A 57,259-nucleotide genomic window follows, 5' to 3' on the forward strand; every position below is an offset into this window, starting at 1 on the left:
GGGTGGAGCAGTTCGGTAGCTCGTCGGGCTCATAACCCGAAGGTCGCAGGTTCAAATCCTGCCCCCGCAACCAAAAATTAAATGGTCCGGTAGTTCAGTTGGTTAGAATGCCTGCCTGTCACGCAGGAGGTCGCGGGTTCGAGTCCCGTCCGGACCGCCATTTTTATTGTAAACGAAACGATCATGTTTTCGTTTTTTTTGTGTTTTCTTTTAATGCTGGCAGCTTGGTATCTAACCAAGCTTTCTTTTATATCGTTAAAGTCTTGGATATTGAAACATAATCCGATACACTAGAAAGAGCTGTATTTCACAAGAGCGTCAGAAAGGGAGACGGGAGATATATGGATGAGTTTGATTTGATTCACAGTATTACACCGCATTCGCATTATCATCCTTCCGTCGATGTAGGGATCGGTGATGATGGTGCGGTTTATACAGCGTCACCCCATATGCAGCAAATTGTCTGCCTTGATACAATGGTGGAGAATGTCCATTTTAAATTAGAGTATTCCTCTCCTCATGATATCGGTTATAAAGCGCTTGCTGTTAACATTAGTGACGTGGCGGCGATGGGAGGCATTCCGAAGTTTTATTTGGTGTCTCTAGCGGTTCCTTCTTGCTGGCAGAAAGCTGACGTCCAGGCAATGTATGAAGGGATGGCGGAACTGGCGAAACTATATCAAATGGATTTGATCGGGGGAGATACCGTCTCCGCTTCCGGTCAAGCCGTAATTACCGTTACTGTCATCGGAGAAGTTGAGAAGGATTGCGCTTGTCTGCGAAGCTCGGCAAGACCCGGAGATGTTGTGTTTGTTACGGGGGATATCGGCTCGTCCGCAGCAGGACTGTCTCTTTTGTTGGGAGAAACACTTTCTTCTGCTTTTCACACGAGTGATTATTTTATCCGAAAACATAAACGGCCCGTTCCGAGAGTTCAAGTCGGCCGCTTCTGCTCTCAGCTTCAGCGCGCGGCTCTGAATGATATCAGTGACGGATTGGCCAGTGAGCTGCATGAAATAGCTGCGGCAAGTTCAGTTACGATAGAAATTGAAGAACAACTTCTGCCGGTGCATCCGGATTTGCCTGAGGCAAATTCTGAGTGGAAGAAATGGGTGTTATTCGGCGGTGAAGATTTTGAATTGGTTGGAACGGTTTCTCAGCAAGAGTGGACCTCTCTGCTTGATTACTGCTCTCAGTCAGGCATTCCGATAGCGAAGATAGGGGCGGTGTCTGAACGGAAGGAAGCATGTGTTCTTTTGACAGCCAATGATCAGAGACAAATCGTCCTTGAGAAAAAAGGATACAATCATTTTAAATAAGACGGGTGACTCACTTTGAAGACATTACAATGGAGAACGAAAAACCCCGAAGAAACGAAAGCCGTAGCCAAGCTTGCCGCTTCTTTGGCAAAGCCGGGAGACATTTTGACACTGGAAGGCGACTTAGGCGCGGGAAAAACGACTTTTACAAAGGGTTTTGCCGAAGGACTGGGAATCACGAGAGTGGTAAACAGCCCGACTTTTACAATTATAAAAGAATACCATGACGGTTCGATTCCTCTATATCATATGGATGTGTATCGTATGGAGGATGAAAGCGAAGACTTAGGGCTTGAAGAATATTTTGAGGGACAAGGCGTCTGTTTAATTGAATGGGCTCATTTAATTCAGGATCAGCTGCCTGCTGAACGGCTGCAGATCGTCATCAAGAGAGCCGGTGATGAGGCAAGGGACATTACCTTTACGGCTTTCGGAACACGGTATGAAACGCTTTGTGAGGAGATAAATAAACATGACAATACTGGCAATTGATACGTCAAATTACACGCTGGGTGCCGCGCTCGTTCGTGACAAAACGGTGATGGCGGAGTATATTACATATTTAAAAAAGAATCATTCCGTGCGGGCGATGCCTGCTGTCAATTCATTGCTGAAGGATTGCGGCCTAACACCGCAGGACCTTACGAAAATAGCGGTGGCGAAAGGACCTGGATCGTACACAGGTGTCAGAATCGGTGTGACGCTGGCAAAAACATTGGCATGGTCGCTGAAGCTTCCGGTTTCCGCTGTCTCGAGCCTGGAGGTGCTGGCGGCTAACGGACGGCACTTTCAAGGACTGATCTGCCCGTTATTTGATGCCCGGCGCGGACAGGTATATACGGGACTTTATGAATATCAGAACGGCCGATTACAATCCGTTCTTCCTGATCAGAATGTCCTTTTGACTGATTGGCTCGGCATGCTGAAAGAAAAAGCGTCTCCGGTTTTATTTTTAGGGCACGATACAGCCATCCATGAAGAAACCATTCTGCATGAAATGACATCTCAAGCAGTGATAGGAACGGCTGCACAGCATAATCCGCGGCCGTCAGAGCTGGCGTTTTTAGGCTTGGAAAAAGAAGAAGCGGATGTCCACAGCCTTGTTCCTGATTATTTGCGTCTGGCAGAGGCTGAAGCGAAATGGATGGAATCTCAAAAATAGGGTGATAGGGATGAAAACGAAAACGGCGATACGAAGCATGCGGCCGGAAGATATTGATCAAATTTATGAAATTGAAACAGCATCCTTTACTTCTCCGTGGACGAAGGATTCATTTTATCATGAGCTTTTGGAAAATCCGTATGCCCACTACCTTGTCATTGAAAAGGACGGCTGTCTGGCGGGGTATTGCGGAATCTGGATTATTATAGATGACGCGCAGATTACGAACATAGCCATTAAGCCGGAATATCGGGGCCAATCGTTGGGAGAAGCGCTGTTTCGCTCTGCGATAGAATTGTGCAGAGAAAAAAAGGCAAGAAGGCTCTCTCTCGAAGTCAGGGTCTCAAATCATCCCGCCCAATCCTTATATAAGAAATTCGGTCTTCAGGCCGGAGGAATCAGAAAACAATACTATACAGATAACGGGGAAGATGCGTTATTAATGTGGGTGACATTACATGAGTGAAAAACAAGATATTTATGTATTAGGAATCGAAACAAGCTGTGATGAAACTGCGGCCTCAGTCGTAAAAAACGGAAAAGACATCATTTCAAACGTTGTCGCTTCTCAAATTGAAAGCCATAAACGTTTCGGCGGGGTCGTGCCTGAAATAGCGTCCAGACATCATGTGGAGCAGATTACCCTTGTGATTGAGGAAGCTCTTTCAAAGGCGGAGATGGGCTTTGATGATCTTGATGCGATTGCTGTAACGGAAGGACCCGGACTTGTCGGAGCCCTGTTAATCGGAGTCAATGCGGCAAAGGCGTTAAGCTTTGCCCATCAAATACCGTTAGTCGGCGTCCATCACATTGCGGGCCATATTTATGCAAACAGGCTGATAGGAGAGCTTCAGTTCCCGGCGCTTGCTTTGGTTGTGTCAGGCGGACATACGGAATTGGTTTATATGAAAGAGCACGGTTCATTCGAGGTTATCGGTGAAACGCTGGATGATGCCGCAGGCGAAGCTTATGACAAAGTGGCAAGAACGATGGGGCTTCCTTATCCGGGAGGGCCGCAGATTGATAAGCTGGCTGCTGTGGGAACGGATTCCATTCCGCTTCCGCGTGCGTGGCTGGAAGAAGGGTCTTACAATTTCAGCTTCAGCGGCCTGAAATCAGCCGTGATTAACACGCTTCATAACGCCTCGCAAAAAAATGAGGTGATTCCTCCGGAGGATCTTGCCGCAAGCTTTCAGCAGAGTGTCATTGATGTACTGACGGCAAAAACCTCTAAGGCCGCGAAAGAATACGGGGTTAAACAAGTGCTGCTTGCAGGAGGCGTAGCCGCTAACAAAGGGCTGAGAGCCGCACTGCAGCAGGAATTCAGCCATTCGGGAGATCCCGAGCTTATCATCCCGCCGCTTTCTTTATGCACGGACAATGCAGCGATGATTGCGGCTGCCGGAACCGTTGCTTTTGAAAAGGGGATCCGGGGCTCATATGATATGAACGGACAGCCCGGTTTGGAATTAACATCCTTTGATCGTCTCACGTTGTAAAACGTGAGGCTTTTTTTTTTACTTATTAACAGATAATTCTAATATATCCACAGGATTGTGAATATATTCAGAAATCCAGTCTGGATAAGGGACTGTAAGTTGTTAGTAAAGTGGATAAAGTCAGAAAATTTTGTGGATAGTGTGTATAAAGCGCTTGCTTAAATGGCTGACAAGGAGGATAGCTGTGGATAAAAAAGCACCCCTTAAAGAGGTGCTTGACTTTTTCTATTCTTCTGAGGAGAGTTCCTCCCATTCTGCTAATAAGTTTTCGAGCTCTTGATTCAGGGCTTCATTCTCCGCGTGAATGGTCTGTACTTTTTCATGATCCTGATACACGTCAGGGTCGCACAGCAGCTCCTCATTGGCACTGATTTTCTCTTCGGCGGATGAGACGGCCGCTTCGATTTCTTCAATGCGTCTCAGGCGCTGCCGTTCTTTCTTCTTCCATTCTTTTTCTTCCTCGTAAGTTCTTTTCGTATCCTGTTTGACCTTGCCGGCAGGCTGAGCCTGCTCCTTTTCCTGCCGCTTCATTTCTTCCAGTTCCAGCTGCTGGGCTTTTTTCTCGGTGTAATAGTCATAGTCTCCCAAATATTCTTCTGCATGATCAGGTGACAGCTCCAGCACTCTTGTGGCGATCCTGTTAATAAAGTAGCGGTCATGCGATACAAATAACAGTGTTCCCGGGTAGTCGATCAGGGCGTTTTCCAGCACCTCTTTACTATCCAGGTCAAGGTGGTTTGTCGGCTCATCAAGGATGAGAAAGTTTGCTTTTTGAAGCATCAGCTTGGCAAGCGCGACTCTTGCTTTCTCCCCGCCGCTTAACGAACGGACCGGTTTCAGGACATCGTCTCCGCTGAACAGAAAGTTGCCGAGGCATGTTCTGATCTCTTTTTCCGGCATGTCCGGATACTCATCCCACAGCTCGTCCAGCACGCGTTTGGACGATGTCAGTTCAGCCTGCTCCTGATCGTAATAGCCGATTGTGACGTTGGAACCGTACGTGATCGACCCGGATTCCGGACTGATTGTATTCATAATCGTTTTCAGCAAGGTTGATTTGCCGATTCCGTTCGGTCCGACGAGGGCGGCGCTTTCGCCTCTTGTAATGCCGAAGGTCAGGTTTTTCAAGAGCGGCGGCTGGCCGTCATAGCTGATGGAAACATCCTGTACACGCAGGACGTCGTTTCCGCTCTGTTTTGTAATGTCAAAACGGAAGGCGGCTGATTTTTCATCCCCGAGCGGCTTTGCCATGACGTCCATCCGTTCCAGCTGTTTTCGTCTGCTTTGGGCTCTTTTCGTTGTAGAAGCTCTGGCCAGATTGCGGTCGACAAAATCTTGAAGCTTGGCGATTTCGTCCTGCTGTTTTTCATACAGCTTCAGGTCTTTCTCATACTGCTCGGCTTTTTGTTCTAAATAGGCGCTGTAGTTGCCGAGGTATTTTTTGCTTTCTGTCCGGGAGACCTCGTACACTTGGCTGACGACTTTATCAAGAAAGTATCTGTCGTGGGAAACGATCAGGATTGCGCCTGAATATCCCTGTAAATAATGCTCAAGCCATGTAAGCGTATCGATGTCGAGATGGTTCGTCGGTTCATCCAGAATAAGCAGATCAGGCTGGGTCAGCAGCAGTTTTCCGAGCGCAAGCCTTGTTTTCTGACCGCCGCTCAGGCTTTGCACTTTCACGGAATCGTCAAATTTTCCGAAGCCGAGTCCGTGAAGGATAGATCGGACGTCCGCTTCATATTGGTAGCCGCCTTTATCCTTGAAATCCTGCTGAAGCCTGTCATAGGTTTTCATCAGCGTCTCAAGCTCCGCCGGGGCGGCCGTGGCCATCTTTTCTTCAATAGAGCGCATCTCTTTTTCCATTGCTTTCAGGAAATCAAAAACGCTCAGCAGTTCTTCTTTTATGGTAAGCTGGGATTCCAAGCCAGTGTGCTGGGCAAGATATCCCATCGTTAATTCTTTCGGTTTGATTAATTCACCCTTTTCATATGAAAGGTGACCTGCGATAATTTTAAGGAGAGTTGATTTGCCGGCTCCGTTTCTGCCTACTATGGCGATGCGATCCCGAGATCTGACTTCAAGCTTTATATTGTTTAAAATAGGATCAGCGCCAAAAGATTTGGATAGCTGATTAATTTGTAAGATCATCATATTATTTCACCTCTGTTATAATAAGTTAAGTGTAGCTTATCAACCTGCTGTCAGCAAACAATACATCAGAATTGGAACATTATAGGATAAGACATCAGGGAGAAAATAGTGTATGATCAGAAGTAAGGAGAGTTTAAATATGAATGGATTTTCTCATTTTAATGAAGAAGGCCGTGCCCGCATGGTGGATATAAGCGATAAATCTTCAACAGTCCGTACTGCCGCTGCGATATCCAGCGTACACATGAAACATGACGTGTACAGCAGAATCAAAAACCGCGAGATCGGAAAAGGAGACGTGCTGGCTGTCGCACAGGTGGCAGGAATTATGGCCGCAAAGCAGACGTCAGCGATTATCCCGATGTGCCACCCGCTTTCTTTAAGCAGCGTCGACATTTCATTCGGCTGGGAGGAAAAGGATTCCGAAGCCGTTCTTCATATACAGGCAAGCGTAAAAACGAAAGGGAGTACAGGTGTGGAAATGGAAGCGCTAACTTCCGCTTCAGTCTGCGCTTTGACCGTGTATGACATGTGCAAGGCGCTGGATAAAGGAATGGTCATCGGCCCGACCTGCCTCATGGAAAAAACAGGAGGCAAAAACGGTGATTTTAAAAGAGATGCATCTGAGTATAAAGTGGAGGACCAATCATGAACAAGGATCAATCAAAAATTCCACAGGCGACGGCAAAACGGCTGCCGCTTTATTATCGCTTTTTAAAGAATTTACACGCGTCAGGAAAGCAGCGCGTTTCATCAGCTGAACTGAGCGACGCGGTAAAAGTCGATTCGGCCACGATCCGCCGGGATTTTTCCTATTTCGGGGCGCTCGGCAAAAAAGGATACGGCTATAATGTGGATTACCTGCTGTCATTTTTCAGAAAAACACTGGATCAGGATGAAACGACGAACGTCATTTTGATCGGTGTCGGGAATTTAGGGACGGCGTTTCTTCACTATAATTTCACAAAAAATAATAACACAAAAATATCTATGGCTTTTGATGTGAATCAGAGTAAAATAGGAACTGAGGTAGGCGGTGTGCCTGTCTTTGATCTTGATGATTTAGAGCTTCACATAAAGGATGAACCCGTGGCGATTCTTACCGTTCCGGCGGTTGCCGCCCAGTCAATCACCGACCGGCTCGTGTCGCTCGGAATCAAGGGAATCCTTAACTTTACGCCGGCCCGTTTGAATGTGCCGGATCACATTCGAATTCATCATATAGATTTAGCAGTAGAGCTTCAATCATTGGTTTATTTCTTAAAGCATTATTCTGTTTTGGAAGAAATTGAATAGCGAAAGGAGGAGCTGCACATGATCGGTCCTGGAAGCCTGGCGGTTATCGGTGTGGTGGCGGTGATTATTTTCGGTCCGAAGAAGCTTCCCGAATTAGGAAAAGCGGCGGGGGACACGCTTCGTGAATTTAAGAACGCTACTAAGGGATTAGCCGGTGAAGAAGAGGAAAAAAAGAAAGAAGAACAGTAAGATAGGATGACGCGTATGAGAGTGAATCAAATGACGCTTGTGGAGCATATTGCCGAACTTCGGAAACGATTGCTGATTGTGGCGTTATCCTTTACGGTTTTCTTTATTGCCGGCTTTTTTCTGGCAAAACCTATCATTGTGTATCTTCAAAAAGCCGATGAAGTAAAAGAGCTCACCCTTAATGCTTTTAACCTGACGGATCCGCTGTTTATCTTTTTGCAGTTCGCGTTTATCATCGGCATCATTTTGACTTCGCCGATTATTCTCTATCAGATTTGGGCGTTTGTCAGTCCGGGTCTGTATGAGAAGGAGCGCAAAGTAACACTCAGCTATATTCCGATTTCGATCGTGCTGTTTGTCGGCGGTGTGTCGTTTTCTTATTATATTTTATTTCCGCTGGTCGTTGATTTTATGAAGCGGGTCTCGAATGACCTGGATGTCAACCAGGTAATCGGGATCACCGAGTACTTTCATTTTCTGCTGCAGCTGACGATTCCGTTCGGGCTGCTGTTTCAGATGCCGGTGCTGATCATGTTTTTAACGAGACTCGGTGTTATCACGCCGATGTTTTTATCGAAGATCAGGAAGTACGCATATTTTGTGCTGCTCGTGATCGCCGCGATGATTGCGCCGCCTGAGCTGCTGTCTCACTTGATGATTACCATTCCGCTTTGCATTTTATATGAGATCAGTATCCTGATTTCAAAAGCGGCGTATCGGAAAAGGCAGACCGACAGTGAATCTGACCAGGACGTATCAGCATAAGAAAAGCCATTTCTCAATGATGAGAAATGGCTTTTCTTTTATTATTTTTGATTTTTCTTCACTTTAAATGAGAAGGCGAACATTTTAAACGAGATGCTGATATTATAAGCGGCGAAAACCATCAGCAGTATGGAATAAAAAGACCACATGCTTCCCGGAGAGCTTGCGGCCAAATACGTAAAGATACAGCCGACTGCGAAATAAATCAAGCCCCAAGTCATTGGGTTCCTCATACAAACAATCCTCCAATAATTAATTGCATTTGCTCACTATGCTGTTCAATATATTTTTGGGCGGGGCCGAGCTGCATGACCACGACAATGGTATTCATCATGACATGGGCGAATATCGGCACAATAATCCGTTTCGTCTGCACATACAAGAACGCAAAGGTAAAGCCCATGGCCGTATACAGCAGCAGGTGCGTGAGGTCTTGATGCACAATGCCGAAAATGACGGAACTGATCAGTCCGGCGATAAAGAAATTCGTTTTTTCATATAATACACCGAAGATGATCTTCCGGAAAATGATTTCTTCAAGAATCGGCCCGACGATAGAAGAAACGATAATCATGAGCGGCATGGCTTTAATAATGTTGAGAATGGCTTTCGTGTTTTCGGAACCGCTGCCCACATGAAAGACATACTGCTCAATCATCCCGGCGATTCCCTGAGAAAATAAAGCGAGCCATATTCCCGCGACCGCCCAGAGAACGGACATGCCGGCGGATGCTTTCTTCCCGTTTCTTAATGTCTGTTTCGGCGCGGTTCTCAAAATCAAGAGAACGATAATCAGGCAGATAAAAAAGCTTACGACGGAATAAATCCCCTGAGCCATGGTGAGATTCGCATTCGTAGGGTGCCCGCCCGCATAGCCGAATTTGTACATTAAAGGAATGCCGATCAAGGCGGAAAGCTGCATGATAACATATGTCAAAATGATATACCAATACTGTTTTCTCAAATGATATGTACTCCTTTATCCTATAAAATCAACTTATTTGTTCTTATTGTAACACAAGTGAACTTGACGTGAAAAAAGGAGAAAATCAGTGCGAGAGAGAATCATGTAAGCGTGAAAATTTTTTATTCTTATGACTTGAAATTGGAAGTGAGATTCTTTATTATAATAACTGTGTTAGCACTCTTTAGAGCTGAGTGCTAAAATTACATATTCATACTATTGAGGAGGTTATTACATTGTTAAAGCCATTAGGTGATCGCGTTGTCATTGAACTCGTAGAATCTGAAGAAAAAACTGCCAGCGGAATCGTATTACCGGATTCTGCAAAAGAAAAGCCGCAAGAAGGCAAAATCGTGGCAGCCGGTTCAGGTCGCGTGTTGGAAAGCGGAGAGCGCGTTGCTTTAGAAGTAAAAGAGGGCGACCGCATTATCTTCTCAAAATACGCCGGTACTGAAGTGAAATACGAAGGTGCTGAATACTTAATCTTACGTGAAAGCGACATTTTAGCTGTAATCGGCTAAGCAAATAAATATTTTTAAAAATTCGAGGAGGTTTCGTTAACATGGCAAAAGATATTAAGTTTAGTGAAGAAGCACGCCGCGCTATGCTTCGCGGTGTCGATGCGCTTGCTGACGCTGTAAAAGTAACTTTAGGGCCAAAAGGACGCAACGTGGTTCTGGAGAAAAAATTCGGTTCTCCGTTAATTACTAATGACGGTGTAACAATCGCAAAAGAAATTGAACTTGAAGACGCGTTTGAAAACATGGGTGCGAAGCTTGTAGCTGAAGTAGCCAGCAAAACAAACGACGTTGCCGGTGACGGTACAACAACTGCAACAGTTCTTGCGCAGGCTATGATCCGTGAAGGCCTGAAAAACGTAACTGCGGGGGCTAACCCTGTCGGCGTACGTAAAGGTATGGAACAAGCCGTAACTGTTGCAATCGAAAACTTAAAAGAAATTTCTAAGCCGATCGAAGGCAAAGAGTCTATCGCTCAGGTTGCTGCGATCTCTGCTGCTGATGAGGAAGTGGGAAGCCTTATCGCTGAAGCAATGGAGCGCGTAGGAAACGACGGCGTCATCACAATCGAAGAGTCTAAAGGCTTCACAACTGAGCTTGAAGTTGTGGAAGGTATGCAATTCGACCGCGGATATGCGTCTCCTTACATGGTGACTGACTCTGATAAGATGGAAGCGGTTCTTGACAATCCTTACATCTTAATCACAGACAAAAAAATCACAAACATTCAAGAAATCCTTCCTGTGCTTGAGCAAGTTGTACAGCAAGGCAAACCATTGCTTCTGATCGCTGAAGATGTTGAAGGTGAAGCTCTTGCTACACTCGTTGTCAACAAACTTCGCGGCACATTCAACGCTGTTGCCGTTAAAGCTCCTGGCTTCGGTGACCGCCGTAAAGCAATGCTTGAAGACATCTCTGTTCTTACAGGCGGAGAAGTAATCACAGAAGACTTAGGCCTTGACCTGAAATCTACTGAAATCGGACAATTGGGACGCGCTTCTAAAGTTGTGGTAACGAAAGAAAACACAACAATCGTAGAAGGCGCCGGCGACACTGAAAAAATCGCTGCACGCGTCAACCAAATCCGCGCTCAAGTGGAAGAAACAACTTCTGAATTCGACAGAGAAAAATTACAAGAGCGTCTTGCAAAACTTGCCGGCGGCGTAGCTGTCATCAAAGTCGGCGCTGCGACTGAAACTGAGCTGAAAGAGCGTAAACTTCGCATCGAAGACGCCCTCAACTCAACTCGCGCAGCTGTTGAAGAAGGTATCGTATCCGGCGGTGGTACAGCGCTTGTCAACGTATACAACAAAGTCGCTGCAGTGGAAGCTGAAGGCGATGCGCAAACAGGTATCAACATCGTGCTTCGCGCGCTTGAAGAGCCGATCCGTCAAATCGCACACAATGCAGGTCTTGAAGGATCTGTCATCGTTGAGCGCCTGAAAAACGAAAAAATCGGCGTAGGCTTCAACGCTGCAACCGGCGAATGGGTAAACATGATCGAAAAAGGTATCGTTGACCCGACAAAAGTGACACGTTCAGCCCTGCAAAACGCAGCTTCTGTAGCAGCAATGCTCCTGACAACTGAAGCCGTTGTCGCTGACAAACCGGAAGAAAACGCCGGCGGCGCAGGAATGCCTGACATGGGCGGCATGGGCGGTATGGGCGGAATGATGTAATCATTGCCCCAGAAACCCAGTAAAAATGGGGTTTCTAGACTCTTATCTACTTTGAAAATAACCGAAGAGTAACAAAAGAGTAACATTTTCTTGAATAAGGGTCTAAATTAGAGGTTTTCCATGAGTTCTTTGAACTTTTGGGAAGCCTCTTTTTAAATTTCATAAAAGCTTCCCTGTCTTTTTTTTCATGTTATTTCGAAAAATTAAAGCATAATGAATTAACCTTAATACCTTTTCTCTTTTTTGTGGCTTCTATATGCTAATTGTAGTGTCATTAGTCAATACAACTTTCATTAAAGTGTGCAAGCCCCTTTTTATATTCTAATTTATAAATATTTCCTTAAAAACATGATATAATGACTATAGATTTAGTAGATGATTCACGGAGGGAAATATGGCTAAACTTTATTATGCAAAAGTAAATATAAATTCTAACATTTTTGATGTTTATGAAAAAAAAATCACTATACCAGATATAATGAAAATGATTTTTGATCAACTTGATGATAAAAGAGAATACAATAAAAAGGAAGTTAATACGTTCCCTGATGATCAGGGTGAAACAAAAACAATAGAACGGGAAGAAACATACAACTTTTCAGAGTTAAATAAAGTAGAGAACAACAATGAAAAATATATTACTGGTCGACTTGTTAAAAGGACGCCTACGTTTGGAGAAGAATTTGATAGCGTTTCACGGACTTCCAAAAAAGTAGTTCATAAGAATAATTCCATTAGTACTCTATTCTACTTTGATTTAGAGACAGAGATTATAACTTTTTATTCTCGACAAAAGTTAGGTTATAATCAGTTTATGGAGGCTTTTGAAAATTTATTAGATATTTACGTGGATAAAATTGGATTTAAGGTAATGTTAATTAAAGATCCATTCTCGATAAAGGATCGGATAAAAATGTTACATAAAGTAAATAGAATAAAATCGACTATAATTCCTCCTAATGTAAATGAAGAAGAAATAAGGGCTCTTTTAGAGCCGAAATTGCAAGGAATGAAACATGCAAATATAACAAGAGAAACACGAATTCTTGAAAGCCATAAGAGGAATGAAAAAGGTATAGATTTAAATTCCTCAGAAGTAAAGGAAACATTAGAGCTTAATGAGGCCTATAGTGTATTTGGATACAGTAAATTAGAGGTAGATGGAGAATCAAAAGATGGCACCAGTCTAGTTTACGATTCTGATGAAAATTCTCCATACCAAACAACAATTCCAGATAGCACAAAGGAAAATTTAGAAGGCTTCATTGTATACGTGAAGAGAGGTATTGATGCATTATTAGCTAAGCGAACAATCGATAATCTGAAAAAATGAAGTTGAAGATTAAGAATATTTTAAGGAAAATAATTATAGATAATATTTATATGTTAGGGTGATGAAATGGATACTAATGATTTACCTAAAAGCTTTACTTTTAGGGCTTTGTATAAAGAATTAGGAAAACCTAAACATATATTTAATTTTAAAAAGTTTGAAGGATATTTCTCAATTATTTGTTCAATAATATTAGTGATAATATGTTATAAGTTTATCAACTCAAATATTGACAATAATATAGATTATATTATTTCTACAATCCAGAATATGATTTTATATGCCATTGCAGGATTACTAACAATGTTAGGCTTTGTGGTGAGTGGATTGGCAATAATCTCTGGAACGATAGGGTATAAAGTTACTCATCAGATGGTACTTGAAAACAATTTTAAAAAGCTGTTATCCATCTTATTTAGTTTTTTTTATATTGGATTTATTATCGGCATCTTAATTGTAAGTTGTGTCTGTTGTTATTTTATTATTGGTATTAACATTCAATTTAATATGTCAGTCTTCCTTGTACTTTCATTTATATTATTTTATGGACTTTTCTTCACAATTTTTTATGCAGTATCATTACTTGGAACTTGTATTAGCATGTTCACCATAAATTATTTTTACTCTACTGCAAACGAAACTAAAGATGGAGAAATTGTTGAAGAAGCTGCTATCAAGAATGATTTCAATATTATAGTAAGTGATATAAGGTTCAATACAATGTTGAATACTTTATTAAGCAAAAAGATTGTTAAAGAGAATGAATTCATTGATGGATTGAGCAAACGTATTGATGAGGATTGCCCAGAAGAATATAAAGAGGAAGTGAGAGAATTCTTTAAAGAGGTTTATAAATTGGATAGAGATATATAATCTTTATTATTATAGAAAGACTAAATTTTTGTATTATAAATCATTCATATGAATAAATTGTAAAGTGAAATATCTGATCAAGAAAAATATATTATAAAAGGGCCTTATCGGTTTACTGACTGATAAGGCCTTTTAAAGGGGTCTAATTTTACGGATATTCTAGTAATATTATGAGATTTAATTATTTTCGATTACTATTTTAAACTGCTCCACCTCACCCCGAATCCCAATCCCAGGCTCCCACGAATCAATCAGACGAATCGCCTTTTGATTCGATTCCATCGCTTTCTTATTTTCTCCTTTTCGGTACAAGAGCTGTGCCATTCCGTAATAGTAATAGATCAACTCAACTTGATTGGCGTTGTGTTTGTCATAGAGCATTTGTTCAAAGGCTTTTTCCGCTTTTTCGAGCTGATCACACTTGACGTAAGCCATGCCCAGGTTGAAATAGGCTTCTATTGTTTTTTCGCCGCCGTATGCGGCGCTGGTTGTGTTTGCCGCTTCGTATAATGTGATGGCTTCTTCGTAGTGAGAGCGGGCGAAATTCAGGTCGCCGCGGACCAGAAGAACCCTGTGCCGGATAATGGGGGAGACGGGCTGATCTTTGATGCCTTCCAGCATTGCTGCCGCTTTTTCCGCTTCTCCGGTTTTTAACAGCAGCCTCGATTGCAGGGCGGTTCCCCATACTTTCAAGTCGTCGTGAGCCGGAGCGCCTGATTGTTCGAGTATCTTCAGGCCGGCTTCTATTTGCCTGAGGGCTCCGTCTGAATCGTTGACTTCCATCAGCGCCCAGCCTGCCGTGTCGATCCTGAAGTAGGCTTCCCGTGTGTGTTCGCCTGATTGACGGGCGGCATCGGCGGCTTTTAATCCGTATTCGATTCGCAGGGGCAGGTTGATTCTGCTTAGAAAATGGCTGATGCGGATGTTGAGTTTGATCAGGATGTCATGTTGTCCGGTTTCACTCGACCATTCGATGACCTTTAGGATGTTCGGCCATTCTTTTTTCATTTGCTCTAAATTCCGTCCCAGCAGGTAGCTCCAATAGACAGAATTGGGCTGTTCCCGCTTTATATGGGTTTCCGCATAATCAATATAATAATGCGCCCAGCGGCTGCGGGCTCCTTTTTCAAATTCGTGATTTTCGGATAAGTGCTGTTCTCCGTAAGCGATAACGGTTTGATGGGCTGCGTATTGAATTCTTCCTTCGCTTCGTTCCGGCTGTATTAAAGCATATGACCGCATTTGCTCAATGGCGTAATGAAACCGCCGGACGTCTAATCCGGCCGCTTGAGCCAAGCTTTTTTCATCAGGAGGCTTAGCGAAAAAGCAAAGCGTCTGCCATAGTTTTCGTGTGTCTTCATGACATCTGTTCCATGTGCGGCCAAAGAGAACTTCAAACAATTCCAATAATGAGTAGCCCGCTTGTTTAAGTTCTTGAATGAGCTGGGGAGCGGGGATGTCGTCGTCTGACATGTATGCAATGCTCAGTGCCATGGCCTTCGGGTTGCCGGCGGCTGCCGAGATGAATTCATTCTTAAGGTCAGGCGATAGCCGCAGCAGCTGCTCCAGCTTTTCCCGTTTTTGCGGGAGGTTGCATGTTTGCAGACAGCGGTGCACTTCTTGCTGAAAAAATTCAAGGGCATCCATTTGTTCAAGGCCGCTCAGCTGAATGGCCGCCAGTTCCCCGAGGCCGTCCCGGTAAGTCTGTTTTACGTTTTCCCGTGCCGTAAGGAGGACTTTTACGCCTTGCGGAAGGCCGATGATAAATTCGTGAATGTCACGTTCCGCTGTATCAATGCTGTCAACGATCAGCAGCACGGGTTTTTCATTTGAATGAGCGGCTAATGCATTGCGGACGACGAAGCGTTTTTCGTTGATAGATTTGTCGATTTGTTCTGCGCGTCCAAGCTGATAGGCGATCGTGTTTAAAAAATCGCTGAAGCTCAATCCTTTCCAGTCAGCGCTGATCCAGATGATGCTGTTGAATGCCGGCCAATCTGGTGAACCGCCGGCACAAAGGTAGGCTGCTTCAAGAGCGATCGTTGTTTTTCCCATGCCGGCCCAGCCTGTGATTAAACAGACCGGTGACGGAGACAGCATCCATTGCCGGATCGCTTCCATATCAAAGCCGCGTCCGATAAAGTTCCCGGTCCGGCGCGACGGTAAGTTATGCGTGACGGGCTTTTCTGTAAGCGCATTCGTTTCATGGCCGGGTCTGTCATGAAACAGCCGCTTTACTGCTTTTTCAACATCTTCATCACTCGGCGCTCCGAATGATCCGTCTTTCCGGCGTATTTTTGCTTTTTTTAGACAAGACGCCGTCCAAACGGGCAATGCGGGTTTGATGACAGGAATGGTGGTGGTTTCCAGAAGGCCGGTCAGCCATTCAGGATCCATGTCGGTCTTTTCGATAATGATCCAAATCAAGCCGAACAGCTTTCCGTCGTCAATTCGTCCGGGAATGTAGTTTGCGCCCATCTGTCCGATCCAGCTTTTGATCGTGTTAGAGGAAACGCCTAATCGGAGTGCGATTTGATCTATATAAGACTGTCCTGTTTTTTCGTTCTTTTTCCTTCTGACTTTATAATCAGGATGATGTTTCAGCGATTTGACGGCAGGTGCCAGCAGTTCTGCAAATTGTGTCCGGTTTTCTAGTTCAGCCATTAGCCTGCACCTCCTATTAGTACTATTTTATCAATTCAGTGTTTTTTGTATATGAAAAATTAAAAAGTACAGTGCGGCTGTCCTTTTATACAGCAGGAAAGGCTGTTGAACGTATGGAAAAGCAGATAAAATAGGGGCAGTAATAGAGAAAACAAAAATGTATGCACTTACATTTCAAAGCAGAGAAAGGATTTTGCCAAATGACTCACACAGTGCCTCAAAACATGAAAGCGGCGGTTATGCACAACACGAGAGAAATCAAAATCGAAACATTGCCCGTGCCTGACATCAATCATGATGAAGTGTTGATTAAGGTGATGGCTGTCGGAATTTGCGGATCTGATCTGCATTACTATACAAATGGCAGAATAGGCAATTATGTAGTGGAAAAACCATTTATCCTCGGTCATGAATGCGCGGGAGAAATTGCCGCCGTCGGATCGGCTGTCGGTCAATTCAAGGTGGGAGACCGTGTCGCCGTCGAACCCGGTGTCACATGCGGACGCTGTGAGGCGTGCAAAGAAGGGCGTTATAATCTTTGCCCGGATGTACAGTTTTTGGCGACACCGCCGGTTGACGGCGCGTTTGTCCAATATATCAAAATGCGTCAGGACTTTGTTTTTTCGATTCCGGATTCACTTTCCTATGAAGATGCGGCTTTGATCGAACCGTTTTCTGTCGGCATTCATGCGGCCGCGAGAACGAAGCTTCAGCCCGGTTCAACGGTTGCGATCATGGGCATGGGTCCTGTGGGGCTGATGGCCGTTGCGGCAGCGAAAGCATACGGGGCAGGCACAATCATTGTGACCGACTTGGAGCCGCTGCGGTTAGATGCCGCGAAAAAAATGGGCGCGACGCATGTCATCAATGTCCGGGAACAGGATGCCGGTGAAGAAATCAAAACGATCACGAATGGCAGAGGCGTTGATGCTGCCTGGGAAACAGCGGGGAATCCGGCGGCATTGCAATCCGCACTGGCTTCCGTGCGCCGGGGCGGAAAACTGGCGATTGTCGGTTTGCCTTCTCAGAACGAGATTCCGCTCAATGTGCCGTTTATTGCAGATAACGAGATTGATATATACGGAATCTTCCGTTATGCGAATACGTATCCGAAGGGAATTGAATTTCTCGCTTCCGGCATAGTGGACACGCAGCATCTTGTAACGGACCAATATCCGCTGGAGAAGACGCAAGAGGCGATGGAACGCGCCTTTCAATACAAAAATGAATGCTTAAAAGTGATGGTGTATCCAAATCGCTGAGTGAACGGGGAGGATCTTTGCATTCTCCCTCTTGCTTATCAAAAATGAAAACGGATTCTTGGGGTGGGAAATGATGATTGAAACAGAAAAAGCAGCGGCAGTAAAGACGAAACATCGCGGCCTGTCCTGGATGGAACGGATCGGCTACGGATTCGGCGATATGTCGTACAATATTATCTTTCAGTTTGTAAACGCATACTTATTATTCTACTATACAGATGTCGGCGGCATTAAGCCTGCGGTCATCGCAGCTTTGTTTCTTATCGTAAGGGTGCTGGACGCTATTTTTGACCCGATTATGGGCGTGATTCTAGACAAGACGAATACAAGATGGGGAAAGGCAAGGCCGTATCTTTTGTGGGTGGCGTTTCCTTTTGCGTTATTTACGTTCTTATGCTTTACGACTCCTCATTTCGGCGAGACGGGGAACATGGTTTATGCGTACATCACTTATATTCTGCTTGGGATGTCCTTCAGCATGCAGACGATTCCGGTCAACAGCTTAACGGGTCGGATGACGAATTCCGTGGAGGAACGGACGGTTCTGACGACGACCCGGATGATTTTGGTTTATATCGGAATTCTGTTGTCGATCTCTTGTGCGACACCGCTTGCGGACGCCATCGGCGGGAAAGATCAGGCGTTTGGATTTCAGATGACGGCGCTTATCTACGCGGCGGTGAGCATCGCGTTGAATCTGTTCAGCTTCTTTACCGTGCGGGAACGGATTCAGCCTGAAAAAAGAAAAAAACAAGGAATGAAAAAAACGTTGTCTGTTTTATTCCGAAACAAGCCTTTGCTCATTTTGGTTTCTGCATTTTTGGCGTTTGCGATTGGGTTTAACATTAAGCTCAGCACGATGGTGTACTATTTTACGTATAACGTCAACCATAAGGAATTTGTGTTTTTAGGAACCGTGTTGTTTTTCGGCGCCGCGCTGATCAGCAATCTGTTTATTCCTTTCTTTTCTGAGAAGCGGGGCCGGAAGCAGGTCATGATCATCACGGCGGCGTTATCGCTGATTTCTTATGCGGGCCTTCAGTTTACATCGTATTCCTCGATTCCCCTTATTTTCTTTTGGCTTTTCGTTTCGGGATTTTTTACGACGCCTTTAAATACGCTTGCTTGGGGAATGGTTGCCGATTGTGTCGATTATGCGGAATGGAAAACCGGAGTCCGGGCTGATGGCGTGGTGATTTCGAGCATGAGTTTCATCAATAAGCTCGGAGTTGCGTTAGCCGGGTCATTTTCGGCCGTTTATCTCGGAATCGCCGGGTATGCCGCGAATACCGATCAGACCGCCTCGTCATTGACTGCGATTAAAAATATGAATGCGCTCATTCCGGGATTGTTCATTCTGCTGTCTATTATTCTTATTTCTTTTTATCCTTTAACTGAAAAGAAATATCAGCAGATGATGTCTGATCTGGAGCAAAGGGCTGCAAGATGAGTATACGTAAAATTTAAAATATTCTATGTAAACGGTTGTATTTATGACTGAAAGCACTATACTGAAACTATAATCGAGAATTGATAAATGAGTGTGATAATGTGGGAAGCCAATCTGTTATTTGTATTGGAGAATTGTTAATTGATTTCTTTTGTACCGATGTGGATGTTGATTTGACGGAAGGGCGCAATTTCTTAAAAAGTGCCGGCGGCGCACCGGCGAATGTGTCGGCAGCCATTGCTAAGCTGGGCGGAGACGCGGCTTTCAGCGGAAAAACAGGCAAAGATCCGTTCGGGTATTTTCTGAAGCAGACATTGGACGCCGTACACGTCGATACGTCTATGCTCGTCATGGATGAGAAAGCGCCTACCACGCTTGCGTTTGTTTCATTAAAACAAAACGGGGAGCGCGACTTTGTGTTTAACAGAGGAGCGGACGCTTTGTTTACGCTGGATGATATTGATCTGGAAAAGGTAAACGATGCGAAAATCCTTCATTTCGGATCAGCGACGGCATTGTTATCTGATCCGTTTTGCTCAGCCTATTTACGGCTGATGTCGATTGCGAAAGACAATGGACAGTTTATTTCCTTCGATCCTAACTACCGTGAGGATTTATGGAAAGGAAGAGTTTCAGAGTTTATAAACACCGCAAAAAAAGCCATTGCCGTAAGTGATTTTGTGAAAGTCAGTGACGAAGAGCTTGAGATCATCAGCGGTGCGAAGGATCATAAAGAAGGCGTTGCGGTTCTTCATGAGCTCGGGGCTGGTATTGTGGCGGTGACACTCGGGAAAAGCGGCACCCTTCTTTCAAATGGGAAGGATATTGACGTCATTCCGAGCATTCCGGTGACATCAATAGACTCAACGGGAGCGGGAGATGCGTTTGTCGGCGCGGCGCTGTATCAGCTGGCGCGCACGGCTGAGATTCAGACGGCAGCCGAAGATTTTGCGAAGCTGCGTGATATTGTCTCATTTGCCAATAAGGTGGGGGCGCTCGTGTGCACCAAAATCGGTGCGATTGATGCTTTGCCGAGCTTAAAAGAGGTTGAAGTATCACTGTAAAGTATGGAGGATGTTTCTTGAAAGTCATCGGACTTCGGGAAGCATCCTCTTTATTTAGGTCTGAAACCCTTTTCGATATACGGTATACTTTAGAAAGGCATCCAGTAAATTGAATCGCTGTGAAGTACATACAATAACGTTTTTATCAGTTCTGAGTAAAACCAAGTTTCTGCTGCTGCCGTCATGTACAGTGTGACGGCCTGTGATATTGAACCGCGGAGGAATGTTTTTTTATGAAACATGTTTTTCTGATTGTGCAATGCGCGTTTTCTGTTTTTTGTTTTCTTTGTCTCGCCGCTGTCAATTGGTATCAGGGGAGTGAGCTTGTTTCTGATTCGTTTGATTGGAATGATACGGCTAAATTCTCAAAGCTTTTGAATGGGACGGATACGATTACAAGTCCGGAACAGATTTCGCAGCTGGATTTCTTTGTGTATGCTGCGAAGCATTATCCGTTAGTGAGCGGGTTGATGATCGGGCTGTTTGTTTATTTTTTGTTCTCACTGTATCTGCTCGTGAAGAATTTCCGCCGGCACAAATGGGCTGAATGAGACTATTTTCATATAAAAATACATAAATTCAAGAGAAAATGAAACCTTTTTCGAAAAAAACAGTATATATAACTGTGAACTTGTTACTATTTAATTTTGGGAGGAAAATGAAAAATGAGTATTTTAGGAAGATTTAAAGACATTATGTCAAGCAATATCAATGCGCTGCTGGATAAAGCTGAAAACCCTGAAAAAATGGTTGATCAATATTTGCGGAATCTGAACAGTGATTTAGGAAAAGTGAAAGCGGAGACAGCTTCTGTCATGGCTGAGGAACAGCGGGCGAAAAGAGCATTAACAGAATGCCAGGCTGATGCCGAAAAGATGGAAAGTTATGCGATAAAAGCGTTGCAGGCCGGCAATGAAGCGGATGCGCGGACATTTTTGGAAAGGAAAACGGCTGTTGAATCAAGACTGACTGAACTGCAGACGGCTTATCAGCTCGCTTCTTCCAACGCGTCTCAAATGCGCAAAATGCATGACAAGCTTGTCGCTGATATCGGAGAGCTTGAGTCGCGAAGAAATGCCATCAAAGCGAAGTGGTCTGTGGCAAAAACGCAGGAGAGAATGAACAAATTGGGGTCCTCTGTGTCAAACGCGGGCCAATCGCTGACAGCTTTCGGCAGAATGGAAGACAAGGTCAACCGGGCGCTTGATCACGCCAATGCGATGGCTGAGCTGAACGCGTCTCCGAAAGACGATATTGACGAGCTGACGGCTAAATATGACAGCAATCAAAGTAGTGTCGACGATGAGTTGGCGGCGCTTAAGCAGAAAATGCTTTTCAGTAAAGATCAATAGACAGCGGGATGCAGTTTTGTCCGATATAAAGAGAAAGTGAGAGAAACAGAATGATCATTTCTTATAAATGCCCGAACTGCGGCGATGATATGGTCTTTGACAGTTCATCCGGCATGCTGACATGTCACAGCTGCGGGCGGCAGGATCAGATTGAGAGCCTGCCAAAAGAGTATATAACGACGAGATTTTCCGAAAATGAGGCGAACGAGTACCGTTGTGAGAACTGCGGCGCAGTATTAATGACTGAGGCGGAAACGACGGCCACGACGTGCGGGTTTTGCGGAGGAGCCGCTGTTCTCGCCGACCGATTATCGGGAAATCTCGCGCCTTCGATGGTGATCCCTTTTACGATCAGTAAAGAAGAGGCCATGAGCGCTTTTAAAAAGTGGTGCCGAAACGGCCGTCTGACACCGAAAGGATTTATGACTGCCGATCGGGTGAAGAGCATAACCGGCATGTACGTGCCGTTTTGGATGTTTGACTTAAACAGCAAGGTTCAGGTCAATGCCGTTTGTACGAGAGTGCGTCACTATGAAGATGGAGAATACCGGGTGACGGAGACCGAGTATTACAACGCGTACCGCGATATCAATCTTGATTATCTCAAAATTCCGGTCGACGCTTCAGAAAAAATGAATGATGAATTAATGGACAAATTGGAGCCTTACTCATACAGTGAGCTGAAGGAGTTTAATACGGCCTATTTAGCGGGATATATAGCGGAAAAGTACAATTATACCGATGACGATCTTTTTCCGCGGGCGAAGGATAAAATCAGCCATTATATTGATTCTTATATCAGATCCACCTTCTCCGGGTATACGACGGCTGACATTACGGATGAGCAGATTCAGACCGATAAAATCAGCAGCTTTTACGTACTGCTTCCGGTCTGGATGGTCAGCTACGACTATGAGCGGGCTGAGCACATTTTTGCGATGAACGGGCAGACGGGCAAGGTTGTCGGCAAACCGCCGATCAGTGCCGGAAAAGTGGCCGCGTGGTTCGGCGGCATAACCGCCGGTGCGTTTTTAGCATTAAGACTCGTCTCACTTATGATAGGAGGCGGTTTTTAATGAAAGTACCGATGAAAAAAGCGTGTCTCTTCTGCTTCGTCCTTTTTCTGATGCTGTCTTTTTCTTTACATACATCGGCGTCTGCCGCGGAACAGAAGCAATATGTTTATGACAATGCTCATTTATTAACGAAGGATGAAACGAAGAAACTTGAGGAATTGGCCGGGAAGCTGGGAGAAAAGCGCCATACCGATTTTATCATTCTTACCGCAAACGGAACGGGCGGTAAGGAGATCGAACAGTATGCCGGTGATTTTTATGACAGTCATTTTAGCGGAAGCACGGCGATATTGACTATTGATATGAAGGATCGGGAAGTATTTCTCTCCGGATATAAAAAGGCGGAGACGTATTTGAACAGCAGCCGGCTGAATACGATCAGAAATACGATCTCGTCAGATATTTCCGCAGGCCATTATGAAAAGGCGTTTCAGACCTACATCAAGATGGCTTATAAAGATATGGGGAAAAGTCCGGACGACAAGTCTGACAATCTGCTGCTCACATGGTGGTTTCAGCTGATTATCGCTGCAGCCGCGGCCGGAATCGCCGTCACCGTGATGGTGTACAATTCCGGCGGCAAGGTCACCGTCACCGGCAGCACGTATATGGATCACGATACGTCTGAAGTGCTGAGCCAGCACGACACATATATCCGAACCGACATTACAAGAGAAAAAAAGCCTGATAAAGATAATGACAATGACGGCGGAGTCACGAGGGGCGGCACGAGTTACAGCGGAAGCAAGGGAAGTTTTTAAATTATATGTAAAGGATTTGAGCATACATGGGTTTTTTCAGAAATCAGTTAGCAAATGTGGTGGAATGGGAAGAATTCAGAGACGACATGGTTTTCTATAAATGGAACAACCGTGAAATTAAAAAAGGCAGCCGTCTGATCATCCGGCCGGGACAGGATGCCATCTTTTTATACAACGGGAAGATTGAAGGGATTTTCCGTGATGACGGCGATTATGATATCGAATCAGAAATCATTCCGTTTCTATCGACACTAAAAGGGTTTAAGTTTGGCTTTAACAGCGGCATGCGGGCGGAAGTGCTGTTTGTGAATACGAAGGAGTTCACCGTGAAGTGGGGCACAAAAAACGCCATCAACATTCCGGCGGCAGGAATGCCGGGCGGTATGCCGATCCGCGCAAACGGCACATTTAACTTCAAGGTCATTGACTACATCGGATTGATTGATAAGATTGCGGGTGTCAGAGACAGCTATTTAGTAGAGGACATTAAAATCCGGATTACGTCTATTCTCGATCAGCTTTTGATGAAATGGATCACCAGAGAAGGAAAAGACATGTTCAATCTGCAGTCGAATTCATTTGAAATCGGAAAAGGGATTCAAGAAGATCTTGATATGCAGCTGATCGGAGACGGCATGTCGATTACGGGCTTCAATATTATGAGCTTTAACTATCCGCAGGAAGTTCAGGATATGATTACGAAAAACGCTTCTTACGGCATGGTGGGGGATGTGAACCGCTATCAGCAGATTTCCATGACGGACGGCATGTCATCCGGCAAAATGAGCGGAAGCGGCGCCGCCTCAGACATGGCGGGCATGATGATGGGAATGAATGTGGCAAATCAAATGATGAACCAAATGAATCAAAATCAGCAGAACCAGCCGCAGCAAAATCAAAGTCAGCAGAATCAGGGGACCGAACAGGCAAACGGCTCGGAAGGAGCGGCTAAGCCGAAATTCTGTCCGAACTGCGGAACGAAAACGGAAGGCGCGAATTTTTGCCCTAATTGCGGACAGAAGCTAGCCTGACGATATACGAAAAAGAGGCCTTTTTGGGGCCTCTTTTTTTGTCATGATTTCATTGTTTGAACGATGAGAGCTGTCAGCGCTTTTGATCCCTCAGGTATGAGATGGACGCCGTCCGGTGTGAAGTATTCAGGGTGCTGCAATGCTTTTGCGTGCCAATCGACAAGCGTCACATTTTTGCGTGACTCGGCCTGCCGGCGCAATGATTCGTTTACTTTGCTTTCCCACTGCCGCGGTACACGCGTGTTGACAAGATAGATATCGGCTTTTGAAAAGGAGCTGATCAGTGATTCAATTTGGCTGTTTGTGAAATAGCCATTCGTCCCTAACTCGATGATGACCGCTTTGTTCGGCTGATTAAATGACGCATATTCCGAAGTGAGCTGGAGTGCTTGAGAGACTTGTCTTCCTACCTTTCCGTCGATGGTGACATGAGGGAGGGACTGCCGCAGGTATGACGCAATGTCCAGCATCACCGAGTCACCGATGGCCAGCACGTCTTGCTGAGGCTGTGTTTGTTTTGGATCAGCCATTTTTTGAGATGACCGTTCCTTTTTCTCGTCGTTTTTCTTCGTATCTGATTTGTCTGCTGGTTCTTTCTTGTTTTTGTCTGACGCGGTATCCGTTTTTTCGCCGCCGTGTTTTTTCTTGCTGTCTTCTTCTTTTGCAGGCTGATCGTGATCGGCCGTTTTGTGCGAAGAGGCGGCGGTTTCTTGCTGATCATTCTGCGCGTACGTCCATTGCGGCTGTTTTTTCTCTTCGGCTATCCCTGACAGCCCGCCCGCAAATACGAGAATGGCGGCAAGAATGAGGCCGAGCGACATTCTGCTGATGACAGAGGACGTCTTCCATTCCAGAAAGCGGTTCAGAAACACGCGGCGTAAAAATGGCCGGAAGCCCGCAGTACGGATCGGCTGTTCAATGAAATGGTAAGATAGCTCGGCAAGAATGAAAGTGGCGCCGATTCTGACGGCGCAGTGCCAATAAACCGGATTTCCGATTTCCTGCACGGGTGTGCTCAGTACGAAAACCGGGTAATGCCAAAGGTAGATTCCGTATGATCTCGTTCCGATCCAGCGAAGCGGCTTCCATGAAAGAACATGTCCCAAAAAGCTGCTCGGATGGCATAAACATGCGACAAGAACCGCTGCGGTGATGCTGATTAAAAGCATGCCGCCCTTGTACAGGAAGGGTTCATATTCATCCGTGTAAAAGACGCAAAGCAGCAGCGCGGCAAAAGCGGCAAGCTCCGTCCCGTGAAGCAGGTGTTTCATGCTGCTCGGCAGCCGTTTGGAAGATAATCGTTTCATCGGCCACACTAAAGCTAAAGCGCAGCCGATCAGCAATTCAAATGACCGGGTATCCGTCCCGTAATAGACGCGGCTCGGATCTCCGCCGGGCACATACATCATACTCATTACGACTGCCGAACATAACGCGATAAACATGACCGCGGCCGCAAGCCGGGCCCGTGTTTTACATATGTACATTCCCGCAAGCAGCAGGAAGGGCCATATGATATAAAACTGTTCTTCAATCGCCAGCGACCAAAGGTTTTTTAATGGCGAAGGGGAGCCGAAGCTGTCGAAATAAGAAAGTTGATGAAAGATAAACCACCAATTGCTTATGTAAAAAAGTGAGGAGACCGCATCTCCGCGTACGGTATGCAGGAGCTCGCTGTTAAACAATACGACCCAAATGACCGTCGTGATAATCATGAGATAAGCCGCCGGCAGAAGCCGTCTGATCCGGCGCACCCAAAAATCACGCAAATCAAGGGTGATGTCATTGCCCTGGGCAGGCAATATAATAGATGTAATTAAATACCCCGATAAAACAAAAAAGATATCAACACCAATGAAACCGCCATCGGCCCAGTTAAAATTCAGATGATATGCGATAACTGCGAGGACGGCAAAGGCGCGAAGTCCATCCAGTCCGGGAATATAGCGGTGATGCAGTGACTTGTCTGACATGGTATTCCTCCAATAAAGTGTGCGGAAATTCTCGCTGTTTTGCGGATAGCTATAGCTGATTTCTGTACAGTCTTCCATTTGTTCCGTTAATTAGACGCATTCGGAAGGGGATTTTGTTTCAGAAAAAATGTATGAAATGCTGTGATTTTCTTAAACTTTTCAGCCTCCGTCCGGCGTCTGTTATATGAAAAGGGTCCCTTATGCATCTTGGCTGTTGCGGGACGAAAGAAAAAATCCATGATCTGCGGATATCATGGATTTTTTTCTTTCTTTATCTGATGTAGCGGTCTCCGACAAGCAGCTTGGAGATGACGGAGGTCGGTATTGTAAACTCTGTAACGCCCATATATCCGGGTGCCGCTTCGTATTCATCAAATGAAATAACAAGTTTGTGCTTATCTGTAATATAAAAATTCTGGTCGGCGCGGATGGCTTTAAAAGGCTCCGTCATATCATCTTCTTCGACCCAGTATATTTTATTCGGATCTTCTTTCATCTGTTTTTTCATTTGTTCTTTAATATTTTCGCTGATGACTTTAATATAACGGTCATCTTTAAATAAACTCTTTAACGTAAGCACGGCCTCATTCTTTTTATCAATCGTGATGTAACGGCTTTGCGTATAAGATGAAGCTTGCGTTTTTTCGATATCACGGCGGATTGAGATCAGATCCGCTGTGTCAGTAACGGTTTCATAATCGCTGTAAATACTGAGGTGGCCTTTTTTGCTTTTTGAGGTCGCCTTCATAAATTCCTGATACAGCTCTTTGCTTTCTTTCATATAATGCCGGTTGATGCTGTCTTCGAGTTTATGATCGGAAAGTCCGGACAGAGCGGGCGTTTTCACATCAATGCTTGATTGGTTCTTTTCTTCCTTCATCTCCACGAATGTGATGGCTTGGACGACTTTGCCGATGACGGGGATTTTAGACATGGCTTGTGCGGCATCCGGGTTGATATTGACAACGGCGGTAAATAAGACGGCTGCAGCGACTGCCGTGGATGTCGGCCACATCACGATTCGTTTTTTCTTCGGTTTTTGCTGAAGGGCTTTTTCGACAATGCTGTCCAGTTCCTTAGGAATGGGCACACTTTTATACTCTTCTCTTAATTGTTCTAATCTCTTTTCCATTAAGAAAGATCCTCCTTCGTCAGCTGAATGCGCATGAGCTTCAGCCCCCTGTAAAGGCGTGTTTTGACGGTGTTGATGTTTTCCCCCGTGATGTCCGCGATTTCTTCTAATTTCAGGTCTTCAAAGAAACGCAGAATGATAATGGTTTTATATTGATGCGGCAGGTCATCAAGCGCTTCGTGAAGGTCTGTGTCTTTGTAGTGATCTTCCTTTCCGCGGCTTAAAAACTCGATCGTTTCATCGTCCATCACTTTCAGTTTTTTCTGTTTGCGGAGAAAATCAATGGCCGTGCGCACTAAAATTTTATAAAACCAGCTTTTGATCACATCGGGGTTTTTGACGGATTCGACCGATGTCAGCGCTTTTTGAATTGATTCCTGAACAATATCTAACGCGTCATCCTTGTTCTTTACGTAACTGTACGCAAGCCGGTAAAAGTCTTCCTTGCGCTCAGTTATGCACGTCACAAGCGACGCTTTGGCTGTTTCGTTCTTCATTGCTTCAAAGGGCTCCTTTTTAAAAAATACGTATCATAGGCTGCTGCCTAAGGATAGACGGGACAGGGTGAAAAATAGTTTGCGCAGAGGGGATCATTTTTAAAAGGAAAAGGAAGGAAAGACGATGAGATGAAAAAAAGAGCCGGAACGGCTCTTTTTTGGATGTGTCTGATATTCAGCTGAACGGTTTAGTTCGGTTTGACTAAGATTTTTACTTGGTTTTTCTCTTTGATTAAAGCGCCGAAGCCTTCTTCAATCAGATCGTCGAGCACGATTTTTTTCGTGACGAGCTTATCTGCTGAGAAGTAGCCCTCTTTCATCAGTGCAAGAACGGAAGGGAAGATGTCACGGTATCCGATAATGCCTTTTACGGTCCGTTCTTTGATGACGATATCGTTCGGATGAATTTCCGCTCCTTTTTCCCAGATGCTGACGATAACCGTTTCACCGGCAATGTTTGTTGACTGGATCGCCTGGCGGAGAACGACAGGAACGCCTGTTACTTCATAAGAAACATCAACGCCGCCGTTTGTGCGTTTAGCGATTTCTTCAACGACATCGTCCGTTTTTGACGGATCAATGATGATAGCGCCGAGTTCTTTCGCTTTTTCCTGACGTTCCGGTGAAAGTTCAACCGCGTAAATATCTGTGGCGCCGGCCGCTTTCAGGGCTTCAATCACAAGCAGCCCGATCGGTCCGCAGCCAAAAACTGCCGCCTTGTCGCCCGCTTTTAATTTGCTTTGGCGGACGGCGTAAAGCGCTACCGCTGACGGCTCAACAAGCGCGCCCTGTTCGTAAGAAAGCTCTTCAGGAAGCTTAAACAGCAATTCTTCGTCAACGGATACATATTCAGAAAATCCGCCGCCGCCTCCGGCTAAGCCTAAGAATCCCATTTGTTCATCAAGGTTATAGGCTCCCTGATGTCCGTGTGTGGCAAAAATCGGTTCCACGACGACACGGTCGCCGACGCTGTAATTTTTGACGCCTTCGCCCACTTCCACGACTTCTCCTGAGAATTCGTGACCCATCGTGACGGGCGCCATTTCGTTTGTTAACGGATGAGGTTCGCCGACCGGAATAAAGATCGGGCCTCCCAAATATTCATGAAGGTCGCTTCCGCAAATCCCGCACCATTTGACTTTAATTTTGACTTTACCCGGTTCTGCTTTAGGTTCATCAATGTTTTCGATTCGAATGTCTTTTTGATTGTGCCATCTTGCCGCTTTCATTGATTATCACTCCTAGTCTGATTGAAACGAGTATAGGTACATGATCAATATGAACCACGGTTAAAAGGAATAAAGTGCTTCCTAAAGCCTGATTTCTCAAAATATATCATATTATGCAACTATCAATAGGCCTTATAAAAAGTCCATATTGAATGCAGAAATACTCTATGAATATTATAACGCTAATGAATTAAATTTTGTAGTATAATTTACCATGGAATTATATAGAACAGGTAATTGTGCCGTCGTTATGTGCATGTCTCATCACGTTGTAATGAACATGTAAAGTGATTGAAATATTATAATCGTCTTCTTGGTGTATAATTTTGCCTAGAATAAAGAATCAGGAGGACGAAAGCTTGAAGAAGTTATTCTTAGCCTTATTGATTTTAGCAGGAAGCACGCTGGGAGCGATCAGTTACTCTTCTGATGCAAGTGCTAAAAAAGTGAACGGAAATATTACATGGTATAATGGAGTCGGTAAAAAAGGATCTTCCGGTAAAAAACTGGGACACTGGGATTGCGCGACAAAATTAGGATTTGACGTTCCGAGAAACGGAACGAAAATCAGAGCTTATGCGAAAGCAAAACCGAAAAAGGTTATCACAGTATACAAAAATGATGTAGGCCGTTTGCCGAATGCCGTGTTGGATGTCAGCCCGAAAGCGTTCAAAGCGCTCGGATATCCATTAAGCAAAGGAAGAGTATCCGGACACTACAGCTATTAAAATAGACCATCTTAAAAAGCAAGGACTCTGATTCTTGCTTTTTCTGATTGACGGAGAGATTGATAATGAAGAAGAAACGATGGATCTGGATGTTGCTGGCCGCCGTTTTGGCGGCGGCGGTCATCGCGTCCGTTTTACTGATTAAAGGAAAAAGCGACGGCGGCGGAAAAGCTGTTGTCTCCGGCGGCCATGACAAGCTGCTAGTTTCCATTACAGACAAAGATCTGATGACGAAATATTACGAGGACGGCCGCGTGCTGTACGAGGAAAAGCTTTCGGCATATCCGGCGTTTGCACTCGATGACGCCCATCAGGTGCTCTATTTTGTCGGGAATAATGACCAAAATGAGATGCGTCTTTATAAGCTTGATCTGAAGACGAAAAAGAAGACGGTGCTTTATAAAGGAACGGCAAGCGCTGACAGTCTGTTTTTATCAAAGGATCTGACGCACATTTATTTCCGTCTCGGAAAAGCGGATGAAGATATTTTCCGTCTCGCATCTTTTGATTTGAAAACGAAACGTTATGAAAATCTGTATCCTGCCGCTGATGAGAAAGACGACAGTGTAAGCAGCTTCTTTTATAACCGCAGCCAAAACGATTTTGCGCTTCTGCATTATTCCGTCAAAGAGGATTATCAAAAAACGGATGAGGCAAATGAGAAGGGGATTGACCCTGAACCGACGAATATCCGGTTTGCAGCAGGAGCGGGCGAACACCTTCAGGACCTGACAAACCTTGAACAGTTTATCAGCGGCGTGGCGGTGTCACCGGACGGTAAGAACCTTGTCTTTACATCTTATACACAAAAAGGGACGGAACAAAAAGCGTCCATCCGTCTGATGAATGTCAAAACGAAAAAAGATGAAACGATTATCTCAAACGGGAAGGACTTCGTTCCGCTGATTGATGCCCAGCCTCAGTTTTCTAAAGACGGCAGCATCATTTATTTCATGGCGGAAGCAAAAGGCGCTAAGCGTCTGAAGGATGAAACGGGGCGGAATGCGAAGGTCCGGACCATTTATGCTTATCATTTGGATACGAAAAAATGCGAAAAAGTCTGGGAAAATGACAACGGCATTATCAATAGTTTTTCCGTCATCCAATCATGAAAAAAACACTCAGCGCCCGCTGGGTGTTTTTTAATGAACAAAGCTGGCTGCGGCTGAGGCGAGCCATTTGAAAAAACGGAGAATCGGAACGGCAAAATGAAGCGTTTCGATGAATGACTGTGCGGCAAGGTTCATTTTCCGCCGTTTTGCCATTTCCTTCAGATCTTTCTGCTGCCGATCGTTTTTCATGTTCATTGCTCCTTTGCATCGTAAAAGGACATGATAACGCAAAGGCCTCTCATGAGACATGGAGGCCTTCTCTATGTTGAGACTCGTAAAAGGGAGGTCTAACTTGATGCCGTTTGATTATTGTTTTGGAGATTTACCAACGAACGGACGCCGTCGATCATTTTACTGCCGCAAAGGGGGCAAGTCGGGGTATCACTGCCGGCAAAATTCTTTCTGCTCCAGCCGATACAGTCCTCTTTTGTGCATTCCCACGTACTGACATCTTCTTTAGGCAGCGGTTCCTGATTACGTTTGTTGTAGTAAGACATAAAGTCACTTCTTCCCTTATGAATTTTCGTGCACTCCTTCATTGTCTCATACTTTTCCCTAATCTCCTAATTCCTTTTTCTATCCAGATTTCCAATGAGAGTGCATCGTCTTCCTGTTATTACAGTATATGCAAATAAGCGCCTTCTTATTTTTTATTTTTGGATAAATAAAAAAAGCCCCTTCTGGAGAAAAGGGGGGATGTTTGTTTACTGTTTATCCGTGACATCCATCGGCCTCATCATGTCGTAATCTTCGTGCTCTAAAATATGACAGTGCCATACGTAGCGTCCGCTGTAAGGAGCGAAAGTCGCCGCGATTCTGATGACTTCCCCCGAGTGCGCCTGCACGGTGTCTTTCCAGCCTTTTTCACTTGGAGGAGGCGGGACGGCGGGGCCTGTATACACAATGTCGCCGAATTTGTTATAACGCTCTAAGTCAAAAGGACGCCGGTCAAGGATTTGGAAGGAAACAAGGTGCAGGTGTATCGGATGGGTTCCCCCCATCGGATTGATAATCGACCAGATTTCCGTTGTGCCGAGCTTCGGCGCTTCTGTCACAGGATCATGCCATCGCTTGTTATTCAGCGTCAAAACGGGCCGGCCGTATTTGTCTTGCGTATTTGTGAGTTTAAGCGTCCTGATATTGTGTATTCTTTTTGATGTTACATTAGGCATTGTTGAAAGATATTTAGGCTTCCGGCTTGTGTCTTCTCCCTTCAGCGGTTTTGTGACGCGGAATTGCATCACATTGGCGTCTGTATCCGGATCGACGTCGCCCCCGCAGCCGGTGTCGTTCGTTAAAATGATATGTTCTCCGTCAAAGGCGGAGAAATCGATGAGCACATCATACCGCTCGGCCGGGGCTAAGCTGATAGATTGTGTTTTGACAGAGCGGGGAAGCAGTCCGCCGTCAGAACCGATTTGGATAAACTTCCCGCCGTTATTGAGCGAGAGAGAAAATGTTCTCGTATTGGAGGCATTAAGGATGCGGAAACGATATGTCCGCGGTTCAACTTCCATATACGGCCACGCTTTACCATTGACGAGAATGGTATTTCCGCAAAAAAACGGGACGATGGAAGGATCGGGCAGCGTTTCGGAAGGGTTAGCAGGTCCGCTCGGATAAGACAAGGAACCGTCGTCATTTAACGTGCGGTCCAAAATCATAAGCGGTACGTCGTACTCTCCGGAGGGAAGCTTCAGCTGCTTTTCTTTTCGCTCGCGGATGATATACATCCCGGCAAGCCCGGCGTACACATTGAGCCTCGTAATCGCCATGGCGTGATCGTGATACCATAACAGAGCCCCGCGCTGTTTGTTTGGATAATGGTATACCTCTTTCTCAAAATAAGGACCCGTTTCCTTAAAATCCTTCGTGAACCATGCTTCCGGGTAGCCGTCGCTGTCCGGCGGCGTTGCTCCTCCGTGTAAATGGACGACGGTTTTGACATCGGGTTCCTGATGGCCGCTTTCTGAATGGTGAATGGTATGATCCACGGGCAGAAAATGCTTATCCGGCAGGTCATTCATCCATTTAATATAGACGTTTTCATCTTTGTTCACGTCGATCGTCGGGCCGGGAAACAAACCGTTATACCCCCAAAGCCGGGTCGGCGGGAGATCGCGGTGCAGCTTGTGAAAGCATTCCTTCATGGTGACTTCATAATACGTGCTGCCGTCTGATTTCTTCTGCGGCTGGAGTGTTTCGATAATCGGCAGTTCATCTGCAAATTTTTCTAGTGCCATTTTTCATCCTGTCCTTATCATTTATTGAAATCCTGTACTACAGTTAATGCTGCCTGGAACAGGTTGGTTAAAAAAACACCCGCCCTTTTTTGAGGGGGGTGTCTGCGGTTATTGCGCAACCCGGCTTTCGGAAGCGCTCTCTTTCGGTTTTTGTTTTTTGCGGAATACATATGAGGCAAGTACCAGCAGAGTAATAAATCCTGTCAGCAGAAATTCAGACCGCATTGAACTGATAAACAGCATAGATAACAAGATGGCGCAAATGGCGATGATCGTCAGGTAGGTTAAGTACGGATAAAACCACATTTTGATTTTAAGAGATTCAGGGTTTGTCCGTTCGATTTTCTTTCTCATTCTCAGATGTGAGACGGCGATGACGAGATAGACGAGCAGTGCGATCGCCCCTGATGAATTGACCAGGAACAAAAATACGGAGTCTGGAGAAAAGTAGTTCATAACAACGGCAATATAGGAGAAAAAGGTGCCGGCGATAATGGCTTGAACCGGTACGCCTCTTTTACTCAGTTTCATAAAACGCCGCGGCGCTTCATTTCGCTCTGCCAGTGAATACAGCATCCGTGACGTCGTATAAAGCCCGGAGTTCAGGCAGGACAGAACGGCTGTCAGGACGATGAAATTCATGATTTGAGCGGCTGCGGGAACCCCGATATGGCTCAAAACGGCAACGAAGGGGCTTTCCAAAATATTGGCTGAATCCCACGGCAGCAGTGTGACCACAACCGCAATGGAGCCGACGTAAAAAATAATGATCCGCCAAACGACTGAGCGGGTCGCCTTTGTGACGGATTCGACCGGATTTGACGTTTCTCCCGCTGCGATTGCGACGATTTCAGATCCCATGAAAGAAAAAATGACAACGACGATGCCGAGCAGTACGGAACTCGGACCTTTAGGGAAAAATCCGCCGCTGCCCGCCAGATTTTCCAGCCCGACCGGTTTGCTGCCGGGGACGATTCCGAAAATGAACGCAAATCCCGCGATTAAGAAGACAACGATCGTCGCTACCTTCACTAAGGAAAGCCAGTATTCAAATTCGCCGAACGATTTAACTGAATAAATATTCGTCAGTGTTAACAGCACGGTCAGAAGCAGACTCGTCAGCCATAACGGAATGCCCGGGAACCAGTACTGTATGATTCCGGCGCCTGCAATGGCTTCAATGGCAATGACGATGACCCAGAAAAACCAATACAGCCATCCGATCGTAAAACCGGCCCAAGGACCGATGGCGTCATGCGCATACTGTGAAAACGAACCGCTTGTCGGGTTGACGGAGGACATTTCCCCCAGCATTCTCATAATAAAAATCACTAATAATCCTGCTAAAGCGTAGGAGACAATCGCTCCGGGTCCGGTGGAATGAATGACGGATCCGCTTCCGACAAATAATCCGGCGCCGATCACGCCGGCAATTGAAATCATGGTCATATGCCGGGTTTTTAATCCCTTAGATAAAGAGTTAGGCTGATTCATTCTTTGCCTCCTTTTGGTTTGTTTATGCTGAATATTCAGACAAGTATTATTCTATCATAAATGTCACAGACAGTTGAAAATGATGTAAGAAAATATGACATTTTTTTCTCATCCGTACAGCAGAAGGCGCCGGGATGAAAGAGGAACATGCCATTGACCATTCACACGTTCATATGGAGCCTCTCAAGCTGAAATAAAGCTTCCTTTCTAAAGGGAGCTTTTTTCCTTTTTCGGACTGGAAACAATTCGCTGGAAACGTTTTTTTATACTGTTTATATTTTGTGGTAAAGTTAGGTTACGATAATTGAAATTTGAGAGATGACTAGGAGGAGAAGAATGGCTTATAAAGAAGAGCTGCATCCGCTGCTGGAGAAAGCCGTTGAGCATATTGAAAACATCATCATAGGAAAACGGGATATCGCCATACTCAGTCTGGCCGCCATTCTCGCAAAAGGGCATGTGCTGCTGGAAGACGTGCCGGGAGTCGGAAAAACGATGATGGTCCGGGCTTTGGCCAAGCTGATCGGAGCTGACTTTAAGAGGATTCAGTTCACGCCGGATCTTCTGCCGTCAGATGTGACGGGTGTCTCTATTTATAATACGAAAACAATGGAATTTGAATACCGCCCGGGACCGATCATGGGGAATATCGTGCTGGCTGATGAAATTAACAGAACCTCTCCGAAAACGCAGTCTTCCCTGCTTGAGGCGATGGAGGAAGGGAATGTCACGATTGACGGAAAGACAATGCGGCTGGCTGAGCCGTTTTTCGTCATGGCCACACAAAACCCGGTTGAATATGAAGGAACGTATCCGCTTCCCGAAGCCCAGCTTGACCGGTTTTTATTTAAGCTGCGCATGGGCTACCCGACTGCCGAGGAGGAGCTTCGGGTTCTGTCTTTGCAGGAAGGGCGCAATCCGCTTGAAACAATCGAGCCCGTCATTTCTAAAGAACAGTTTATCAGCCTTCAGCAAAAACTGGAGCAGGTGCGGGTGGATGATGGAATTAAAGCGTATATCGTCGGAATTACTCAGCATACCCGCCGGCATCCGTCCGTACATCTGGGCGTCAGCCCGCGCGGTTCAATTTCATTAATGAAAGCCGCGCAGGCGTACGCGCTGCTTCATGACCGCGATTACGTCATTCCTGATGACGTCCAGTATTTGGCTCCGTATACGCTGCCGCACAGAATGATCTTGACCGCCGAGGCGAAATTTAACGATGTGACGGCGGAAGCAGTTATAGAGAACATCGTGCAAACGGAAAAAGTTCCCGTTCAAAGGATGTCGGTCCGCTAATGAGAAAGAAGATGCATTGGCTTCTATATGGCTGGAAGCTGCTTATGTTGGCCGTACTGACGGCGGCTGTCTTTTCTTATGCCATGTTTCAGGGCGGATTTGTGAGCTGGTTTTTATTTTATGCGTTTTTGCCGTTTACCGTTTACGCCGGGCTGGTCGCTGTGTACCCGCTGCGGGCGTTTCAGGTGACGCGTGACGTGTCCTCCGCCCAGTTAACCTCAGGCGACAGGCTGTCTGTCACCATCAGGCTGACGAGGCGCCTGCCGTTTCCGCTGACATATATGGTCATTGAAGATGTGATGCCGGAAACGCTTGGCGAGAGGCGCAGTGCGAAGCAGCTTGTGTTTCCGTGGTTTCAAAGGAAGCTGACGTTACAATATGAGCTGCCGCAGGTGCCGCGCGGAGAGCATCATTTACATACGATAAGAGTGCGGACGGGAGATGTTCTCGGGCTTTTGGACAAGACGGCGTCGTTTTCCGTAACGGATACGGTTCTGGTTTTCCCGGCGTACGGGCCTGTTCACTATAAGCCGCAGGCTGCATCCGGAGAAGAGGGTGCGGGTGCCGGCGCTCCGTTTCAGGTACACCGCACAGCAATGGCTGCGAGCGTCAGAAATTATCAGCCGGGCGACCGGTTTTCCGCACTTGACTGGAAAACATCGGCTCGGCGAAATGAGCTGATGACGAAGGAATTTGACCCGCTGCAGAGTATGAATATGATTCTCCTTTTGGACTGCAGGCCGTCCCCTTCGTTTGAAGCCGCGGTGTCAGCTTCGGCATCCCTGCTTTACACGGCGCTTGTGAAGGGCTCTCCCGCAGGATTTATTTCATTGGGGAGCGACCGGACTGTATTTCCCGTCCGGGAGGGAGACCGGCATTTCAGAAAGATGCTGCGTTACCTGGCATCAGCTTCAGAATCGGAAGAAGCTGATGCAGGCGGGCGTTTAGGAAAAGAACTAGGTAAAGCTTCCATTGCCGTCGTGACGGGCAGTCTTACAGAAGACCTTCTCAAACAGGCTGAGCCCGGCCGTGCTGACATGACGGTGTTTTTGGCGAAAGAAACGAATGCCGCGCTTTCGGAGAAAGAACGGAAACTCGCTCTCATCTTCGCTCAGAAAAATATTAAGGTGCAAATGATCAGGGGCAAACAGGTGTCCCATGTTGTTTAGAAAGAGAGGTGGCGCGCCATGCCGCATGACGAGAACCAGGGAAGCAGGCTGAGTCTGCTGCTGTTTTATTTTCTCGCTTTTTTATTGTTATGGGAATGGCTCAGGCCGCTGCACAATTTTACGGATACAAAACATACCGGTTTTTTCATCGTTTTTATCGGTTTGGCATTTCTGCTGTCATTCTTCCGGATGAGGTGGTACGTCACCGTGCCGTCCTGCATTCTGTTTACGTTGATCAGTATTCACGTCCTGTTTTATAAAGGTTCTATTTTTCAGCCGGAATGGCTCGTTTCTTTTTTGCGGGACGTGATGCAAAATGCCCGCCACATCGGGACCGGAAGATGGAATGATATGAATCCGTCATTCCGCACGTTGCTGTTTTTTGTGCTTTTATGGCTGCTCGTGTATTTGCTGCATTACTGGGTGATCTATCAGCGGAAAATCTTATTCTTTTTTATCATGACGGTGGCGTATATCACCGTGCTTGATACGTTTACTCCTTATGATGCCGCGTACGCCGTCATCCGGATCGTCTTTATCGGCTTTTTGATGATGGGGCTTTTGTATATGGAGCGCATCAGGCTTACGGAACACATAGCGTTTAAAAAAAGATTGATACTCAAATGGTTTCTGCCGCTGATGCTGTTTATCTGCGCTTCCGTCGTGTTCGGTCTGGCGGCTCCGAAATCAGATCCGAACTGGCCTGACCCCGTGCCGTTTCTAAAAAAAATCACAAACCACAAAGAAGTGCCCGCCGCCGAAAGCAAAATCGGCTACGGCAATCATGATGAAACATTGGGCGGCCCTTTTCAGGAGGATGATACGCCGGTTTTTACATGGAAGGGAAAAGAACGGGCGTACTTCCGGGTGGAAACGAAAGATACATACACCGGAAAAGGCTGGGTGGAGACCGATCAGGGCATGTCCTATAAACTGAACGGCGGCAATGTGGAAGATGTATGGTTTGACCGGAGTGTGCAGACGAGACGGTATACGGCACAGGTGTCCATTGATGAGAATTATCTCTATAATCATGTCATGTATCCGATCGGCGTCTCCAATATTAAACCGAAGCACTCGATTCAGCTTGAAATGAACGGAAACACCGAGCAAATTACGCCGGTCAGTGAACAAGTGGGCAACATCCGCAATATGGGACGGTACACGGTGACTTTTCAGGCGCCCGTCTTTAAGCTGAATGATCTCAGAAAAGTGAAAGTGAAACGATACCGTGAGCAGAATCAATTCAATGACCGGTATTTACAAGTCCCCGACAGCCTTCCGGGAAGAGTGAGACAGCTTGCGGACAGACTGACGCGGGATCATTATAATATGTTCGATAAAGCGAAGGCGATCGAGGATTATCTCGGATCTTCCGCATTTTCGTATAATACCCAGGATGTCGCGGTTCCGGAGCACAATCAGGATTATGTCGATCAATTTCTGTTCGAAACGAAAAGAGGATATTGTGATAACTTTTCATCGGCAATGGCCGTGCTGCTCCGCTCTGCGGGAATTCCCGCCCGTTGGGTGAAGGGCTATACATCCGGCGAATATAAAGGGGCAGGCGACCATAACGGCCACATTTATGAAGTCACAAACAACAACGCCCATTCGTGGGTAGAAGTGTATTTTCCCGATCAGGGCTGGGTGACGTTTGAGCCGACAAAAGGCTTCACCAATCCGACGGAGTTTACGTCAGAGCAAAATCATACCGCGGCAAAAGACAGCGGAGGCTCAGCGGGGAATTCGGATTCACCGTCTGACAAGCAGCGTCAGGAAACAAAGCCGGAAAAAGAAGAAACACCGAAAAAGCGGGATCACAGCGCGGCACCGCAGCCTGTGATCCGCAACAAAACCGCGGCACACCTGTGGCCGTATGCAGCCATCGTCATCGTAATTTCAGCCGCGGCGGCACTCGCCTGGCTGTTCCGGGCGCGCTGGATTCCGCACGTTACAGCAGCCAGATTGAAGCGGCGAACGGATGAAGACGTCTTTTTCGACGCATATGCCGCGCTGCTCCGCCAGCTGAAACGAAAAGGTTTCAGCAGGGGAGACGGAGAAACACTCCGCGATTTTGCCGCGAGGATTGACGAGGCGCACCATACAAACGACATGTCCGAGCTGACGCTGCGCTATGAGCGGGCCTTATACCGCAGCGATAATGCCGCGGAGCTTTGGAATGAATCGGGACAGTTGTGGGAAAATATAATTAAAACAAGATAGTCTTGACCGCATATCGTCCTGTTGTTAGAATAAATGAATGTTAAATGGGAGCCCGGGAGCGTTAAAAAGCCGGGCTTCCGGACAAGTCTTGCGCGACAGAGGGCTGAACGTTTGTCCTCCGTTTTTTCTGTGTCAAAAACTTAGAGGAGATTAGGTGACAACCATGACGAAGTTAGTGAATGAAATGATTCTTGTTCTTGATTTCGGCAGTCAGTATAACCAGCTGATTACCCGCCGGATCCGTGAATTTGGCGTATATAGCGAGCTGCACCCCCATACGTTGACAGCTGAGGAAATCAAAGAAATGAATCCAAAAGGAATTATCCTTTCAGGCGGACCGAACAGTGTATATGATGAAGGATCTTTCCGCTGTGACGAAAAAATCTTTGAACTCGATATTCCTGTATTAGGCATCTGCTACGGCATGCAGCTGATGACTCATTACCTCGGAGGAAAAGTCGAGGCGGCAAGCCAGCGCGAATACGGAAAAGCCAACATTCAGATTCAAGGAACTCCTGACTTGTTCAAAGATCTTCCGGAAGAACAAGTTGTCTGGATGAGCCACGGCGATTTGGTTGTAGAAGTTCCAGAGGGCTTCACTGTTGACGCAACAAGCCATCACTGCCCGAATTCAGCGATGAGCAAAGCGGACAAGAATTGGTACGGCGTTCAGTTCCACCCGGAAGTGCGCCACTCTGAATACGGCAATGATCTTCTGAAAAACTTTGTATTCGGCGTTTGCGATTGTGAAGGCAAATGGTCAATGGAAAACTTTATCGAAATCGAAATGCAAAAAATCCGTGAAACAGTCGGAGACAAGCAGGTTCTTTGCGCGCTAAGCGGCGGTGTTGATTCCTCTGTTGTGGCCGCTTTAATTCATAAAGCGATCGGCGACCAGCTGACTTGTATTTTCGTCGATCACGGCCTGCTTCGTAAAGGCGAAGCTGAAGGCGTCATGAAAACGTTCAGCGAAGGCTTTAATATGAATGTCATTAAAGTTGATGCGAAAGACAGATTCTTAAACAAGCTGAAAGGTGTTTCTGATCCAGAGCAAAAACGTAAAATCATCGGCAACGAATTCATTTACGTATTTGATGATGAAGCGGACAAGCTGAAAGGCATCGATTATCTTGCGCAAGGAACGCTTTACACGGATATTATCGAGAGCGGTACTGCAACGGCGCAAACGATCAAATCGCATCACAATGTCGGCGGACTTCCTGAAGATATGCAGTTTGAACTGATCGAGCCGCTGAACACCCTTTTCAAAGACGAAGTGCGCGCGCTTGGCACAGAGCTCGGCCTTCCGGATGATATCGTATGGCGTCAGCCGTTCCCGGGCCCTGGCCTTGGCATCCGCGTACTCGGTGAAGTAACGGAAGAAAAGCTTGAGATCGTTCGTGAATCAGACGCGATTCTTCGTGAAGAAGTGGCGAACCACGGCCTAGAGCGCGACATCTGGCAGTACTTCACGGTTCTTCCTGACATCCGCAGCGTCGGCGTCATGGGAGATGCGAGAACGTATGATTACACAATCGGTATCCGTGCCGTAACATCAATCGACGGCATGACATCTGACTGGGCGCGTATCCCTTGGGATGTGCTTGAAGTGATTTCAACACGGATCGTCAACGAAGTGAAACACATCAACCGCGTCGTGTATGACATTACGAGCAAGCCGCCTGCAACGATTGAGTGGGAATAGTCAAAAGAAGCTTAGAATCCTTGGTTTATAAGGGTTCTAAGCTCTTTTTTTCTTTTATAGCAACAATTGATCCAATATTATTAATTGAACCGTGAATTTTAAAAACTCTCTTGGAACAAGTATTCCTTAATGAGATAATAATTAATGTTGTTTTAGAATAAGGTTTGTTCAAATTAAGCAAATTAAAGGAACCTCCTTATTCAAATACAACCATTTCACCGACATCTGTAAATCCAAATCGCTTATAGATATTTTTTCCATCATCTGAAGCCTGTAATACCACTGGTTTTTGTTTATCCTTTGTTTGATTTAGAAGAAATTGAAACATTTCACTGCCAATTCCTTTACCTCTAAATGTTTCTTTTGTCATCACATCATAAATACCATAGCTATCTTTGGTTTCTATTAATAAACCAGTAGTTACAGGCATTTCATCTATGCATCCAATAAACATTTGAACTTCTGAACCTAATTTTACTTGTGAAAACCTATTAAAATAACTTTCTAATGCATCTTTTTCTGGTGTTCCCTCAAATAAGCTCATGAATACGTCTATATATTTTAAAAGTTCTTCATCATTTTTCACAGCAGTAATCATAAGCTGATGGGAAATTCTTTGCCCGGCATTAAGAGTATTTTCAAGTTTCATCATTACATTACGTTCCGCTTCTTTTAGATCATATTCTTGTATAAGTTTAGTCCAATCCTCAGTTAAATACTGAGCATCAATCCAAATACTAAAGGGATATTTTTTATATGAAAAATTATCGATTCCATGTCTGATCTTAACTGTATTTTTGATATTTGGAGATTTCGGCAATATTACATTGAATGTATCAGTAGGAATTTTTGTATTTGCTATGATGAAATCTTCTTCCTTTGTAAGCTCTCCGCTAACTGTATGAGTAAATGATTTTAATTTTTCTTCCAAATTGTTTATGACTAATTGTTGATTTGTAATCATGTTTTTGCACCTTTCAATTTGATTTAGTGCGCTTTTTTTATTATAAGGTCAACTAAAACACTAAAAATACAGTGTTCACAGTATTTCCCCCCTCCCATAATATTCAGAACACGGGGGGCAATATTTTTATGGTAACTTCTAAATGAAGGAACTGCAAACCCCCAAAAGGCTTGATATTCAATAAATTAATTCTTATAATGTTTAGAAAGCATTGAGTGGGAATAAATGAAGATAAAAAGCGTCTCTTTTAAAAAAGAGGCGTTTTTTTTTATCTTTTTGAAACCGTTTTGCCCCGATTTATATCTAACAGCATAGGAGGTGGATAAGGTGAAGGAAGAACGATTGATCAAAAAGGCGAAAAAAAGTGATGCCTCAGCCTTTGAAAAACTGATCACAGCACACCAGGATACTTTATATAAAACAGCTTATCTCTATTTGCATCACAAAGAAGATACGCTGGACGCAGTGCAGGAAACGGCTTACAAGGCTTTTCTTCATATCGCGCAGCTGAAGGAGCCGAAATATTTTAAAACGTGGCTGATCCGGATTCTGCTTCATACGATTTTTGCGATGAGGAAAAAGCACGGAGACGTCATTCCGTTTGAGCCGCAGCACGATACGCGCGCGGAGAATAAGAACATTGAAGAATACATAGATCTTCGGAATGCTCTGGAAACGCTTGACGAACATATACAGCTGACCATTCAGCTTTATTATTTTCAAGATTTCTCGATTGCTATGATCGCTGAACAGACCGGAATGGCGGAAGGCACTGTAAAAACGCATCTGCACAGGGCGAGAAAAGCATTGAAGCAGGAGCTGGAAAAGGAGGATAAACACATATGGAAAAGCATCAAATGAAGCAATTGTATCAGAACATTGACGTGCCGAAAGCTGAATTGAAAAACGTGATACACAGCGCTGCTGTCCGTGCCGGAAAAGAAGGCGCCGTCAGACGGAGATGGGGACGAAAAGTGATAAACGGCCTCGCGGTTGCTGCTGCTTTGTTTATTCTGTATCTGTCCTCAGGCTTGTTCATGCCCTCCGTTAATACGGCTATGGGAAACATTCCTGTTGCCGGACAAATTTACAGTCTGTTTCAGGATAAGGCAGGTTCTGCGCTGTTTAAAAGCAATTTGGTGACAAAATTGAACGAGAAAGCGGAATCACGCGGAATCACGGTGACAGTGAAAAGTGTGTATTACGACAGCGGACAGCTCGTTTACAATTTTATCGTTGATAATTTGAAATCAGATGAGGAGAGCATCTCTTTTCAAGTTGATTATAAAGATCCACGGAATATGTTAGCAGAGGATTATGACAGCAGTGATATGAAAAAAATGAAAGACGGGCGGTACGCGGGGCAGCTTCGCCTGTTCACGGACGGCTCAAAGCTGAAAGACGGTGATAAGCTTCCGCTTGTCATTACACAAATCAAGGATATCCCTGGAAACTGGCGCTTTACACTTCCGATCAAAAAACAAAAGTCCGTTTCTCTTGAAGGAACGAAAGCTGTGAATGTAAATCACGGATTATACCGTTTTTTCGATATCCGGGCGGAAAACGGAACGATGGGATCGGCTCTCCTGTATTCTATCGACTTCTATGATGCAGCTAAAAATGATACCATCTCGATTGACGAAGCAACGGATGATGCTGGAAACCATTATGAAATGACGATGTCGAATATTGAACTTGGCGGCAGGAAGAATCTTCCCGGCGGCGGGAAAAGAATACGCGGCCAAACTCAATTCAGCAAACCGATAGACCCGAAAGCGAAAACACTTTTCATAACGGGTAATTTAAAATCAGAATCAGAGCCGGGAGAAATCGTGCCTCTGAAAACAAAACTGCCCGTCAGTTATAAAACGAAACATCATCATGTCGGCATTACCATCAAAAAGATCAAACAGCAAGACAGACGGGTAATTGTCGATTATCAATTCAGCGGAATTGATGTAAGCAAGGCGGATGAAGATCAGCTGATGAATGTCGGTGAATCAATCGGTCTCGGCAATACGAAAAAAATGAAAACTTGGCCATCGCTTAATGAGTATGAAAAAGGCTATTATCTGAAAGGGAATAAGGCGAAAGTCACGAATCTTAAAACGGGTGAAATGGAATCCGTTTTTGAATTGGATGATTCATCCGATAAAGACTATTCATTGCGCGATTTCTCATTCGATTCATATGCTTTGTACGTCAATCAAACGGTTATGAACTTGCTGGCGGATGACAAGGGGATTACATTCGCGGTGCCGGTTCGGCCTGCGGACGGAAAATAATGTCGGGAAGGCGGCTTTTGCCGTCTTCCATTTTTGGTCAATTAACGAATAAACCAAATTTTTTTAACGGGATTGTTCGTTTTTTTTTATTGAGTTTTCAAAATTGAATTGATACAATAGACTCAGAAATCAAATATGCAGATATCGTATAATGGCGGGGATATGGCCCGCAAGTTTCTACCAAGCTACCGTAAATGGCTTGACTACGGATCAATCTCAATCGTTTGATATAAATAATCCATTCTTATTTATTCAGACTGAACGTATGTAGTCAAGCGTCCCAAAATGTTATTTGGGGCGTTTTTTATTTGGCGGATAACGGGCAGAATAAATGGGAGAGAATGAAGGAGGCAATTGGCTTGAAGCAATTTTTTCAGTTTGATGAGCTGGGGACAAGCTATCGTAATGAAATCATCGGCGGTTTAACGACCTTTTTGTCAATGGCGTACATTCTGTTCGTCAATCCGCTGACATTGTCTTTAAACGGTGTGAAAGGATTTCCAGAAGCATTAAAAATTGATCAGGGCGCGGTGTTCACCGCTACAGCCTTGGCATCTGCGGCCGGCTGTATTTTAATGGGGCTCATTGCAAAGTATCCGATCGCGATTGCGCCGGGTATGGGATTAAATGCGTTTTTTGCCTTCTCTGTCGTACTCGGCATGGGGATTTCATGGCAGGCTGCGCTTTCCGGCGTCTTGATTTCCGGAATTATCTTCGTGGCGCTTTCGCTGACGGGATTGCGGGAAAAAATCATTAATGCGATTCCGCCTGAGCTGAAATTGGCGGTCGGCGCGGGTATCGGTTTGTTTATCACATTTGTCGGTTTGCAGGGTTCGGGCATTATTGAAGCGAACTCATCGACTTTGGTGTCTATCGGCAATATTCACAGCGGCCCTGTGCTGCTGACGGTTTTCGGTGTTATTGTGACGGTCATTCTGATGGTGCTTCGCGTAAACGGCGGCGTGTTTATCGGAATGCTTCTGACGGCGGTTGCCGGTATGATCTGCGGGCTGATTCCGGTTCCGACACACATTGTCGGCAGCGTGCCGAGTCTTGCGCCGACTTTCGGACAGGCGTGGATGCACCTTCCGGATATCTTCTCCGTACAAATGCTGATTGTCATTTTAACGTTCCTGTTCGTCGGATTTTTCGATACGGCCGGTACGCTGGTAGCTGTAGCGACACAGGCCGGATTGATGAAGGAAAACAAACTTCCGCGTGCGGGAAGAGCGCTTTTGGCAGATTCAACATCAATCGTTATCGGAGCCGTACTCGGTACGTCTACAACGACTTCTTATGTTGAATCCAGTTCAGGCGTTGCGGCGGGGGCGCGCTCCGGGTTCGCGGCTATTGTGACGGGCATTCTCTTTTTGCTGGCGATGTTTTTCTCGCCGCTTCTGTCAGTTGTCACCACGAATGTGACGGCTCCGGCTTTAATTATCGTCGGCGCGCTGATGGTGGCGCCGCTCGGTAAGATCGCCTGGGATAAATTCGAGGTGGCTGTTCCGGCATTTTTAACGATGATTATGATGCCGCTGACGTACAGTATTGCGACGGGGATTGCGATCGGTTTTATTTTCTACCCGATTACAATGATCTGCAAAGGAAAAGGAAAAAGCGTTCACCCGATTATGTACGGGCTGTTCGTCATCTTTATCCTGTATTTCATCTTCTTGAAATAACGGAAAAACCGGCTGAGGACAGCCGGTTTTTTGTTTTTGTCCTATTCCGTAAAACCAATACATACTATAAAACGTCATGTGGGTGTCCGGGTGAAGAAAACCGCTTGACTGTTTAAGGCCGCTTCGGTACCTTATATAAGTGTTTTATTTTCTTGCTTAACAAATTCCGCCGTATTTTTTTGATAGGAGTTGCTGACATGACGGAAGAAAGAAAAGAAACGTTGGAAGAAGAAAAACAGCATCAGGGAACTGATGAAGAACCGCTGTCGAGAATGTCCAGAAATGCGGGACGTTATCAAAAGCAAAAGAAAAAAGAAAAGGAACGGCGCCCGGCTCCGGCTTTTACAGAAAAACTCGCTTCTGCATGGGCCGCTGTCAAACGTTATTGCCGTTTCGCGCTGCGCATTTTGACATCACCGGTGAAGGTCGTTGGGGAAGACGGCTTTTCCCGCTTTAAATATGCTCTTATTTCAATGCTTGTATTCAGTATCTTTTTCTCAATCGGAAATTGGTTTCAGCTGAGGGCAAGCCAGCAAAGGCCTCTCGGATACGGGGAGCGGCATCATACGTTTTTTGACGGCTTTACCGTCGTTCTCGTGTATACGCTCGTCTTTTTTGCCGCTGCGGCGGGAGCGGTCTGGCTTGTATCACGTTATATGATGAAGCAGAAAATTACGATGCGGGATGCGGCCGCGGGAGTCGGATCGCTATTGGTTCCGGCTGTCGCCTGCTCTATCGTGTGGATGATTTTCGCGATATTGAATCTGCCGGTCATCACCGTGGTGTTTACAGCGCTGACCTTGTTTCTGGCCGCCTCGGCGATGGTGCAGTTTGTGCAGATTCTATACAAATCGGCTGAAAAGCCTGCGGCTGACGTGATGTACTGTATTTCCGCGGCGGTCATCATCATGCTCGTTTTTACGGCTGTGACATGGCCGCTCATTTCCGAGTACTTTACTGCTTCGCTGATTCCTTTATAAGTCGAAATTTGTCTTTCACAATGTTTACAAATTTTTCTAATAAAGCGTGTTGTTTTGAGGACCCGGCCGAGATATGATGAGAGCAACAGCAATTCGAAAGCGGCACTACTCTTTATGATTCGGAAAGGGATGATGAAGATGGCCCCGTTGTTGCGAGAAGCCATTAATCGGAAAAAACAGCACCTGAGGACAAAACTGATCCGCTCTGGGTTTTATCAAGACCATGTTCAGGAACTGTCCGGATACACGCTGAGTGAACTTGAGAAGGAATATGAAGCCGTCAAACGATTGAAAAAAGCCGAGCTTCACTGATAAGAGCTTGAAAGTCTGCCTTGCGGGGCGGGCTTTTTTTTCTTTTGAAAATGATGAAAAGAGGGTAAACTATCCTTAATTGAAAGATTGGCTTTTCAAAGTCAGAGGAGGGGAATCAGTGATGCAGACAATTTTATCCAACAGTATAGGTATGGTTCTCATTATTCTCATCATTAACATTATATATGTCTCTTTCTTTACGATCAGGATGATTCTGACATTAAAGGGACAGCGCTATTTCGCCGCAGGCATCAGTACGATTGAAATCCTTGTATATGTGACCGGCCTGAGTCTCGTTCTCGGCAATCTGAATCAAATTCAAAACGTCATTGCCTATGCGCTCGGCTACGGCCTCGGCGTCATAGTGGGAATGAAAATTGAAGAAAAACTGGCGCTCGGCTACATAACAGTCAACGTCATTACGAAAGAGCTTGATCTGGACCTGCCGAAACAGCTCCGGGAAAAAGGATACGGTGTTACAAGCTGGGTTGCGGGCGGACTTGAAGGAGACCGGACCGCCATGCAGATTCTGACGCCGCGCAAATATGAGCTTCAGCTTTATGATACGATTAAAACGCTTGATGAAAAAGCGTTTATCATCGCCTTTGAGCCGAAAACGATCCACGGCGGATTCTGGGTGAAAGCAGTGAAGAAGAGGAGAATTAAGGAATGACAAAGCCAAAAAAGAAACGGTTTGAAGTAACAGAAGATGAAACGATTGACACCATTCTCACTTTAATGAAGGAAGAGGGTTATATGCCCGTCCGGCGGATGGAAGAGCCGATCTTTACAGAAAAGAAAGAAAATGGATCAATTCAAGTCGTTCCTTGCGGGAAAAAAATCGTATTTGAAGGGAAATTGATCTAAACACGAACATTAAAAGAAAGAATTTTTATATCGTTCGATAATGTCGTTGACATTATCCAAGTCCGTTGTTAAGATAAACATGAAATCAAAACACGACCTCATATAATCTTGGGAATATGGCCCATAAGTTTCTACCCGGCTGCCGTAAACGGCCGGACTATGCAGGAAAGTGATAAACAGCTGACATGGATATCGCAGAAGCGAACGACTGACGATACGCGCGCCATGCCCGGTTTGTATTGCTTCCTCATAGTTGCAATATAAGCCGGGCTTTTTTTTCTGAAAAACAAAGCATGAGAAGGTGGGAACAGAATGCAGCCGCTAGCAGGAATCATCATGGGAAGCACCTCCGATTGGGAGACAATGAAACATGCATGCGACATACTTGACGAACTTCACATTCCTTATGAAAAACAGGTAGTATCCGCGCACCGGACGCCTGATTTGATGTTTGAATATGCAGAAAGCGCCAGAGACAGAGGCTTAAAAGTCATTATTGCCGGAGCTGGTGGAGCGGCGCATTTGCCGGGGATGACGGCGGCCAAAACGACGCTGCCGGTGATCGGCGTACCGGTTCAGACAAAATCGCTTAACGGGCTTGATTCTCTTCTGTCTATCGTACAGATGCCCGGCGGCGTGCCGGTCGCGACGACGGCGATCGGAAAAGCGGGCGCAGTGAACGCGGGTCTGTTAGCCGCGCAGATTTTGTCGGCATTTGACGGTGACATTGCGGATAAACTAGAGGCGAGAAGAAATGCGACAAAACAAACGGTGCTGGAAAGCAGTGATCAGCTTGTCTGATAAAAAAACGATTTATCCCGGCGCCGTCATCGGCATTATCGGAGGCGGACAGCTCGGAAAAATGATGGCTGTCGCCGCAAAACAGATGGGCTATAAAGTCGCAGTCGTCGATCCCGTGAAAGACTCGCCATGCGGACAGATCGCCGATATTGAGATTACCGCCCAGTATAATGACCGTGAAGCGATTCAAAAATTGGCCGGAGTCAGTGACATCATTACGTACGAATTTGAAAATATCGATTACGAGGCGCTCAACTGGCTCAAAGAACATGCATATCTTCCCCAGGGAAGCGAGCTGCTGCTTATCACCCAAAACAGGGAAACGGAAAAAAAGGCGATCCAGTCAGCAGGCTGTCAAGTCGCTCCTTATCGGATCGTAAACAGCGGACGGGAGCTTGAGGAAGCTGTTCAGGCACTGGGGCTCCCGGCGGTGCTGAAAACATGCCGCGGCGGATATGACGGCAAAGGCCAATTTGTCATTAAGGAAGAAGGACAGACAGATGAAGCGGCCGCGCTGCTAGAAAACGGCACGTGCATACTGGAAAGCTGGGTATCATTCCGGATGGAGCTTTCCGTTATCGTGACGAGATCGGCTCACGGTGAGATTTCAACCTTTCCGGCTGCTGAAAATATCCATAAAAATAATATTCTGTTCCAAAGCATCGTGCCCGCGAGAGCGGAGGAAACGGTTCAAAAGCGGGCAGAGGCGCTTGCCGTTCAGCTCGCGGAGAAATTGGAGCTTGTCGGGCCGCTTGCGGTGGAAATGTTCGTCACAGAAGACGGAAACCTTTTGATCAATGAACTGGCGCCGCGTCCTCACAACTCCGGGCATTATACGCTCGACCTTTGTGAAACGAGCCAGTTCGAACAGCACATCAGAGCAGTCTGCGGACTTCCTCTCGGCAGAACCGATCTTCTCAAACCGGGGATGATGGTGAATCTGCTCGGTGATGAAGTGAAGCTTGCGGAGGAGCATACGGAGCTTTTAAAAGAAGCCAAACTGTACCTGTACGGAAAACATGAGATTAAAAAAGGCCGCAAAATGGGGCATATGACATTTTTGCGGAAGCCTGATGAAACATGGATTCAGGACATCACGAACATATGGATGAAAAGAGACGGAGGACGAGCATAATGATCGAACGTTATTCAAGACCTGAAATGTCCGCGATCTGGACGGACGAAAACAGATACCAGGCATGGCTGGAAGTCGAGATTTTAGCCTGTGAAGCCTGGGCTGAGCTTGGCGTCATTCCGAAAGAAGACGTCAAGGTCATGCGCGAAAACGCGTCTTTTGACATCAACCGCATTTTGGAAATCGAGCAGGATACGCGCCATGACGTCGTTGCATTTACCCGCGCGGTTTCAGAATCATTAGGCGAAGAAAGAAAATGGGTCCACTACGGCCTGACGTCAACAGATGTCGTGGATACCGCTCTTTCCTATCTATTAAAACAGGCGAATGAGATCTTGCTCAAGGACATTGAGAGATTTGTTGACATTATAAAAGAAAAAGCGAAAGAACATAAATATACGGTCATGATGGGCCGCACGCACGGCGTACACGCGGAACCGACGACTTTCGGCCTGAAGCTCGCGCTTTGGCACGAAGAAATGAAACGCAACCTTGAACGTTTCAAGCAGGCAAAAGAAGGGATCGAAGTCGGGAAGCTTTCCGGCGCGGTCGGCACATATGCAAATATTGATCCGTTCGTAGAGCAGTATGTCTGCGAAAAACTCGGCCTGAAAGCGGCGCCGATTTCCACTCAGACATTACAGCGCGACCGTCATGCGGATTACATGGCGGCACTGGCTTTGATCGCGACGAGCATTGAAAAATTCGCAGTGGAAATCCGCGGTCTGCAAAAGAGTGAAACACGTGAAGTGGAAGAGTTTTTTGCAAAAGGACAAAAAGGCTCATCGGCTATGCCTCATAAACGGAATCCGATCGGGTCGGAAAATATGACGGGCATGGCGCGCGTGATCCGCGGGTACATGCTGACGGCATACGAAAATGTACCGTTATGGCATGAGCGTGATATTTCTCATTCATCAGCTGAACGCATCATTCTTCCTGACGCGACAATCGCGCTGAATTACATGCTGAACCGATTCAGCAATATCGTCAAAAACTTAACGGTATTCCCGGAAAATATGAAACGCAACATGGACCGCACACTCGGTTTAATCTATTCTCAGCGCGTGCTGCTCGCTTTAATCGACACGGGTCTGCCTCGTGAAGAAGCATATGACACGGTTCAGCCGAAAGCGATGGAAGCGTGGGAAAAACAAGTGCCGTTCCGCCAGCTTGTCGAAGCGGAGGAAAAAATCACGTCCCGCCTCACACCGGAACAGATTGCCGATTGCTTTGACTACAATTATCATCTGAAAAACGTCGACTTGATCTTTGAGCGTTTAGGTTTATAGAAGAAGCCAGCCGGAGGCGGCTTCTTCAGCCGCCTTAGATTGAATATTCCCAACATTCGGGTTAGGAGGCCTTCCGTGAATATTGTGAACAATAATCTTCTTTATGAAGGAAAAGCGAAACGAATTTATCAAACTGAAGACGAACAGATTCTCCGCGTGGTCTACAAGGATTCCGCAACAGCCTTTAACGGTGAGAAAAAAGCGGAGATCAGCGGAAAGGGCCGTCTGAACAATGAAATTTCAAGCCTGATTTTCAAACATCTGCACGCCAAAGGAATTGACAACCACTTTGTGGAGCGTGTTTCAGAATCAGAGCAGCTCATCAAAAAAGTGAGCATCATTCCGCTTGAAGTCGTGGTCAGAAACATTGCCGCCGGAAGCATGTCGAAACGTCTCGGCATCCCGGAAGGAACTGAGCTTCCGCAGCCGATTATCGAATTTTACTACAAGGATGACGCACTGGGTGATCCGCTCATCACTGAAGATCATATCTGGCTCTTAAAAGCAGCGGCTCCTGAGCAGGTCAAAACGATCAAATCGATTACAAACCAGGTGAATCAAGAGCTGCAGCATATTTTTGAAGGCTGCGGCGTCAGATTAATAGATTTTAAGCTGGAATTCGGCTTAGACGGAGAGGGACGGGTGCTTTTAGCGGATGAAATTTCTCCTGACACGTGCCGTCTGTGGGACAAAGACACAAACGAAAAGCTCGATAAAGATTTGTTCAGACGGAACCTGGGAAGCTTAACCGACGCATATGAAGAGATTTTCAAAAGACTGGGAGGCATTTCATAATGTATAAAGTGAAAGTTTATGTCAGCTTAAAAGAAAGTGTGCTCGATCCTCAAGGAAGCGCGGTGCAGCATGCATTGCACAGCATGACCTACAATGAAGTGCAGGATGTGCGCATCGGAAAATACATGGAGCTGACGATCGAAAAATCTGACCGCGATCTTGACGCGCTCGTGAAAGAAATGTGTGAAAAGCTTCTTGCCAATACAGTCATTGAAGACTACCGATATGAAGTTGAGGAGGTTGTCGCACAGTGAAATTTGCGGTGATTGTGTTACCCGGCTCCAACTGTGATATTGATATGTTTCACGCCGTAAAGGACGAACTCGGCGAAGAAGTCGAGTATGTCTGGCACGAGGAAACAAGCCTTGACGGATTTGACGGCGTGCTCATCCCCGGCGGGTTTTCATACGGCGACTACTTGAGATGCGGCGCCATCGCCAGATTCGCAAACATCATGCCGGCCGTGAAAAAAGCGGCTGCCGAAGGAAAACCGGTTCTCGGCGTCTGCAACGGATTCCAGATTCTGCAGGAGCTCGGACTTCTGCCCGGCGCCATGAGACGCAACAAAGATTTAAAGTTCATCTGCCGCCCGGTTGAATTAATCGTGCAGAACGGCGATACGTTATTCACATCTTCCTATGAAAAAGGACAATCGATTACGATTCCGGTTGCCCACGGCGAAGGCAATTTCTACTGTGATGACGAAACGCTTGAAAGATTAAAAGAAAACAATCAAATCGCCTTCATATACGGCGGCGATATTAACGGAAGCGTCAGCGGCATTGCCGGCGTCGTGAATGAGAAAGGCAACGTATTAGGCATGATGCCTCACCCTGAGCGCGCAGTCGATGAACTGCTCGGCAGCGCAGACGGTCTTACATTGTTCCGGTCTATCGTGAAAAATTGGAGGGAAACTCATGTCGCTACTGCTTGAACCAAGTAAAGAACAAATAAAAGAAGAGAAACTCTATCAGCAAATGGGTGTCAGTGATGACGAGTTCGCACTCATTGAATCTACTATCGGAAGATTGCCGAACTACACGGAAATCGGGATTTTTTCCGTGATGTGGTCAGAGCACTGCAGCTATAAAAACTCAAAACCGGTTTTACGCAAATTCCCGACTAGCGGCGAACGCGTGCTGCAGGGTCCCGGAGAAGGCGCGGGAATCGTTGACATCGGTGACAATCAGGCGGTCGTGTTCAAAATTGAATCGCATAACCATCCGTCAGCGCTTGAGCCATACCAGGGTGCTGCGACCGGAGTGGGCGGTATCATCCGTGACGTTTTCTCAATGGGCGCCCGTCCGATAGCTGTATTAAACTCTCTTCGATTTGGTGAACTCACTTCACCTCGTGTGAAGTACTTGTTTGAAGAAGTAGTGGCGGGAATCGCGGGATACGGAAACTGTATCGGCATCCCGACGGTCGGCGGAGAAGTGCAGTTTGACGCAAGCTATGAAGGCAATCCGCTTGTCAATGCAATGTGCGTCGGCTTGATTGATCATAAAGATATTAAAAAAGGCCAGGCGAAAGGTGTCGGCAACACGGTCATGTACGTCGGCGCTAAAACGGGCCGCGACGGCATACACGGCGCTACTTTCGCATCAGAAGAAATGTCAGATTCATCTGAAGAAAAACGTTCTGCCGTGCAGGTCGGCGATCCTTTCATGGAAAAACTTCTCCTGGAAGCATGCCTTGAAGTCATCCAATGCGACGCCTTAGTCGGCATTCAGGATATGGGGGCGGCCGGTCTGACAAGTTCGAGTGCTGAAATGGCAAGCAAAGCCGGCTCCGGCATTGAAATGAACCTTGATCTCATTCCGCAGCGGGAAACGGGTATGACCGCTTACGAAATGATGCTTTCCGAGTCTCAGGAACGCATGCTTCTCGTCATTGAACGCGGACGTGAACAGGAAATTGTCGATATTTTTGATAAATATGATCTTGAAGCGGTTTCCGTAGGTCATGTTACGGATGATAAAATGCTCCGCCTCCGCCATAACGGAGAGGTTGTTTGCGAACTTCCGGTCGACGCGCTGGCGGAAGAGGCGCCTGTATACCACAAACCGTCAGCGGAACCTGCGTACTACCGCGAGTTTCAGGAAACAGAAGTTGCCGCGCCTGAAGTGAAAGATGCGACAGAGACGCTTTTTGACCTGCTGCAGCAGCCGACAATCGCCAGCAAAGAGTGGGTGTATGATCAATATGACTACATGGTGCGCACAAATACGGTGGTCGCTCCCGGCTCTGACGCGGGAGTGCTCAGAATCCGCGGCACGAAAAAAGCGCTGGCGATGACGACGGATTGCAACGCCCGTTATTTATATCTTGATCCAGAAGAAGGCGGAAAAATCGCCGTTGCCGAAGCGGCGCGCAACATCGTATGCTCCGGCGCCGAACCGCTTGCGGTCACGGATAATCTGAATTTCGGAAACCCGGAAAAACCTGAAATTTTCTGGCAGATCGAAAAAGCGGCCGACGGCATCAGCGAGGCGTGCAATGTTCTCAGCACACCCGTCATCGGCGGTAACGTATCACTTTATAATGAATCGAACGGAACGGCCATCTACCCGACGCCTGTTATCGGCATGGTCGGCTTAATTGAAGATACCGCTCATATTACGACACAGCATTTCAAACAAGCGGGGGATCTTGTATACGTGATCGGCGAAACAAAACCTGAGTTTGCCGGAAGCGAACTGCAAAAAATGACAGAAGGCCGCATTTACGGCAAAGCGCCGCAAATCGATCTTGATATAGAGCTGTCACGCCAAAAAGCATTGCTTGACGCAATTAAAAAAGGCCTCGTTCAATCCGCGCATGACGTATCAGAAGGCGGCTTAGGCGTAGCGATTGCTGAAAGCGTCATGACGACGGAAAACCTTGGCGCCAACGTGACTGTTGAAGGGGAAGCGGCGTTATTATTCTCTGAATCTCAATCCCGCTTCGTCGTTTCGGTCAAAAAAGAACACCAAGCGGCGTTTGAAGCAGCTGCGGCTGATGCGGTTCATATCGGTGAGGTAACGGCTGACGGACTTCTGGCGATTCAAAACCAGGACGGACAACAATTGGTTCACGCGCAAACGAAAGAACTTGAGCGCGCGTGGAAAGGAGCTATTCCATGCTTGCTGAAATCAAAGGCCTGAATGAAGAATGCGGTGTGTTTGGCATCTGGGGACATGAAGAAGCCCCGCAAATTACGTATTACGGCCTCCACAGCCTCCAGCACAGAGGGCAGGAAGGCGCGGGAATTGTCGCGACTGACGGCGAAAAACTGACGGCGCACAAAGGCCAAGGGCTGATTACTGAAGTATTTCAAAACGGCGAGCTCAGCAAAGTAAAGGGAAAAGGCGCGATCGGGCACGTTCGTTACGCAACGGCTGGAGGGGGCGGATATGAAAATGTTCAGCCGCTCCTGTTCCGTTCGCAAAACAACGGCAGCCTCGCGCTCGCCCATAACGGCAACTTGGTCAACGCCACACAGTTGAAGCAGCAGCTTGAAAACCAAGGGAGCATTTTTCAGACTTCCTCCGATACGGAAGTGCTGGCTCATCTGATTAAACGCAGCGGACACTTTTCGCTGAAGGATCAGATCAAAAATTCGCTATCTATGCTGAAAGGCGCTTATGCCTTTTTAATCATGACAGAAACAGAGATGATTGTAGCGCTTGACCCGAACGGACTCAGACCGCTGTCAATCGGCATCATGGGCGATGCTTATGTGGTCGCTTCAGAAACGTGCGCATTTGACGTCGTCGGCGCAACGTACCTTCGCGAGGTAGAGCCGGGCGAAATGCTGATCATCAACGATGAAGGCATGAAATCAGAGCGCTTTTCCATGAATATCAACCGTTCCATCTGCAGCATGGAGTACATTTATTTCTCAAGACCTGACAGCAATATCGACGGCATTAACGTGCACAGCGCCCGGAAAAACCTCGGGAAAATGCTTGCCCAGGAGTCAGCGGTTGAAGCGGATGTCGTCACAGGCGTGCCTGATTCCAGTATTTCTGCGGCCATCGGCTATGCCGAGGCAACGGGCATCCCGTACGAACTCGGTCTCATTAAAAACCGTTATGTCGGCAGAACGTTTATCCAGCCGTCACAGGCTCTCCGTGAGCAAGGCGTCAGAATGAAGCTGTCCGCCGTCCGCGGTGTTGTCGAAGGAAAACGGGTCGTCATGGTTGATGATTCCATCGTGCGCGGGACGACAAGCCGCCGGATTGTCACAATGCTCAGAGAAGCGGGGGCGACAGAGGTGCACGTCAAGATCAGTTCACCGCCGATCGCTCATCCGTGCTTCTACGGCATCGACACATCAACCCATGAGGAGCTGATCGCTTCTTCTCATTCCGTGGAAGAAATCCGTCAGATCATCGGAGCCGACACGCTTTCTTTCTTAAGTGTAGACGGATTGTTAAAAGGAGTCGGCCGAAAATTTGAAGACACCAATTGCGGACAATGCCTCGCTTGTTTTACGGGCAAATATCCGACGGAAATTTATCAGGATACAGTGCTTCCTCACGTAAAAGAAGCGGTGCTGACAAAATAAAATGTGAAAATGACATAAAGGCAGCGGGAATTCAGGCTGCCTTTCTCTTTCTGCCTTTTAAGGAGAAACGAATTGACAAGGAGTGATAGGGATGTCTGATGCTTATAAAAATGCCGGAGTTGACATCGAAGCCGGATACGAAGCCGTCAAACGAATGAAAAAACACGTGGAGCGCACGAAAAGGCTCGGCGTTATGGGAAGCCTGGGCGGTTTTGGCGGAATGTTTGATCTGTCAGAGCTTCCGTATCAAAAGCCTGTTTTAATTTCCGGAACAGACGGTGTCGGCACCAAGCTGAAACTCGCATTTTCAATGGATAAGCATGACACGATCGGCGTCGATGCGGTCGCGATGTGTGTAAACGATGTGCTTGCCCAG

At 46.2% G+C, this 57,259-nt stretch carries 56 protein-coding genes, 2 tRNA genes and 2 riboswitches (2 of these 60 only partly in view); of the genes, 45 read left to right on the top strand and 13 right to left on the bottom strand.

Features of this window, described 5'->3' with window-relative positions:
* The 7 genes from ACWJJ5_RS15965 to tsaD form a co-directional block, all read left to right on the top strand.
* A tRNA-Met gene (locus tag ACWJJ5_RS15965) sits at positions 1-73 on the top strand (it extends 4 nt beyond the left edge of the window).
* Between the two features lie 10 nt (positions 74-83).
* Positions 84-160 (top strand) — tRNA-Asp (locus tag ACWJJ5_RS15970).
* 181 nt (positions 161-341) lie between these two features.
* The gene (gene thiL / locus ACWJJ5_RS15975) at positions 342-1,319 is read left to right on the top strand and encodes a thiamine-phosphate kinase (protein WP_326360442.1); all 978 of its coding nucleotides are present in this window, start codon (positions 342-344) and stop codon (positions 1,317-1,319) included.
* 15 nt (positions 1,320-1,334) lie between these two features.
* Entirely contained in the window at positions 1,335-1,811 is a 477-nt protein-coding gene (gene tsaE, locus ACWJJ5_RS15980) for a tRNA (adenosine(37)-N6)-threonylcarbamoyltransferase complex ATPase subunit type 1 TsaE (protein ID WP_070081450.1), read from the top strand.
* Positions 1,792-2,481, top strand: a complete 690-nt coding sequence (gene tsaB, locus ACWJJ5_RS15985; protein ID WP_454022527.1) for a tRNA (adenosine(37)-N6)-threonylcarbamoyltransferase complex dimerization subunit type 1 TsaB — start codon at positions 1,792-1,794, stop codon at positions 2,479-2,481. Before tsaE ends, tsaB begins: the two co-directional genes overlap by 20 nt.
* 10 nt (positions 2,482-2,491) lie before the next feature.
* Entirely contained in the window at positions 2,492-2,947 is a 456-nt protein-coding gene (gene rimI, locus ACWJJ5_RS15990) for a ribosomal protein S18-alanine N-acetyltransferase (protein WP_003155993.1), read from the top strand.
* On the top strand, positions 2,940-3,980 hold the full coding sequence (gene tsaD, locus ACWJJ5_RS15995; protein ID WP_077721880.1) for a tRNA (adenosine(37)-N6)-threonylcarbamoyltransferase complex transferase subunit TsaD: 1,041 nt from the start codon (positions 2,940-2,942) through the stop codon (positions 3,978-3,980). The genes rimI and tsaD overlap by 8 nt, the downstream gene beginning before the upstream one ends.
* Before the next feature lie 225 nt (positions 3,981-4,205).
* On the opposite strand, the gene ACWJJ5_RS16000 is transcribed toward tsaD, so the two are convergent.
* Positions 4,206-6,134 (bottom strand): ABC-F family ATP-binding cassette domain-containing protein, encoded by a 1,929-nt coding sequence (locus ACWJJ5_RS16000; RefSeq protein ID WP_020953910.1) that lies wholly within the window; start codon positions 6,132-6,134, stop codon positions 4,206-4,208.
* A 139-nt stretch (positions 6,135-6,273) separates the two neighbouring features.
* Between ACWJJ5_RS16000 and moaC the strand changes: the two genes are divergently transcribed.
* From moaC to tatC, 4 genes are read left to right on the top strand one after another with little or no spacing between them, the layout of a single operon-like run.
* Positions 6,274-6,786: a cyclic pyranopterin monophosphate synthase MoaC gene (moaC, locus tag ACWJJ5_RS16005; RefSeq protein WP_003155986.1), complete on the top strand. Its 513-nt coding sequence runs from the start codon at positions 6,274-6,276 to the stop codon at positions 6,784-6,786.
* Positions 6,783-7,430 (top strand): redox-sensing transcriptional repressor Rex, encoded by a 648-nt coding sequence (locus tag ACWJJ5_RS16010; RefSeq protein ID WP_146276233.1) that lies wholly within the window; start codon positions 6,783-6,785, stop codon positions 7,428-7,430. Before moaC ends, ACWJJ5_RS16010 begins: the two co-directional genes overlap by 4 nt.
* Before the next feature lie 18 nt (positions 7,431-7,448).
* Entirely contained in the window at positions 7,449-7,619 is a 171-nt protein-coding gene (locus tag ACWJJ5_RS16015; protein ID WP_003155981.1) for a twin-arginine translocase TatA/TatE family subunit, read from the top strand.
* A 6-nt stretch (positions 7,620-7,625) separates the two neighbouring features.
* On the top strand, positions 7,626-8,384 hold the full coding sequence (tatC, locus tag ACWJJ5_RS16020; RefSeq protein ID WP_454022528.1) for a twin-arginine translocase subunit TatC: 759 nt from the start codon (positions 7,626-7,628) through the stop codon (positions 8,382-8,384).
* A 41-nt stretch (positions 8,385-8,425) separates the two neighbouring features.
* Here tatC and ACWJJ5_RS16025 read toward each other — a convergent pair whose 3' ends face one another.
* Entirely contained in the window at positions 8,426-8,617 is a 192-nt protein-coding gene (locus ACWJJ5_RS16025) for a YdiK family protein (RefSeq protein WP_003155975.1), read from the bottom strand.
* A complete protein-coding gene (locus ACWJJ5_RS16030) occupies positions 8,614-9,348 on the bottom strand; it encodes a CPBP family intramembrane glutamic endopeptidase (protein ID WP_003155972.1) in 735 nt (244 codons plus the stop codon). The genes ACWJJ5_RS16025 and ACWJJ5_RS16030 overlap by 4 nt, the downstream gene beginning before the upstream one ends.
* A 236-nt stretch (positions 9,349-9,584) precedes the next feature.
* On the opposite strand from ACWJJ5_RS16030, the gene groES reads away from it, so the two are divergent.
* The 4 genes from groES (at position 9,585) to ACWJJ5_RS16050 (ending at position 13,751) form a co-directional block, all read left to right on the top strand.
* Complete coding sequence (gene groES / locus ACWJJ5_RS16035) at positions 9,585-9,869, top strand: co-chaperone GroES (protein WP_013351185.1); 285 nt, start codon at positions 9,585-9,587, stop codon at positions 9,867-9,869.
* 41 nt (positions 9,870-9,910) lie between these two features.
* On the top strand, positions 9,911-11,545 hold the full coding sequence (gene groL, locus ACWJJ5_RS16040) for a chaperonin GroEL (protein ID WP_003155941.1): 1,635 nt from the start codon (positions 9,911-9,913) through the stop codon (positions 11,543-11,545).
* A gap of 394 nt (positions 11,546-11,939) precedes the next feature.
* Complete coding sequence (locus ACWJJ5_RS16045) at positions 11,940-12,878, top strand: hypothetical protein (RefSeq protein WP_454022529.1); 939 nt, start codon at positions 11,940-11,942, stop codon at positions 12,876-12,878.
* A 66-nt stretch (positions 12,879-12,944) separates the two neighbouring features.
* The gene (locus tag ACWJJ5_RS16050; protein ID WP_058906611.1) at positions 12,945-13,751 is read left to right on the top strand and encodes a hypothetical protein; all 807 of its coding nucleotides are present in this window, start codon (positions 12,945-12,947) and stop codon (positions 13,749-13,751) included.
* Between the two features lie 177 nt (positions 13,752-13,928).
* Here ACWJJ5_RS16050 and ACWJJ5_RS16055 read toward each other — a convergent pair whose 3' ends face one another.
* A complete protein-coding gene (locus ACWJJ5_RS16055) occupies positions 13,929-16,415 on the bottom strand; it encodes an NB-ARC domain-containing protein (RefSeq protein ID WP_454022530.1) in 2,487 nt (828 codons plus the stop codon).
* A 200-nt stretch (positions 16,416-16,615) separates the two neighbouring features.
* Here ACWJJ5_RS16055 and gutB point away from each other — a divergent pair, with 200 nt between their 5' ends.
* From gutB to ACWJJ5_RS16095, 8 genes are all read left to right on the top strand, one after another.
* Positions 16,616-17,677 carry a sorbitol dehydrogenase gene (gene gutB, locus ACWJJ5_RS16060; RefSeq protein ID WP_182069616.1) on the top strand — a complete coding sequence of 354 codons (1,062 nt, stop codon included), beginning with the start codon at positions 16,616-16,618 and terminating at the stop codon, positions 17,675-17,677.
* A gap of 73 nt (positions 17,678-17,750) precedes the next feature.
* Positions 17,751-19,127 carry an MFS transporter gene (locus ACWJJ5_RS16065; RefSeq protein ID WP_070082688.1) on the top strand — a complete coding sequence of 459 codons (1,377 nt, stop codon included), beginning with the start codon at positions 17,751-17,753 and terminating at the stop codon, positions 19,125-19,127.
* 101 nt (positions 19,128-19,228) lie between these two features.
* Positions 19,229-20,191 carry a carbohydrate kinase family protein gene (locus ACWJJ5_RS16070; RefSeq protein WP_060674424.1) on the top strand — a complete coding sequence of 321 codons (963 nt, stop codon included), beginning with the start codon at positions 19,229-19,231 and terminating at the stop codon, positions 20,189-20,191.
* A gap of 233 nt (positions 20,192-20,424) precedes the next feature.
* Positions 20,425-20,742, top strand: coding sequence for a YjdJ family protein (locus ACWJJ5_RS16075; RefSeq protein WP_025853950.1), 318 nt, complete (start codon positions 20,425-20,427; stop codon positions 20,740-20,742).
* Between the two features lie 114 nt (positions 20,743-20,856).
* Complete coding sequence (locus ACWJJ5_RS16080) at positions 20,857-21,543, top strand: PspA/IM30 family protein (protein ID WP_454022531.1); 687 nt, start codon at positions 20,857-20,859, stop codon at positions 21,541-21,543.
* Between the two features lie 50 nt (positions 21,544-21,593).
* Complete coding sequence (locus ACWJJ5_RS16085) at positions 21,594-22,619, top strand: TFIIB-type zinc ribbon-containing protein (protein WP_176283153.1); 1,026 nt, start codon at positions 21,594-21,596, stop codon at positions 22,617-22,619.
* Entirely contained in the window at positions 22,619-23,380 is a 762-nt protein-coding gene (locus ACWJJ5_RS16090) for a TPM domain-containing protein (protein WP_173613080.1), read from the top strand. The genes ACWJJ5_RS16085 and ACWJJ5_RS16090 overlap by 1 nt, the downstream gene beginning before the upstream one ends.
* A 26-nt stretch (positions 23,381-23,406) precedes the next feature.
* Complete coding sequence (locus ACWJJ5_RS16095) at positions 23,407-24,411, top strand: SPFH domain-containing protein (protein WP_063174572.1); 1,005 nt, start codon at positions 23,407-23,409, stop codon at positions 24,409-24,411.
* A gap of 41 nt (positions 24,412-24,452) precedes the next feature.
* Here ACWJJ5_RS16095 and ACWJJ5_RS16100 read toward each other — a convergent pair whose 3' ends face one another.
* The 4 genes from ACWJJ5_RS16100 to ACWJJ5_RS16115 form a co-directional block, all read right to left on the bottom strand.
* Complete coding sequence (locus tag ACWJJ5_RS16100; RefSeq protein WP_454022532.1) at positions 24,453-26,384, bottom strand: acyltransferase family protein; 1,932 nt, start codon at positions 26,382-26,384, stop codon at positions 24,453-24,455.
* Between the two features lie 271 nt (positions 26,385-26,655).
* Positions 26,656-27,516: an anti-sigma-V factor RsiV gene (gene rsiV / locus ACWJJ5_RS16105; protein ID WP_454022533.1), complete on the bottom strand. Its 861-nt coding sequence runs from the start codon at positions 27,514-27,516 to the stop codon at positions 26,656-26,658.
* Positions 27,516-28,013 (bottom strand): RNA polymerase sigma factor, encoded by a 498-nt coding sequence (locus ACWJJ5_RS16110; protein ID WP_003155802.1) that lies wholly within the window; start codon positions 28,011-28,013, stop codon positions 27,516-27,518. The genes rsiV and ACWJJ5_RS16110 overlap by 1 nt, the downstream gene beginning before the upstream one ends.
* A gap of 188 nt (positions 28,014-28,201) precedes the next feature.
* Positions 28,202-29,242, bottom strand: coding sequence for a 2,3-butanediol dehydrogenase (locus ACWJJ5_RS16115; RefSeq protein ID WP_003155800.1), 1,041 nt, complete (start codon positions 29,240-29,242; stop codon positions 28,202-28,204).
* 359 nt (positions 29,243-29,601) lie between these two features.
* On the opposite strand from ACWJJ5_RS16115, the gene ACWJJ5_RS16120 reads away from it, so the two are divergent.
* Positions 29,602-29,970 (top strand): RlpA-like double-psi beta-barrel domain-containing protein, encoded by a 369-nt coding sequence (locus ACWJJ5_RS16120; protein WP_007408877.1) that lies wholly within the window; start codon positions 29,602-29,604, stop codon positions 29,968-29,970.
* Positions 29,971-30,035: 65 nt separating this feature from the next.
* On the top strand, positions 30,036-31,082 hold the full coding sequence (locus ACWJJ5_RS16125; protein WP_454022534.1) for a TolB family protein: 1,047 nt from the start codon (positions 30,036-30,038) through the stop codon (positions 31,080-31,082).
* A gap of 30 nt (positions 31,083-31,112) precedes the next feature.
* On the opposite strand, the gene ACWJJ5_RS16130 is transcribed toward ACWJJ5_RS16125, so the two are convergent.
* The 4 genes from ACWJJ5_RS16130 to gabP all read right to left on the bottom strand — a co-directional run bounded on the left by ACWJJ5_RS16130 (position 31,113) and on the right by gabP (position 34,819).
* Positions 31,113-31,271, bottom strand: a complete 159-nt coding sequence (locus ACWJJ5_RS16130; RefSeq protein ID WP_003155794.1) for a hypothetical protein — start codon at positions 31,269-31,271, stop codon at positions 31,113-31,115.
* A gap of 98 nt (positions 31,272-31,369) precedes the next feature.
* Positions 31,370-31,579, bottom strand: coding sequence for a cold-shock protein (locus ACWJJ5_RS16135; RefSeq protein ID WP_007408879.1), 210 nt, complete (start codon positions 31,577-31,579; stop codon positions 31,370-31,372).
* 207 nt (positions 31,580-31,786) lie between these two features.
* Entirely contained in the window at positions 31,787-33,325 is a 1,539-nt protein-coding gene (cotA, locus tag ACWJJ5_RS16140; RefSeq protein WP_454022535.1) for an outer spore coat copper-dependent laccase CotA, read from the bottom strand.
* A gap of 108 nt (positions 33,326-33,433) precedes the next feature.
* On the bottom strand, positions 33,434-34,819 hold the full coding sequence (gene gabP / locus ACWJJ5_RS16145; protein ID WP_012116987.1) for a GABA permease: 1,386 nt from the start codon (positions 34,817-34,819) through the stop codon (positions 33,434-33,436).
* A gap of 336 nt (positions 34,820-35,155) precedes the next feature.
* Here gabP and ACWJJ5_RS16150 point away from each other — a divergent pair, with 336 nt between their 5' ends.
* The 4 genes from ACWJJ5_RS16150 (at position 35,156) to guaA (ending at position 41,218) form a co-directional block, all read left to right on the top strand.
* Positions 35,156-36,118: an AAA family ATPase gene (locus ACWJJ5_RS16150; RefSeq protein ID WP_128575069.1), complete on the top strand. Its 963-nt coding sequence runs from the start codon at positions 35,156-35,158 to the stop codon at positions 36,116-36,118.
* Positions 36,118-37,287, top strand: coding sequence for a DUF58 domain-containing protein (locus ACWJJ5_RS16155; RefSeq protein ID WP_146283760.1), 1,170 nt, complete (start codon positions 36,118-36,120; stop codon positions 37,285-37,287). The genes ACWJJ5_RS16150 and ACWJJ5_RS16155 overlap by 1 nt, the downstream gene beginning before the upstream one ends.
* Before the next feature lie 18 nt (positions 37,288-37,305).
* Positions 37,306-39,513 carry a DUF4129 domain-containing transglutaminase family protein gene (locus ACWJJ5_RS16160; RefSeq protein ID WP_454022536.1) on the top strand — a complete coding sequence of 736 codons (2,208 nt, stop codon included), beginning with the start codon at positions 37,306-37,308 and terminating at the stop codon, positions 39,511-39,513.
* Between the two features lie 163 nt (positions 39,514-39,676).
* Entirely contained in the window at positions 39,677-41,218 is a 1,542-nt protein-coding gene (gene guaA / locus ACWJJ5_RS16165; RefSeq protein WP_007408887.1) for a glutamine-hydrolyzing GMP synthase, read from the top strand.
* A 196-nt stretch (positions 41,219-41,414) separates the two neighbouring features.
* Here the strand turns inward: guaA and ACWJJ5_RS16170 are convergent, their stop codons facing one another.
* A complete protein-coding gene (locus ACWJJ5_RS16170) occupies positions 41,415-42,182 on the bottom strand; it encodes a GNAT family N-acetyltransferase (RefSeq protein ID WP_049628018.1) in 768 nt (255 codons plus the stop codon).
* Positions 42,183-42,509: 327 nt separating this feature from the next.
* On the opposite strand from ACWJJ5_RS16170, the gene ACWJJ5_RS16175 reads away from it, so the two are divergent.
* The 16 genes from ACWJJ5_RS16175 to purM form a co-directional block, all read left to right on the top strand.
* A complete protein-coding gene (locus tag ACWJJ5_RS16175) occupies positions 42,510-43,043 on the top strand; it encodes a sigma-70 family RNA polymerase sigma factor (protein ID WP_454022537.1) in 534 nt (177 codons plus the stop codon).
* The gene (locus ACWJJ5_RS16180; protein WP_101562790.1) at positions 43,025-44,467 is read left to right on the top strand and encodes a DUF4179 domain-containing protein; all 1,443 of its coding nucleotides are present in this window, start codon (positions 43,025-43,027) and stop codon (positions 44,465-44,467) included. The genes ACWJJ5_RS16175 and ACWJJ5_RS16180 overlap by 19 nt, the downstream gene beginning before the upstream one ends.
* A gap of 124 nt (positions 44,468-44,591) precedes the next feature.
* A riboswitch (purine riboswitch) is annotated at positions 44,592-44,693 on the top strand.
* Between the two features lie 133 nt (positions 44,694-44,826).
* Positions 44,827-46,149, top strand: a complete 1,323-nt coding sequence (locus ACWJJ5_RS16185; RefSeq protein WP_088461587.1) for an NCS2 family permease — start codon at positions 44,827-44,829, stop codon at positions 46,147-46,149.
* 197 nt (positions 46,150-46,346) lie between these two features.
* On the top strand, positions 46,347-47,129 hold the full coding sequence (locus ACWJJ5_RS16190; protein ID WP_014304542.1) for a hypothetical protein: 783 nt from the start codon (positions 46,347-46,349) through the stop codon (positions 47,127-47,129).
* A 138-nt stretch (positions 47,130-47,267) separates the two neighbouring features.
* Positions 47,268-47,441, top strand: a complete 174-nt coding sequence (locus ACWJJ5_RS16195) for a Fur-regulated basic protein FbpA (protein WP_003155777.1) — start codon at positions 47,268-47,270, stop codon at positions 47,439-47,441.
* 118 nt (positions 47,442-47,559) lie between these two features.
* Positions 47,560-48,114 carry a DUF2179 domain-containing protein gene (locus ACWJJ5_RS16200; RefSeq protein WP_014469850.1) on the top strand — a complete coding sequence of 185 codons (555 nt, stop codon included), beginning with the start codon at positions 47,560-47,562 and terminating at the stop codon, positions 48,112-48,114.
* A complete protein-coding gene (locus ACWJJ5_RS16205) occupies positions 48,111-48,308 on the top strand; it encodes an NETI motif-containing protein (protein ID WP_007609843.1) in 198 nt (65 codons plus the stop codon). Before ACWJJ5_RS16200 ends, ACWJJ5_RS16205 begins: the two co-directional genes overlap by 4 nt.
* Before the next feature lie 78 nt (positions 48,309-48,386).
* A riboswitch (purine riboswitch) is annotated at positions 48,387-48,488 on the top strand.
* Between the two features lie 132 nt (positions 48,489-48,620).
* Positions 48,621-49,109: a 5-(carboxyamino)imidazole ribonucleotide mutase gene (gene purE / locus ACWJJ5_RS16210; RefSeq protein ID WP_003155768.1), complete on the top strand. Its 489-nt coding sequence runs from the start codon at positions 48,621-48,623 to the stop codon at positions 49,107-49,109.
* Entirely contained in the window at positions 49,063-50,244 is a 1,182-nt protein-coding gene (purK, locus tag ACWJJ5_RS16215; RefSeq protein ID WP_454021865.1) for a 5-(carboxyamino)imidazole ribonucleotide synthase, read from the top strand. The genes purE and purK overlap by 47 nt, the downstream gene beginning before the upstream one ends.
* Positions 50,244-51,536 (top strand): adenylosuccinate lyase, encoded by a 1,293-nt coding sequence (gene purB, locus ACWJJ5_RS16220; RefSeq protein ID WP_007408896.1) that lies wholly within the window; start codon positions 50,244-50,246, stop codon positions 51,534-51,536. Before purK ends, purB begins: the two co-directional genes overlap by 1 nt.
* Positions 51,537-51,611: 75 nt before the next feature.
* A complete protein-coding gene (purC, locus tag ACWJJ5_RS16225) occupies positions 51,612-52,331 on the top strand; it encodes a phosphoribosylaminoimidazolesuccinocarboxamide synthase (protein ID WP_146283754.1) in 720 nt (239 codons plus the stop codon).
* Positions 52,331-52,585, top strand: a complete 255-nt coding sequence (gene purS / locus ACWJJ5_RS16230; RefSeq protein ID WP_003155758.1) for a phosphoribosylformylglycinamidine synthase subunit PurS — start codon at positions 52,331-52,333, stop codon at positions 52,583-52,585. Before purC ends, purS begins: the two co-directional genes overlap by 1 nt.
* On the top strand, positions 52,582-53,265 hold the full coding sequence (purQ, locus tag ACWJJ5_RS16235; protein ID WP_198863519.1) for a phosphoribosylformylglycinamidine synthase subunit PurQ: 684 nt from the start codon (positions 52,582-52,584) through the stop codon (positions 53,263-53,265). Before purS ends, purQ begins: the two co-directional genes overlap by 4 nt.
* Entirely contained in the window at positions 53,249-55,477 is a 2,229-nt protein-coding gene (gene purL, locus ACWJJ5_RS16240; RefSeq protein ID WP_454022538.1) for a phosphoribosylformylglycinamidine synthase subunit PurL, read from the top strand. The genes purQ and purL overlap by 17 nt, the downstream gene beginning before the upstream one ends.
* Positions 55,453-56,883, top strand: a complete 1,431-nt coding sequence (gene purF / locus ACWJJ5_RS16245; RefSeq protein WP_060674456.1) for an amidophosphoribosyltransferase — start codon at positions 55,453-55,455, stop codon at positions 56,881-56,883. Before purL ends, purF begins: the two co-directional genes overlap by 25 nt.
* 91 nt (positions 56,884-56,974) lie before the next feature.
* Positions 56,975-57,259, top strand: partial view of a phosphoribosylformylglycinamidine cyclo-ligase gene (purM, locus tag ACWJJ5_RS16250; RefSeq protein ID WP_454022539.1) — the start only. It continues 756 nt past the right edge of the window; the window shows 285 of its 1,041 coding nt (coding positions 1-285); it begins with the start codon at positions 56,975-56,977; its stop codon lies beyond the right edge, outside the window.

Source organism: Bacillus sp. JK74 (assembly GCF_053663395.1).

Excerpts from the sequence above, each read along its gene's own strand:
- thiL (WP_326360442.1), top strand. The coding sequence starts at position 342 with ATGGATGAGTTTGATTTGATTCACAGTATTACACCGCATTCGCATTAT.
- tsaB (WP_454022527.1), top strand. The coding sequence starts at position 1,792 with ATGACAATACTGGCAATTGATACGTCAAATTACACGCTGGGTGCCGCG.
- rimI (WP_003155993.1), top strand. The coding sequence starts at position 2,492 with ATGAAAACGAAAACGGCGATACGAAGCATGCGGCCGGAAGATATTGAT.
- tsaD (WP_077721880.1), top strand. The coding sequence starts at position 2,940 with ATGAGTGAAAAACAAGATATTTATGTATTAGGAATCGAAACAAGCTGT.
- ACWJJ5_RS16000 (WP_020953910.1), bottom strand. The coding sequence starts at position 6,134 with ATGATGATCTTACAAATTAATCAGCTATCCAAATCTTTTGGCGCTGAT.
- moaC (WP_003155986.1), top strand. The coding sequence starts at position 6,274 with ATGAATGGATTTTCTCATTTTAATGAAGAAGGCCGTGCCCGCATGGTG.
- ACWJJ5_RS16010 (WP_146276233.1), top strand. The coding sequence starts at position 6,783 with ATGAACAAGGATCAATCAAAAATTCCACAGGCGACGGCAAAACGGCTG.
- ACWJJ5_RS16015 (WP_003155981.1), top strand. The coding sequence starts at position 7,449 with ATGATCGGTCCTGGAAGCCTGGCGGTTATCGGTGTGGTGGCGGTGATT.
- tatC (WP_454022528.1), top strand. The coding sequence starts at position 7,626 with ATGACGCGTATGAGAGTGAATCAAATGACGCTTGTGGAGCATATTGCC.
- ACWJJ5_RS16025 (WP_003155975.1), bottom strand. The coding sequence starts at position 8,617 with ATGAGGAACCCAATGACTTGGGGCTTGATTTATTTCGCAGTCGGCTGT.
- groL (WP_003155941.1), top strand. The coding sequence starts at position 9,911 with ATGGCAAAAGATATTAAGTTTAGTGAAGAAGCACGCCGCGCTATGCTT.
- ACWJJ5_RS16045 (WP_454022529.1), top strand. The coding sequence starts at position 11,940 with ATGGCTAAACTTTATTATGCAAAAGTAAATATAAATTCTAACATTTTT.
- ACWJJ5_RS16050 (WP_058906611.1), top strand. The coding sequence starts at position 12,945 with ATGGATACTAATGATTTACCTAAAAGCTTTACTTTTAGGGCTTTGTAT.
- ACWJJ5_RS16055 (WP_454022530.1), bottom strand. The coding sequence starts at position 16,415 with ATGGCTGAACTAGAAAACCGGACACAATTTGCAGAACTGCTGGCACCT.
- gutB (WP_182069616.1), top strand. The coding sequence starts at position 16,616 with ATGACTCACACAGTGCCTCAAAACATGAAAGCGGCGGTTATGCACAAC.
- ACWJJ5_RS16065 (WP_070082688.1), top strand. The coding sequence starts at position 17,751 with ATGATTGAAACAGAAAAAGCAGCGGCAGTAAAGACGAAACATCGCGGC.
- ACWJJ5_RS16075 (WP_025853950.1), top strand. The coding sequence starts at position 20,425 with ATGAAACATGTTTTTCTGATTGTGCAATGCGCGTTTTCTGTTTTTTGT.
- ACWJJ5_RS16080 (WP_454022531.1), top strand. The coding sequence starts at position 20,857 with ATGAGTATTTTAGGAAGATTTAAAGACATTATGTCAAGCAATATCAAT.
- ACWJJ5_RS16085 (WP_176283153.1), top strand. The coding sequence starts at position 21,594 with ATGATCATTTCTTATAAATGCCCGAACTGCGGCGATGATATGGTCTTT.
- ACWJJ5_RS16090 (WP_173613080.1), top strand. The coding sequence starts at position 22,619 with ATGAAAGTACCGATGAAAAAAGCGTGTCTCTTCTGCTTCGTCCTTTTT.
- ACWJJ5_RS16095 (WP_063174572.1), top strand. The coding sequence starts at position 23,407 with ATGGGTTTTTTCAGAAATCAGTTAGCAAATGTGGTGGAATGGGAAGAA.
- ACWJJ5_RS16100 (WP_454022532.1), bottom strand. The coding sequence starts at position 26,384 with ATGTCAGACAAGTCACTGCATCACCGCTATATTCCCGGACTGGATGGA.
- rsiV (WP_454022533.1), bottom strand. The coding sequence starts at position 27,516 with ATGGAAAAGAGATTAGAACAATTAAGAGAAGAGTATAAAAGTGTGCCC.
- ACWJJ5_RS16110 (WP_003155802.1), bottom strand. The coding sequence starts at position 28,013 with ATGAAGAACGAAACAGCCAAAGCGTCGCTTGTGACGTGCATAACTGAG.
- ACWJJ5_RS16115 (WP_003155800.1), bottom strand. The coding sequence starts at position 29,242 with ATGAAAGCGGCAAGATGGCACAATCAAAAAGACATTCGAATCGAAAAC.
- ACWJJ5_RS16125 (WP_454022534.1), top strand. The coding sequence starts at position 30,036 with ATGAAGAAGAAACGATGGATCTGGATGTTGCTGGCCGCCGTTTTGGCG.
- ACWJJ5_RS16130 (WP_003155794.1), bottom strand. The coding sequence starts at position 31,271 with ATGAAAAACGATCGGCAGCAGAAAGATCTGAAGGAAATGGCAAAACGG.
- ACWJJ5_RS16135 (WP_007408879.1), bottom strand. The coding sequence starts at position 31,579 with ATGTCTTACTACAACAAACGTAATCAGGAACCGCTGCCTAAAGAAGAT.
- cotA (WP_454022535.1), bottom strand. The coding sequence starts at position 33,325 with ATGGCACTAGAAAAATTTGCAGATGAACTGCCGATTATCGAAACACTC.
- gabP (WP_012116987.1), bottom strand. The coding sequence starts at position 34,819 with ATGAATCAGCCTAACTCTTTATCTAAGGGATTAAAAACCCGGCATATG.
- ACWJJ5_RS16150 (WP_128575069.1), top strand. The coding sequence starts at position 35,156 with ATGGCTTATAAAGAAGAGCTGCATCCGCTGCTGGAGAAAGCCGTTGAG.
- ACWJJ5_RS16155 (WP_146283760.1), top strand. The coding sequence starts at position 36,118 with ATGAGAAAGAAGATGCATTGGCTTCTATATGGCTGGAAGCTGCTTATG.
- ACWJJ5_RS16160 (WP_454022536.1), top strand. The coding sequence starts at position 37,306 with ATGCCGCATGACGAGAACCAGGGAAGCAGGCTGAGTCTGCTGCTGTTT.
- guaA (WP_007408887.1), top strand. The coding sequence starts at position 39,677 with ATGACGAAGTTAGTGAATGAAATGATTCTTGTTCTTGATTTCGGCAGT.
- ACWJJ5_RS16170 (WP_049628018.1), bottom strand. The coding sequence starts at position 42,182 with ATGATTACAAATCAACAATTAGTCATAAACAATTTGGAAGAAAAATTA.
- ACWJJ5_RS16180 (WP_101562790.1), top strand. The coding sequence starts at position 43,025 with ATGGAAAAGCATCAAATGAAGCAATTGTATCAGAACATTGACGTGCCG.
- ACWJJ5_RS16190 (WP_014304542.1), top strand. The coding sequence starts at position 46,347 with ATGACGGAAGAAAGAAAAGAAACGTTGGAAGAAGAAAAACAGCATCAG.
- ACWJJ5_RS16195 (WP_003155777.1), top strand. The coding sequence starts at position 47,268 with ATGGCCCCGTTGTTGCGAGAAGCCATTAATCGGAAAAAACAGCACCTG.
- ACWJJ5_RS16205 (WP_007609843.1), top strand. The coding sequence starts at position 48,111 with ATGACAAAGCCAAAAAAGAAACGGTTTGAAGTAACAGAAGATGAAACG.
- purE (WP_003155768.1), top strand. The coding sequence starts at position 48,621 with ATGCAGCCGCTAGCAGGAATCATCATGGGAAGCACCTCCGATTGGGAG.
- purK (WP_454021865.1), top strand. The coding sequence starts at position 49,063 with ATGCGACAAAACAAACGGTGCTGGAAAGCAGTGATCAGCTTGTCTGAT.
- purB (WP_007408896.1), top strand. The coding sequence starts at position 50,244 with ATGATCGAACGTTATTCAAGACCTGAAATGTCCGCGATCTGGACGGAC.
- purS (WP_003155758.1), top strand. The coding sequence starts at position 52,331 with ATGTATAAAGTGAAAGTTTATGTCAGCTTAAAAGAAAGTGTGCTCGAT.
- purL (WP_454022538.1), top strand. The coding sequence starts at position 53,249 with ATGTCGCTACTGCTTGAACCAAGTAAAGAACAAATAAAAGAAGAGAAA.
- purF (WP_060674456.1), top strand. The coding sequence starts at position 55,453 with ATGCTTGCTGAAATCAAAGGCCTGAATGAAGAATGCGGTGTGTTTGGC.